The 57,671-nt window shown below is 75.0% G+C and carries 47 protein-coding genes, 1 pseudogene and 1 riboswitch (1 of these 49 running past the window's edge); of the genes and pseudogenes, 20 read left to right on the top strand and 28 right to left on the bottom strand.

Features of this window, described 5'->3' with window-relative positions; all coding sequences use genetic code 11:
• The 4 genes from LG396_RS14665 to LG396_RS14650 all read right to left on the bottom strand — a co-directional run.
• On the bottom strand, positions 1 to 449 hold the beginning of the coding sequence (locus LG396_RS14665) for a hypothetical protein (protein WP_225795105.1). It extends 670 nt beyond the left edge of the window; 449 of the gene's 1,119 nt are visible here — the first part of the coding sequence; it begins with the start codon at positions 447 to 449; the stop codon falls past the left edge of the window.
• Positions 446 to 1,396 (bottom strand): N-acetylneuraminate synthase family protein, encoded by a 951-nt coding sequence (locus LG396_RS14660; RefSeq protein WP_225795104.1) that lies wholly within the window; start codon positions 1,394 to 1,396, stop codon positions 446 to 448. Before LG396_RS14660 ends, LG396_RS14665 begins: the two co-directional genes overlap by 4 nt.
• 47 nt (positions 1,397 to 1,443) lie before the next feature.
• On the bottom strand, positions 1,444 to 2,787 hold the full coding sequence (locus LG396_RS14655) for an acylneuraminate cytidylyltransferase (protein ID WP_225795103.1): 1,344 nt from the start codon (positions 2,785 to 2,787) through the stop codon (positions 1,444 to 1,446).
• 104 nt (positions 2,788 to 2,891) lie between these two features.
• Complete coding sequence (locus LG396_RS14650) at positions 2,892 to 4,229, bottom strand: DUF6716 putative glycosyltransferase (RefSeq protein ID WP_308190104.1); 1,338 nt, start codon at positions 4,227 to 4,229, stop codon at positions 2,892 to 2,894.
• Between the two features lie 303 nt (positions 4,230 to 4,532).
• Between LG396_RS14650 and LG396_RS14645 the strand changes: the two genes are divergently transcribed.
• The 4 genes from LG396_RS14645 (at position 4,533) to LG396_RS39285 (ending at position 12,443) form a co-directional block, all read left to right on the top strand.
• On the top strand, positions 4,533 to 5,972 hold the full coding sequence (locus LG396_RS14645) for a polysialyltransferase family glycosyltransferase (protein ID WP_225795102.1): 1,440 nt from the start codon (positions 4,533 to 4,535) through the stop codon (positions 5,970 to 5,972).
• 248 nt (positions 5,973 to 6,220) lie between these two features.
• A complete protein-coding gene (locus tag LG396_RS14640) occupies positions 6,221 to 6,775 on the top strand; it encodes a hypothetical protein (protein ID WP_225795101.1) in 555 nt (184 codons plus the stop codon).
• Positions 6,766 to 8,979, top strand: coding sequence for a S1 family peptidase (locus LG396_RS14635; protein WP_225795100.1), 2,214 nt, complete (start codon positions 6,766 to 6,768; stop codon positions 8,977 to 8,979). The genes LG396_RS14640 and LG396_RS14635 overlap by 10 nt, the downstream gene beginning before the upstream one ends.
• 137 nt (positions 8,980 to 9,116) lie before the next feature.
• A complete protein-coding gene (locus tag LG396_RS39285) occupies positions 9,117 to 12,443 on the top strand; it encodes an ALF repeat-containing protein (RefSeq protein WP_263979146.1) in 3,327 nt (1,108 codons plus the stop codon).
• Positions 12,444 to 12,509: 66 nt separating this feature from the next.
• Here LG396_RS39285 and LG396_RS14620 read toward each other — a convergent pair whose 3' ends face one another.
• Complete coding sequence (locus LG396_RS14620; RefSeq protein WP_225795099.1) at positions 12,510 to 13,514, bottom strand: helix-turn-helix transcriptional regulator; 1,005 nt, start codon at positions 13,512 to 13,514, stop codon at positions 12,510 to 12,512.
• 62 nt (positions 13,515 to 13,576) lie between these two features.
• Here LG396_RS14620 and LG396_RS14615 point away from each other — a divergent pair, with 62 nt between their 5' ends.
• A complete protein-coding gene (locus tag LG396_RS14615; RefSeq protein WP_225795098.1) occupies positions 13,577 to 15,082 on the top strand; it encodes an MFS transporter in 1,506 nt (501 codons plus the stop codon).
• A gap of 78 nt (positions 15,083 to 15,160) precedes the next feature.
• Here LG396_RS14615 and LG396_RS14610 read toward each other — a convergent pair whose 3' ends face one another.
• The 5 genes from LG396_RS14610 to rocD all read right to left on the bottom strand — a co-directional run bounded on the left by LG396_RS14610 (position 15,161) and on the right by rocD (position 22,391).
• Complete coding sequence (locus LG396_RS14610; protein WP_225795097.1) at positions 15,161 to 17,386, bottom strand: MMPL family transporter; 2,226 nt, start codon at positions 17,384 to 17,386, stop codon at positions 15,161 to 15,163.
• 178 nt (positions 17,387 to 17,564) lie between these two features.
• Positions 17,565 to 19,034, bottom strand: coding sequence for a sensor histidine kinase (locus LG396_RS39700; protein WP_225795096.1), 1,470 nt, complete (start codon positions 19,032 to 19,034; stop codon positions 17,565 to 17,567).
• Complete coding sequence (locus LG396_RS14600; RefSeq protein WP_225795095.1) at positions 19,031 to 19,774, bottom strand: response regulator transcription factor; 744 nt, start codon at positions 19,772 to 19,774, stop codon at positions 19,031 to 19,033. The genes LG396_RS39700 and LG396_RS14600 overlap by 4 nt, the downstream gene beginning before the upstream one ends.
• Before the next feature lie 103 nt (positions 19,775 to 19,877).
• Positions 19,878 to 21,050: an FUSC family protein gene (locus LG396_RS14595; protein ID WP_225795094.1), complete on the bottom strand. Its 1,173-nt coding sequence runs from the start codon at positions 21,048 to 21,050 to the stop codon at positions 19,878 to 19,880.
• 135 nt (positions 21,051 to 21,185) lie between these two features.
• The gene (rocD, locus tag LG396_RS14590; protein WP_027742414.1) at positions 21,186 to 22,391 is read right to left on the bottom strand and encodes an ornithine--oxo-acid transaminase; all 1,206 of its coding nucleotides are present in this window, start codon (positions 22,389 to 22,391) and stop codon (positions 21,186 to 21,188) included.
• A gap of 126 nt (positions 22,392 to 22,517) precedes the next feature.
• Positions 22,518 to 22,608: riboswitch (ZMP/ZTP riboswitch) on the top strand.
• A 33-nt stretch (positions 22,609 to 22,641) separates the two neighbouring features.
• Here rocD and glyA point away from each other — a divergent pair.
• Positions 22,642 to 23,916 (top strand): serine hydroxymethyltransferase, encoded by a 1,275-nt coding sequence (gene glyA, locus LG396_RS14585; RefSeq protein ID WP_037740235.1) that lies wholly within the window; start codon positions 22,642 to 22,644, stop codon positions 23,914 to 23,916.
• Between the two features lie 246 nt (positions 23,917 to 24,162).
• Here the strand turns inward: glyA and LG396_RS14580 are convergent, their stop codons facing one another.
• The 3 genes from LG396_RS14580 to LG396_RS14570 form a co-directional block, all read right to left on the bottom strand.
• Positions 24,163 to 24,939, bottom strand: coding sequence for a hypothetical protein (locus LG396_RS14580; protein WP_225795093.1), 777 nt, complete (start codon positions 24,937 to 24,939; stop codon positions 24,163 to 24,165).
• 118 nt (positions 24,940 to 25,057) lie between these two features.
• A complete protein-coding gene (locus tag LG396_RS14575) occupies positions 25,058 to 26,080 on the bottom strand; it encodes a hypothetical protein (protein WP_225795092.1) in 1,023 nt (340 codons plus the stop codon).
• Entirely contained in the window at positions 26,070 to 26,663 is a 594-nt protein-coding gene (locus LG396_RS14570; RefSeq protein WP_372483510.1) for an RNA polymerase sigma factor, read from the bottom strand. Before LG396_RS14570 ends, LG396_RS14575 begins: the two co-directional genes overlap by 11 nt.
• A 123-nt stretch (positions 26,664 to 26,786) precedes the next feature.
• Between LG396_RS14570 and trpS the strand changes: the two genes are divergently transcribed.
• From trpS to LG396_RS14555, 3 genes and pseudogenes are all read left to right on the top strand, one after another.
• Complete coding sequence (gene trpS, locus LG396_RS14565) at positions 26,787 to 27,806, top strand: tryptophan--tRNA ligase (RefSeq protein ID WP_225795091.1); 1,020 nt, start codon at positions 26,787 to 26,789, stop codon at positions 27,804 to 27,806.
• A gap of 21 nt (positions 27,807 to 27,827) precedes the next feature.
• Positions 27,828 to 28,409, top strand: a complete 582-nt coding sequence (locus LG396_RS14560) for a 2'-5' RNA ligase family protein (RefSeq protein ID WP_037740228.1) — start codon at positions 27,828 to 27,830, stop codon at positions 28,407 to 28,409.
• A 184-nt stretch (positions 28,410 to 28,593) separates the two neighbouring features.
• A pseudogene (locus LG396_RS14555) lies at positions 28,594 to 29,415 on the top strand (YihY/virulence factor BrkB family protein); the annotation flags it as partial.
• Here the strand turns inward: LG396_RS14555 and LG396_RS14550 are convergent.
• Both LG396_RS14550 and LG396_RS14545 read right to left on the bottom strand, forming a co-directional pair.
• A complete protein-coding gene (locus LG396_RS14550; RefSeq protein ID WP_225795238.1) occupies positions 29,323 to 30,699 on the bottom strand; it encodes a D-alanyl-D-alanine carboxypeptidase family protein in 1,377 nt (458 codons plus the stop codon). The pseudogene LG396_RS14555 and the gene LG396_RS14550 sit on opposite strands and share 93 nt — an antisense overlap.
• 103 nt (positions 30,700 to 30,802) lie before the next feature.
• Positions 30,803 to 31,747, bottom strand: a complete 945-nt coding sequence (locus tag LG396_RS14545; protein ID WP_225795090.1) for a hypothetical protein — start codon at positions 31,745 to 31,747, stop codon at positions 30,803 to 30,805.
• Positions 31,748 to 31,831: 84 nt separating this feature from the next.
• On the opposite strand from LG396_RS14545, the gene LG396_RS14540 reads away from it, so the two are divergent.
• On the top strand, positions 31,832 to 32,443 hold the full coding sequence (locus tag LG396_RS14540; protein WP_225795089.1) for an NUDIX domain-containing protein: 612 nt from the start codon (positions 31,832 to 31,834) through the stop codon (positions 32,441 to 32,443).
• On the opposite strand, the gene LG396_RS14535 is transcribed toward LG396_RS14540, so the two are convergent.
• Positions 32,379 to 32,969, bottom strand: coding sequence for a GNAT family N-acetyltransferase (locus LG396_RS14535; protein WP_225795088.1), 591 nt, complete (start codon positions 32,967 to 32,969; stop codon positions 32,379 to 32,381). The two genes, LG396_RS14540 and LG396_RS14535, sit on opposite strands and share 65 nt — an antisense overlap.
• Before the next feature lie 125 nt (positions 32,970 to 33,094).
• Between LG396_RS14535 and LG396_RS14530 the strand changes: the two genes are divergently transcribed.
• The 5 genes from LG396_RS14530 to LG396_RS14510 all read left to right on the top strand — a co-directional run bounded on the left by LG396_RS14530 (position 33,095) and on the right by LG396_RS14510 (position 38,514).
• Complete coding sequence (locus LG396_RS14530; RefSeq protein ID WP_225795087.1) at positions 33,095 to 33,391, top strand: hypothetical protein; 297 nt, start codon at positions 33,095 to 33,097, stop codon at positions 33,389 to 33,391.
• 135 nt (positions 33,392 to 33,526) lie between these two features.
• Positions 33,527 to 35,668 carry a WD40 repeat domain-containing serine/threonine protein kinase gene (locus LG396_RS14525; protein WP_225795086.1) on the top strand — a complete coding sequence of 714 codons (2,142 nt, stop codon included), beginning with the start codon at positions 33,527 to 33,529 and terminating at the stop codon, positions 35,666 to 35,668.
• A gap of 88 nt (positions 35,669 to 35,756) precedes the next feature.
• Positions 35,757 to 36,632, top strand: coding sequence for a glycosyltransferase family 2 protein (locus tag LG396_RS14520; protein ID WP_225795085.1), 876 nt, complete (start codon positions 35,757 to 35,759; stop codon positions 36,630 to 36,632).
• 102 nt (positions 36,633 to 36,734) lie between these two features.
• Positions 36,735 to 37,067 carry an SCO4848 family membrane protein gene (locus LG396_RS14515; RefSeq protein ID WP_225795084.1) on the top strand — a complete coding sequence of 111 codons (333 nt, stop codon included), beginning with the start codon at positions 36,735 to 36,737 and terminating at the stop codon, positions 37,065 to 37,067.
• Positions 37,068 to 37,071: 4 nt separating this feature from the next.
• Positions 37,072 to 38,514 (top strand): metallophosphoesterase, encoded by a 1,443-nt coding sequence (locus LG396_RS14510; protein WP_225795083.1) that lies wholly within the window; start codon positions 37,072 to 37,074, stop codon positions 38,512 to 38,514.
• A gap of 43 nt (positions 38,515 to 38,557) precedes the next feature.
• Here the strand turns inward: LG396_RS14510 and pdxR are convergent, their stop codons facing one another.
• Entirely contained in the window at positions 38,558 to 40,060 is a 1,503-nt protein-coding gene (gene pdxR / locus LG396_RS14505; RefSeq protein ID WP_225795082.1) for a MocR-like pyridoxine biosynthesis transcription factor PdxR, read from the bottom strand.
• 45 nt (positions 40,061 to 40,105) lie between these two features.
• Between pdxR and LG396_RS14500 the strand changes: the two genes are divergently transcribed.
• Positions 40,106 to 40,579, top strand: coding sequence for a carboxymuconolactone decarboxylase family protein (locus LG396_RS14500; protein ID WP_018834722.1), 474 nt, complete (start codon positions 40,106 to 40,108; stop codon positions 40,577 to 40,579).
• A 137-nt stretch (positions 40,580 to 40,716) separates the two neighbouring features.
• On the top strand, positions 40,717 to 41,460 hold the full coding sequence (locus LG396_RS14495; protein WP_225795081.1) for an isocitrate lyase/PEP mutase family protein: 744 nt from the start codon (positions 40,717 to 40,719) through the stop codon (positions 41,458 to 41,460).
• A gap of 19 nt (positions 41,461 to 41,479) precedes the next feature.
• On the opposite strand, the gene LG396_RS14490 is transcribed toward LG396_RS14495, so the two are convergent.
• The 8 genes from LG396_RS14490 to LG396_RS14455 form a co-directional block, all read right to left on the bottom strand.
• On the bottom strand, positions 41,480 to 42,856 hold the full coding sequence (locus LG396_RS14490; protein WP_225795080.1) for a serine/threonine kinase C-terminal domain-containing protein: 1,377 nt from the start codon (positions 42,854 to 42,856) through the stop codon (positions 41,480 to 41,482).
• 402 nt (positions 42,857 to 43,258) lie between these two features.
• Positions 43,259 to 43,858 (bottom strand): hypothetical protein, encoded by a 600-nt coding sequence (locus LG396_RS14485; RefSeq protein WP_225795079.1) that lies wholly within the window; start codon positions 43,856 to 43,858, stop codon positions 43,259 to 43,261.
• A complete protein-coding gene (locus tag LG396_RS14480) occupies positions 43,855 to 45,471 on the bottom strand; it encodes an AbeC-like domain-containing protein (protein ID WP_225795078.1) in 1,617 nt (538 codons plus the stop codon). The genes LG396_RS14485 and LG396_RS14480 overlap by 4 nt, the downstream gene beginning before the upstream one ends.
• Before the next feature lie 169 nt (positions 45,472 to 45,640).
• Positions 45,641 to 45,829, bottom strand: a complete 189-nt coding sequence (gene rpmF / locus LG396_RS14475; protein WP_018842087.1) for a 50S ribosomal protein L32 — start codon at positions 45,827 to 45,829, stop codon at positions 45,641 to 45,643.
• Positions 45,830 to 46,220: 391 nt separating this feature from the next.
• Positions 46,221 to 47,219 carry a malate dehydrogenase gene (locus LG396_RS14470; protein WP_018834727.1) on the bottom strand — a complete coding sequence of 333 codons (999 nt, stop codon included), beginning with the start codon at positions 47,217 to 47,219 and terminating at the stop codon, positions 46,221 to 46,223.
• Between the two features lie 157 nt (positions 47,220 to 47,376).
• Positions 47,377 to 48,810: a helix-turn-helix domain-containing protein gene (locus LG396_RS14465; protein WP_225795077.1), complete on the bottom strand. Its 1,434-nt coding sequence runs from the start codon at positions 48,808 to 48,810 to the stop codon at positions 47,377 to 47,379.
• A 116-nt stretch (positions 48,811 to 48,926) separates the two neighbouring features.
• Positions 48,927 to 49,310 (bottom strand): DUF3017 domain-containing protein, encoded by a 384-nt coding sequence (locus LG396_RS14460; protein ID WP_018834729.1) that lies wholly within the window; start codon positions 49,308 to 49,310, stop codon positions 48,927 to 48,929.
• Complete coding sequence (locus LG396_RS14455) at positions 49,310 to 50,218, bottom strand: bifunctional methylenetetrahydrofolate dehydrogenase/methenyltetrahydrofolate cyclohydrolase (RefSeq protein WP_037740202.1); 909 nt, start codon at positions 50,216 to 50,218, stop codon at positions 49,310 to 49,312. Before LG396_RS14455 ends, LG396_RS14460 begins: the two co-directional genes overlap by 1 nt.
• Before the next feature lie 112 nt (positions 50,219 to 50,330).
• On the opposite strand from LG396_RS14455, the gene LG396_RS14450 reads away from it, so the two are divergent.
• On the top strand, positions 50,331 to 50,912 hold the full coding sequence (locus tag LG396_RS14450; RefSeq protein WP_037740200.1) for a hypothetical protein: 582 nt from the start codon (positions 50,331 to 50,333) through the stop codon (positions 50,910 to 50,912).
• 84 nt (positions 50,913 to 50,996) lie between these two features.
• Here the strand turns inward: LG396_RS14450 and purH are convergent, their stop codons facing one another.
• Together purH and purN are read right to left on the bottom strand one after the other, a co-directional pair.
• Positions 50,997 to 52,592, bottom strand: coding sequence for a bifunctional phosphoribosylaminoimidazolecarboxamide formyltransferase/IMP cyclohydrolase (gene purH, locus LG396_RS14445; RefSeq protein WP_225795076.1), 1,596 nt, complete (start codon positions 52,590 to 52,592; stop codon positions 50,997 to 50,999).
• Positions 52,585 to 53,232, bottom strand: a complete 648-nt coding sequence (purN, locus tag LG396_RS14440) for a phosphoribosylglycinamide formyltransferase (RefSeq protein ID WP_018834733.1) — start codon at positions 53,230 to 53,232, stop codon at positions 52,585 to 52,587. Before purN ends, purH begins: the two co-directional genes overlap by 8 nt.
• 332 nt (positions 53,233 to 53,564) lie before the next feature.
• Here purN and LG396_RS14435 point away from each other — a divergent pair, with 332 nt between their 5' ends.
• Positions 53,565 to 54,656, top strand: coding sequence for a hypothetical protein (locus LG396_RS14435; RefSeq protein ID WP_225795075.1), 1,092 nt, complete (start codon positions 53,565 to 53,567; stop codon positions 54,654 to 54,656).
• Between the two features lie 103 nt (positions 54,657 to 54,759).
• Here the strand turns inward: LG396_RS14435 and LG396_RS14430 are convergent, their stop codons facing one another.
• Positions 54,760 to 56,187, bottom strand: a complete 1,428-nt coding sequence (locus tag LG396_RS14430) for a cell division protein PerM (RefSeq protein WP_225795074.1) — start codon at positions 56,185 to 56,187, stop codon at positions 54,760 to 54,762.
• Positions 56,188 to 56,263: 76 nt separating this feature from the next.
• On the opposite strand from LG396_RS14430, the gene LG396_RS14425 reads away from it, so the two are divergent.
• Positions 56,264 to 57,538, top strand: coding sequence for an RNA polymerase sigma factor (locus LG396_RS14425; protein ID WP_225795073.1), 1,275 nt, complete (start codon positions 56,264 to 56,266; stop codon positions 57,536 to 57,538).
• Positions 57,539 to 57,671: the final 133 nt, after the last annotated feature.

The raw sequence follows: 57,671 nt of genomic DNA, 5'->3' as shown, positions 1-57,671 counted from the left end.
CCCCCGCCGCGCCCGCTGCGGTGCCAGCGGACGAACCGCTCCCCCCGCGCCAGCTGCGCCGTGAACTCCATCGTCGCCGTGCCGTCGTCCACGACGACGACCTCCCGCGCCTTGACGATGGTCAGCAGCGTCTGCACGTACCGCGAGAACGGGTCGCCCAGCACCACCCGCCGGGCCCGCCGCAGCGGGCGGGCCAGGCTCGTCATGGTGCGCAGCGGACCCGCGCCGCCGCGCGCCTCCTGCCAGCGGACCTCCAGGCCGTCGTCCATCGCCAGCTCCGCCATCCGGCGCAGCTGGCCGCGCGAGAGCGGCTCGGTGGGGGGCAGCACGACCACCGTCAACGGTATGACGGTCCCGCCCTGGTACGCCCACTCCAGCACGTTCAGCAGCTGGACCGGGCTCTCCACCAGGGCGACGGTCGTGCCGCCGCCGGCGGTGTCCTCGGTCATACCCCGACCGGCTCCTTCTCGGCTCCCGCCGCGTCCGACGCCTCGGCGGCCTCGGCGACGACTCCCTTGACCCGGCGCAGCTTCTTCATCGGCGCCAGCTCGCTGTCGTAGACCCGCTTCACGCCGTCGCCGAGGGACTCCTCGACCACGCGGATGTCGCGTACGAGCCGGGCCAGGCCCTGCGGCTCGACGGAGGCGGCCTGGTCGGAGCCCCACATCGCGCGGTCCAGCGTGATGTGCCGCTCGACGAAGACGGCGCCGAGGGCGACCGCGGCGAGCGAGGTCTGCAGGCCCGTCTCGTGGCCGGAGTAGCCGATCGGCACGTTCGGGAACTCCGCCTGCAGCGTGTGGATCATGCGCAGGTTCAGCTCCTCGGCCTTCGCCGGGTACGTGCTGGTGGCGTGGCACAGCAGAATGTTGTCACTGCCCAGCACCTCCACCGCGTGCCGGATCTGCTTCGGGGTCGACATGCCCGTGGACAGGACCACCGTGCGGCCGGTGGCGCGCATGGCGCGCAGCAGTTCGTCGTCGGTCAGCGAGGCGGAGGCGACCTTGTGGGCCGGCACGTCGAACTTCTCCAGGAAGGCGACGGCCTCGGGGTCCCAGGGGGAGGCGAACCAGTGGATGCCGCGCTCCTTGCAGTGCGCGTCGATCGCCCGGTACTCCTCCTCGCCGAACTCGACGCGGTGCCGGTAGTCGATGTACGTCATCCGGCCCCAGGGGGTGTCGCGCTCGATGTCCCACTGGTCGCGCGGGGTGCAGACCTCGGGCGTGCGCTTCTGGAACTTCACCGCGTCGCAGCCCGCCTCGACGGCGGCGTCGACGAGCGCGAGCGCGTTGCCGAGGTCGCCGTTGTGGTTGATGCCGATCTCACCCGTGACGTACACCGGCCGGCCGGGGCCGACGACGCGGTCGCCAAAGGTGCGGAAACGCTGGGTGGAGCTCATGCAGATCTGTTCCTTACTCTCCAGACCCTCGCGAGGGAGGGATCGGGCTACAGGGAGGGGCCGAGGATCCACGAGGCGATCTCGCGGATCGCTCCGTCGCCTCCGGGGGTGGACGTCACCGCACGCGCCGCGTCCCGCACGATCGCGTGGGCGCCGGCGACCGCGACGGGCCAGCCGACGAGGCCGAAGCACGGCAGGTCGTTCACGTCGTTGCCGACGTAGAGCACGCGCTCGGGCGCGATGCCCTCCTCCTCGCACCACTGCTTCAGTGCGATGTCCTTACGGTCGACCCCGTGCAGAACGGGGAGGTGAAGTTTGCGTGCCCGGGCGGCGACGACGGGGTTCTTTTCCGAGGAAAGGATGAGGAGCTTCAGCTCGGCGCGGCGCAGGGCGGCGATGCCGAGGCCGTCGCCGCGGTGGACGGCGACGAGTTCGCGGCCGTCGGCGTCGATGTAGACGCGGTCGTCGGTCTGGGTGCCGTCGAAGTCGAGGACGACGGCGTCGACGTCGCGGCGGGTGGGCAGCGAGCCGGGTCCCGGCACGTCGAGCAGGGGGGCCAGGGCGCGGGCGCGGGTCAGGTCGTCGGGCTCGTCGACCTCCAGGACGCGGGCGGCGTCGGTACGCACCGGGGCGGTGCGGCCGAAGAAGCGGTGGCGGTGCTCGCGGAACCCGGGGGTGCGCATGGCGTACGCGGCACCGGTCTCCAGCAGGTCCTGGGGCCGGTCCTGTCGCCGGGGGCGGTACGACTTGTCGTGGTTGACGCCGTAGCCCTGGGACAGGGCGGCTTCGACCGCCGGGGCCACCTTCGTGGGCGCGGCACCCGCCGCGGTACCCGTCGCCGCGGCCTTGGCCACGGCGGTCGCCTCCGCGACGGCCGGGGTCTTCGCCGCCGCGGGGGCCTCGGCGACGGCCGCGGCCTCCGCCTCGTCCGCCTCGTCGCGCCAGATGAAGCCGTGGAACGGGGCCACCGTCAGGGCGCTGTCCGCGCCCTCGTCCAGTACCGCCGCCGTGACGCCGTCGATGTCCGCGCCGGTCAGGAACGGGCTCGTGCACTGCACCAGCAGCACCGCCGCCATCGTCTCGCCGCAGCGCTCCTCGTGGGTGTCCAGCGCGTGCAGCACCGCCGCCTCGCTGGAGGCGGTGTCGCCGGCGATCTCGGCGGGGCGGCGGACGACCTCGGCGCCGGCCTCGCGGGCTACGGAGGCGATGGTGTCGTCGTCGGTGGAGACCACGACGTCGGTGACGAGCCGCGCCGCGAGGCACTGCCGTACCGCGCGGGCCACCAGCGGCACGCCGCCGACGCGGGCGAGGTTCTTGCCGGGTACGCCCTTGGACCCCCCGCGGGCGGGGATGACCGCGAGCACGCGGGCTGCGGACTCGGGCTGGGACATGGCGGCTCCTTGCTGAGGCGGGCCGGGGCGCGGCGAAGGTGCGGAGGTGCTGTCCGCCGGCGGGTGCGGGGGCGCGGGCCGGGGCGCGGCCGCGTGTACGTCGCTCACAGCGCCCCCATGCGGCGGATGAGGGGCGCGATGCGCTGGACGCCGCCCCGGTACGCGGCGCGCGCGGCCTTGCGCAGCAGCGTGCGCGCCCACCGGCGCAGCGGGCCCGGCTCGGCGGCGGAAGCGGCCTGCGGCAGCGGCTCGCCGGTGGGGGCCAGGCCGTGCCTGCCGAGGATCCGCGGCAGGTAGCCGCCCGCGGTCTCCGGCGTGTAGTACGGCGCCAGCGGCGGCAGCTGCGGGTCGGCGACCAGGGTGGCCAGGCGGGCCCTGGCGCGGTCGAAGGCGGCGTCGTACGGCTCGGCGGAGGCCGCGCCGGGGACGCCCTGGCGGGACAGCCACACGGGGTCGGGCTTGGGCAGGTGGCCGGCGTCGAGTTCGTCCCAGGAGGCGAGGCAGCCGGAGCCGAGGAAGTGGTGGTTGCCCAGCGGCTCGCGTACGCCCAGGTCGGTGAGGACGGCGGTGGGGATGCCGCGGTGCAGGGACTCCAGCGCGGCGGTGGAGCTGACGGTGACGAGGAGGTCGGTGCGGTCGAGGACCTCGCCCATGTTCCCGTAGACGAGGCGGCAGTTGGCGGGCAGTCCGCCGGGCAGCTTCTGGGCGAGCTTCTGGTACGGGGCCTCTTCGATGTGCGTCGTGTGCTCGCCCGGCCGGCTGCGCAGCTTGACGAGCACCTCCCGCTCCGGGTGCCGCTCGGCGTGCCGGGCGGCGCGGCGCAGCAGGTACAGGCGGTCCTCGCGGTTGTCGGGCACGGAGGGCTGGACGGCGAAGACGACGGTGTACGGGCGGTCGCCGCCGGCCGCCGCCGGGTCGTACGCCGCGCCGTCGAGGAACGGCAGCGCGCACTCCACGACGCTGTCCGGGGGGGCGCCGACGCCCTCGTAGACGGCGCGGAAGCGCTCGGCGTCCTGCCGGCTGTTGGCCAGCACGACGTCGGCGCCGTTGCGCAGGAGGAGGCCGTCGGAGAGCTTCTCGTACACGACGCCGACGTAGCCGGTGACGACCGCGGGGCGGCGCGCGGCGCCCTGCCAGGCGCGGGCGAGGCCGTGGAGCATGGCCTGCACGGTGCCGCCGACGCAGGACAGGAGCACGACGTCGTAGCGGTCGGGGCCGGCGGCGGCGAGGAACTCGACGGCCGTGACCTCCCTCATGGCGTCCGCGGTGACGCCGACCTCGGCGAGCTGGCGGGCTGTGGGTGTGGCCCTGCCGTGCAGCAGATACCCGTCGAGCACCGCCTCCGGGGCCATGCGGCGAGCGGTGAGCGCGCCCCATTTCCAGCGGGTGTCCGAGTCGGCGAGAACAGCGGTGCGAAGCTGTGACGGGGGGTCGTTGAGCACGCCGCCGACGGTAGGGAGGCATTCCGCTGGGTGGCCCAACACCGGCCGTACAAATGGTTAACAACACGCCGCCGAACGGCGAACCGGCCCGGGGGGGCGCGGCGTTCACCGTTCCGCCGCCCGGCGTTCACGCCCGCGTCGGGGAAGGGCAAGCCCGGGGCGCGGGCCGGCCTCTAGCATCGCCCGGATGCGTCAACTCTCCGTGATCGTTCCCTTCTCCCACGTGCGGGCCCGTACGTTCGCGGCCGTCGGGCTCCTCGGCGTCTGCCACCGGCGCGGCGCCGGGGCGCAGGTGGCCGCCCGATGACCGCCCCGTCCGGCACTCCCCCGTCCGGCACCCCCGCGTCCGCGCACTCCGCCCCGTACCCGCCGCCGCAGGTCCGCTACGCGCCCGGGCGGCACACCCAGGTCTTCGTGGCCTCCACCCTCTACGGCACCGCGACCCTCGCCGCCGCCCTCGACGCCGGCCTGTTCCCCGCCGCGGACCGCCGCATCCTGCTGATCGCCAACAACGCCGCGAACCCCGAGACCACCCCCGCCGTCGACGCCATGGCCGGCTTCGCGCAGCTGCGTTCCCGCTTCGACGACGTACGCGACTGGAACCACGCCATCCGCCCGCTGCACCCCGCCGCGTGGGAGCCGCGCGCCGAGGACGTACCGCTGTGGGAGCGGCACCTGCGGCTGCTGTGGGACCTGGGCGCCGACCGGCTCACGCTCGTCGTGGAGTCGGTCCAGGTCAGCCCCGCGCGGGCGCTCGTCCAGCTCTTCCCGGACGCGGCCCTGCACGTCTACGCCGACGGCCTGATGAGCTACGGCCCCACCCGCAACAAGCTCTCCTCCTTTGTCGGCACGCGCGTCGAACGCCTGCTGCACCCCGACCTGCTGCCGGGCGTACGGCCCATGCTGCTCACGGAGTTCGGGGTGCCGCCGGAGATCGTGCCGGCGGAGGAGCTGAAGAAGGTGCTGGCCGAGCTGTCGGCTGCCGCCGGCCCGGACCTGCCCGACGGGGGTTCCTCGCCCGCACTCCTCCTGGGCCAGTACCTCGCGGCGCTGCAGATCCTCACGGCCCAGGAGGAAGAGGAGCTGCACGTACGGATGCTGCGCGGCGCGGCCGGACTGGGCCACCGCGACGTGGTGTTCAAGCCGCACCCGATGGCGTCCGCGCGGGTCTCGCGGCTGCTGGAGGACGAGGCGGAGCGCCTCGGCGTCACGCTGACGGTGCTCGACTCCCCGGTGCTGGCGGAGGTGCTGTACGAGCGGCTGCGCCCGGCGCTGGTGGCGGGCGCGTTCTCCACGGCGCTGATGACGGCGTCGGCGCTGTACGGGCTGCCGGTGGCGACCGTCGGCACCGGCACGCTGCTGGAGCGGCTGACCCCGTACGAGAACAGCAACCGCGTCCCCGTCACGATCGCCGACGCGCTGCTGCCGTCGCTGGACGACCCGGATGCGGTGCGCCGTTGGCGGGCGCCGACCGCGGCGGAGGCGCAGGAGAAGCTGGGCGGGCTGCTGACGGCGGTGGGCTTCACGATGCAGCCGCGGATCCACGCGCGGCGGCGGCCGGAGGTCGAGCGGTGGCTGGCGGCGGAGCTGGACGCGGACACGTGGCGGTACTTCAAGCGGCGCCGGCTGACGGTGGAGGGGCTGCCGGGCGGGGTGCCGAAGCGGCTGGCGTTCGTACCGCGGAGTCCGGCGGTGCGGCGGGTGGCACGGCGGGCGCGGGCACTGCGGCGCCGACTGCGGTAGCGGAGGGTGCCTGCCCGGATCACCGGGCCGGATCCGCTGCCAGAAGACCTCCCAGAAATCGTCAAGGTTCCTGTGCAACCGTTGGAAGGCAAGCAGGGGCGACGAGTTCGCGGTGCTCGACGAGGCTGAGCCTGCCGCACACGCGCCCGCCGCGACCTCCGGGTCGACGGCTTTCCATGCCCGCGCTCGTCGAAGGTGCGGCTCAGGCTTACCTCCGTCCAACGATGTGACAGGAAACGGGGCTTCTGTTGAGATTGCGTGCACCATTACTCGTCACCGCTGCCGCGGCGCTGGCCGTCGTCGCCGGTGCCCTGCATGTCGCCCAGGCCGACGACCCTCCGCCCACGGGCGCACCACTGCAGGAGGAACCCGCCTACGCGGTCGAGGACTTCGCATACCCGCAGGCTGCACGGATCCAGGAGGAGCGCGGGTTCCAGCTCAAGCGGGGAGACGGCCATATCGTTCTTACCGAGTGCGGCGAGGAGGGGCTGCTGAGGGTGGAGGGCAGAGTGAAGGAGGGTGGCCTCCAGGAAAGCCCCGTATGTTTCCGCGTCACCGGCAGCCAGGGGTATCTGAGCATGGAGATCCCCTCGGTGTACAGAATCGTGGGAAACGACTACTACACCACGGCGCGTATGACGGCGGGGGACGGCGAAGTCGTCTGCCAGATCGGCAGGAACACCGGTGTCGGGGTTGGCGAGGGGCAGGGGCCGGGCCAGCCCGAGGAGACGCTTCTGGAACTCGTCACCAGCAACGAGCCCCCTGAGGACGCTGGCGATCCGGAGGAGGGGCCATGCCAGTGAGCCCGCTCCGTACCGCTGCCGTCCTGGTCGCGCTCGGCACCACGGCGCACCTGCTGACCACCGCCGCCCCGGCGCCCGCCCTTGCCGGCCCCGCCGAAACCGACAGCAGCTACGAGTTCGCCGTACGGCTGGACCTCGGTGCCGGCCAACGGGCCTGCTCGGGGGCGCTGGTGGACGCCGAGTGGGTGCTCACCGCGGCCAGTTGCTTCGCCGACGACCCCTCGGCCGACCCGACGGCTCCCGCCGGCAGGCCGCCGCTGGACACCACCGCCACCGTCGGCCGCACCGACCTCACCACCGCCGCCGGCCAGGTGCGCGACGTCGTCGAACTGGTCCCGCACCACGACCGTGACCTGCTCCTCGCCCGTCTCGTCCGCCCTGTGGACGCCGTCGTCCCGGTCGCCCTCGGGGATGCCGTACCCGCAGTCGGGGAGCAGCTGATCGGCGCCGGCTACGGCCGTACCGCCGACGAGTGGGCGCCGCTCACCCTGCACACCGGCACCTTCACCGTGGACGCCGTGGGCACCGGCGAGATGAACGTCGTCGGGCAGGACGGTGCCGCGGTCTGCCGGGGCGACGCCGGCGGACCGGTGCTACGCGAGTCCGCCGGGCAGCTGGAGCTTGTCGGGGTGCACAGCCGCACCTGGGAGGCAGGCTGCTTCGGCACGGACGTGGGGGACGGTGAGACCGATCCCGTCGCAGGCGCGCTGGACACTCGGGTGGACGACGTACCCGAGTGGGTCACCACGACCGTCGGCACCCCCCGCCCCAGCGACTTCGACTGCGACGGCGCCGAGGACGTCGCCGCCACCGACCCCCGGGCCACCGTCGGCGGTGACCCGGGCGCCGGCCTCCTGCGTGTCGTCTACGGCGGCGACCGCGCGCCTGCCGTGCTCCAACAGGACCTCAGCCAGGTCCCCGGCTCGGCCCAGCCGGAGGACGGCTTCGGCGAGGAGCTGGCGGTCCTCGACCACAACGAGGACGGCTGCACCGACCTGGTCGTCGGCACTCCGCTGGACGACACCGGCGCCGCCGACGCGGGCAGCGTGACCATCCTGTACGGCTCGCCCGACGGCCTCGGCGAGGGCGAGGAGGCGCTCTATCTCCACCAGGGCAACGGCCCCGGCGTCGTCGGCTCCGCCACTGCCGACCCCGACGACCAGATGGGGCAGGCGATCGCCGCCGGGCACACCGACACCGGCGTGCCGTACCTGCTGATCGGCGTTCCCAACGAGGATGTCAACGGTGCCACCAACGCCGGACAGGTCTTCTACCTGCGCGGCTCCAGCACCCGCCGGCTGCACCAGGACCAGCCCGGGGTGACCGGCTCCGCGGAGAACGGAGACCGCTTCGGCGCCTCCGTCGCCGGCTCGCCGCACCACCTCGCGGTCGGCGCCCCCTTCGAGGGGGTGCAGGACGCCTCTGCCGCCGGCATGGTCTGGCTCTTCGACCACACCATGAACGAGGACAACATCCCCGCCCCGCTGGACAGCCTCAACGAGAACACCGACGGCGGCGGCGCGGCGGCCGAGAGCGGCGACCGCTACGGCGCCTCCCTCGCCATGGCCGCCTACCGCTCCGCCGGCGAGGACGGCACCTGGGAATCGGTCCTCGCCGTCGGCGTGCCCCGCGAGGATCTCACCGTCGACGGCACAGCCGCGGTCGACGCCGGCCGCGTCGCGGCCTTCCGGGTGAACGCCGCCGGGGCCGCCGGTCCGCTCGCCAACATCCACCAGCAGGGCGCCGGCGTCGACGACACCGCGGAGTCCGACGACCTGTTCGGCACCGACGTATCCGTGGTGAACACCGCGCTGCGGACGGTGAGCAGCGACACCACCGTGCTGCTCGCGGTCGGCGCCCCCGGAGAGAGCACCGGCGGCGCCACCGGCGCGGGCGCGGTGCAGACCTTCGGCCTGCCCACCGCCTCCGGGGACGCCGCGTTCTGGATCGAGGCGGGGAACGGCTCCGGGCTGCCCGGCTCCCCCAGCGCGGGCGCGGGGGTGGGCCGCCACCTGCATGCCACCGGCACCCGCCTGTATGTCGGCATACCCGACGGCCCCGCCCCCCACGGCGCCCTGTACGCGCTGCCGTGGGGCAACGCCACCGGCGGCCACGCCGGCGAGACCGGGGCGGTCACCACGTACGAACCCGGCCTGAACGGCCTCCCCGCCTCCGGGGTGGCGTTCGGCTGGGCTGCCCGCTGACGGCCCTCCGCCGGCACGCGCACATCCGACGCCAACGGGAGAACACGGGAGAACAGCGCCACCCGCGAGCCCGCCGGGCCTTCCGCCCCGGGCTCGCGGGCCCATCCCGCATGACCACACCCCCAGGGGGATCCCTCATGAACACCGCGTTCTGGAGCCGACGCCGCCTCCTCGGCGTCTTCACCGCCACCGCGGCCACCGTCCTCATGCCGTCGGTGCCGGCCGCATACGCCCGCACCGCCGCGGACGAGGAACCGTCCGACGACTTCGAACTGCCCGACACCGCACGCGGCATGGCCGTCGAGGCATGGCTGATCGGCGGCACCTCGGTCAGGGCCGCCGCTGCCGCCGCGCTGGCCGGGACCGACACCGACATCCAGACCTTCCTCACCGACCAGCTCCCCGCGGCGACCGTCGAGGACCAGCGCGTCGCTGTCGTCCAGCAGCTCGCCGTCGCCGGCGCCGGGGTGCGTCGTGAGGCGTCCGCCGTGCTTGACACCGGCGGCGAGGCCATCAGCGCATTCATCACCGAAGGGTTCCGCCCCGCCCTGGCCGAGGACCTCCGGGTGGCCACCACCATCGTCTCCAGCACCGGCGGCCCCGCCGTCACCCGCGCGGCGGACACCGCCCTGGGCGACGGCACCCCGGAGGTGCTGGAGGAGTTCCTCACCAACGGCCAGTACGACGCCCGCGCGGAAGACATGCGGGTGGAGACCGTCACCATGCTCAACGGTGCCGGCCCCCAGGTGCGGGAGTACGCCAACCGCGCCCTCGACGGTGGCCCCGCCGACCTGCAGTGGTTCCTCGACACCGGTCAGCACATCGCCCGCGCCCGGGACCAGGAGGCGACCACCATCGAGGAGCTCGTCGCCGTCGTCGAACGCGAGGGCAGACGGGCAGCGGCCGAGACCGACCGCGCCGAGGTGGCCTCCGAACGCGCCCAGACCGCCGCGGAGAAGGCCAAGCAGGCGGCGCAGCAGGCCGCCGAAGAGGCCCGCGCTGCGCAGGACGACGTCCGGCGCGCCGCGGCAGCCGCTCGCAGGGGCGCCACCGCGGCCAAGGGGGCGGCGAACGCCGCCCGTAACGCGATCGTCGCCTCCCAGACCGCCGTTGCCGCCTCCCGCCGTGCCTCCCAGGCCGCCAACGCCGCCTCCCAGGCCGCCGCCAAGGCCGGTAGCGCCGCCGCCGGTGCGTACAGTGCCGCCATCGCCGCCTCCAAGGACGCCTCCCAGGCAGCGGCGGCCCGCAACGCCGCCGTCGCCGCCCGCAACGCCGCGGCGAAGGCCCGCAGCGCGGCGACCGCCGCCGGGCACGCGGCCACCGCCTCGGAGTCGGCCGCCCGCTCCGGCGCCGCGGCTGCCTCCGCCGCCCTGAACGCCGCCGCGGCTGCCGGTTCCGCCGCCGAGGCCGCTGAGGCAGCCGGCGTGGCCGAGGCCGAGGCCGCCGAGGCCCGCCGTGAGGCACGGATCGCGAACGCGGCAGCGGCACGCGCCACCAGCTCGGCCGAACGGGCGCAGCAGCTGGCGACCAAGGCCGCCAGTGCCGCGAACACCGCCCGTATCGCCGCCAATTCCGCCGCCGAACACGCCGAGAACGCCGCCGACGCCGCCGAGGAGGCCGCCGAACACGCTGGCGAGGCGCTCGACTTCGCGAACAAGGCCACCGAGCACGCGAACAGTGCGATCGAAGCCGCCAACACCGCCACCGAGGCCGTCAACAAGGCGGTCTCCGTGGCTGAGGAGGCCCGTGCGGCCGAGCTCGCCGCCCTGGACGAGGACCGGGCAAGGGCGCTTGACGAGGCCCGGGTGCTGGCCGAGATCGAGGCGGAGGACCTGGCCGCGCGTGAGAGCAAGCGGACCCAGGAGGAACAGACCGCCCAGGAGACCATGGACCTGATCGCCGCGGCCGAGCAGGCCCTCACCGACGGCGACTTGGGCCGGGCCGCCACCGTGGGCCGCCGCGCCGCTACCGGCCTGTTGGCCGGCCACGGCAGCTGGAGCCGGGAGGCCGCCGCGTTCGCCCTCGCCGGCACCGACGCCGACGTCCATGCCTGGCTCGACACCGACCGTCTGCTCGCCCAGGACGAGGACGACCACGAGACCGCCCTCTACATCGCCGAGGCAGCCTCGTCCCCGGTGGCCCGGGCGGCGCAGGCGGCGCTGGAGAGCGAGGCCCCCGAGACCGTACGGACCTTCCTCATCAGCGGCCAGGTCGAGGCCGCGGCCGAGGACAACCGCGTCCAGATCACCCAACTCCTCTCCGCCGACCCGGGCCCCGCGGTGCGTGCCGCCGCCGAGGCCGCGCTGGACGACGGCAGTGCGCAGGCACTGCAGGACTTCCTCGTCGACGGGTACCCCGCGGCCGTCCGCGAGGACGACTCCGTGATCGCCACCCAGTTGCTCTCCAGCGACGGCCCCTATACCCGGGCCTACGCCGAGGCGGCGCTGACGGGCCCGACGTGGATGCGCCGCAACTTCGTCCACCGCGTCCAGTACCTGGCCGCACAGGTCGACCACGACTACTTCACCCACGCCGCGGCCATGCTGGGCACTATCGACGCGGCCCGGGAGATCGCCGAGCGCGCGCAGGAGGACGCCTGCCGGGCCTCGAAGGTCGCAGCCGAGGCCCGCGAGGCGGCCGAGGAGGCGGACAAGTGGGCGGAACGGGCCAGCGCCTCCGCTCAGCGTGCCGAGCAGTACGCCGAGCAGGCCGGGCAGCACGCCGACGCGGCCGACGCCTCCGCCGCGGCGGCCAGGCTCTCCGCGGCACAGGCCGCCGCCGCGGCGACCACCGCCCGCCGCTCCGCCCGGGCAGCCAACTACTCGGCCAACGTCGCCCTCGGCGCCGCCCACCGCGCCGGGGTGTCCGCGTACGAGGCCCAGGGCTCGGCCGCCGCCGCCTGGCGGTCCGCGGTCGCGGCGGGCCTGTCGGCCAAGGAAGCGGCCGAGGCGGCCAGCCAGGCCCGTGTCATCGTCGCCCAGCAACGCCGGGCCGAGGCGGCCGAGGCCGCCCGCGAGGCGGCCGAACGAGCCGAACGCAACGAGGAGAACAACACCAACCCCAGCGACACCGAGGAACACGACCAGGTCAACTGGGAGGACTTCCAGATACGCCGGGAGCCGACCAGCTTTGCCGGCTTCTTCGGCGACCTGAGCACGGCCAGCGGTTACGCGGCAGCTATCGCCGCCGTCACCGCCCCGCCGGCCGCCCCGTGGTTGGGGGGCTTCTCCCTTGCCACAGGTGGTCTCTCCGCCGGTCTCTATGCCGTGGAGTGCGGCTTCAGCTGCGAGGAATTCCAGGTGGCAGCCGGGAGCTTCGCGATCAGCGGATTGCTGGGGTTGCAGGGCACTGTAGTCAAGTCGTTCGTCGGCGACGAGATGGCGGCGTCCATGCTCTTCCGGCTCACCGACGCCGGCCTGAACCTGGTGTCCCCCCTCACCAGCACGCTCGGCAGCCTCTTCTGACGCGCCGGCCACCCGCTGCCCGCCGGCGAGGGCCCCACGGCCTGAGCCCCGCCACTCCCCTGCCCCCTACCCCGCTCCGCCCCTCTCCCGTGCCCCTTCCACCTCGGTCTCCTCCGTCCCTGCCGCCCGCGACGCGCGGCCCGCGAGGTCCCGCAGGTAGTCCGCCAGCTCCCGCGGCTCGTGCACCTCGAACTCGCAGCCCAGCGCCGTCAGTCGGAGCGCCAGCCAGTCCAGCGCGTCGGCCTCCGTCACGAACTCGCAGCGCTCATCGTCCAGCCGTGTCAGCCCCTCGGTCCCGGCGAGGCGGCGCGCCAGCAGTTTGTACGGGGCGTGCAGCGTCGCGCGGGCGCGGTAGCGGGGCCGGTCCCCGCCCATGCGGGCCTCGACGAACGCCGCCGCGTCCGTGGCCGGCAGCTCGCGGCGCGGCGGGCGGACGCCGGTGGCGAAGGGGCGGGTGATGCGGTCGACGCGGAACATCCGCCAGTCGTCGCGGTCGTTGTCGTACGCGACGAAGTACCACCGCCGCCCCGCCGAGACCAGCCCGGCCGGCTCCACGAGGCGCTTGGTCTCGGTGCCGTCGGCCGCGCGGTAGCCGAAGCGCAGCCGCTCGCCGCCGGCGGCGCCGGCGGCGAGCACCGTCAGCACCTCGGCGTCGACCTGCGGGCCCTGCCAGCGGGTCAGCGGGGTGGTGGCGGTGCCGAGCGACGTGACGCGGCGGCGCAGCCGCGACGGCAGCACCTGCTCCAGCTTCGCCAGCGCCCGTACGGACGCCTCCGCGAGGCCCGCGACCGTATGGCCCGCGGAGCTGCGCAGGCCGACGGCGATCGCGACGGCCTCGTCGTCCTCCAGGAGCAGCGGGGGCATCGCCTTGCCGGCGACGAGCCGGTAGCCGCCGAAGGTGCCGCGGGTGGACTCGACCGGGTAGCCGAGATCGCGCAGCCGCTCGACGTCGCGGCGGATGGTGCGGTCGGTGACGCCGAGGCGGTCGGCCAGCTCGCTGCCGGGCCATTCGCGGGGCGTCTGGAGGAGGGAGAGCAGGTGCAGAAGCCGCTTGGGAGTGTCCGTCGTCATGTTTTCCAGACTGCCTTCGCTTTAGGACACGACCTGTCCTATACGAATCCTAGATTACCGCTATGACCTTCCAGAACGCCTCTGTGGCAGGACCGGATCGCCGCCGGTGGATCGCGCTCGCCGTGGTACTGACGGCCTCTTTCATGGACCTCGTCGACGCCACGATCGTCAACATCGCCATCCCCAGCATCCAGGAGGACACCGGCGCCTCCTTCGGCGCGATCCAGTGGATCACCGCGGGCTACGCGCTCGCCTTCGCCATCGGCCTCATCACGGGCGGCAGGCTCGGCGACATCTACGGCCGCAGGCGGGTCTTCCTGCTCGGCATGGGCGGCTTCACCGTCGCCTCGCTGCTGTGCGGCGTCGCCGCCGACCCGGCGATGCTCGTGGGCTCGCGGGTGCTCCAGGGCTCGATGGCGGCGCTGATGGTGCCGCAGGTGCTCAGCATCATCCACGTCACGTTCCCCGCGGAGGAACGCGGCAAGGTCTTCGGCATGTTCGGCGCGGTCGCCGGCCTCGGCGCGGTGTCCGGGCCGATGATCGGCGCGCTGCTCACCGAGTGGGACCTGTTCGGGCTGGCCTGGCGGCCGATCTTCCTCATCAACCTGCCCGTCGGCATCGCCGGCCTGATCCTGGGCCGCCGCTTCATCACCGAGTCGACGGCACCCGACGCGATGCGCCTGGACCTGCGCGGGGTGCTGCTGGCCACCGCCGGGCTGCTGATGCTGCTGTACCCGATCACCATGGGCCACGAGAACGACTGGCCGGCGTGGGGCTTCGTCTCGATGGCCGCGAGCCTGCCGGTGTTCGCCGCCTTCGTCGCGTACCAGAAGCGCAAGCAGCGCGCCGACGGCGCGCCGCTGGTCGAGCTGTCGCTGTTCCGGGTGAAGAGCTTCGCCGCGGGCATCGGGGTGCAGCTCGCCTTCAGCACCGGGCTGGGGATCTTCTTCCTGGTGTGGACGCTGTACATGCAGCTCGGCCTCGGCTGGAGCGCACTGCACGCGGGCCTGACGGGGCTGCCGTTCTCGCTCGCCTGCTCGGTGGCGGCGGGGGTCTCCGTCCAGCAACTGACGCCGCGGTTCGGGCGGAAGGTGCTGCACGGCGGCGCGGTGCTGATGGCCGCGGGGGCCCTCCTGTACCTGACGGCGGCCGACCGCTACGGCACGGAGATCTCCACCTGGCAGATGGTGCTGCCGCTGGCCCTCCTCGGCGGCGGCATGGGCCTGGTCTTCGCCCCCCTGACGAACGCGGTCCTGTCCGGCGTCCCCCGCCGGCACGCGGGCTCGGCGTCGGGCCTGATCAACACGACGAACCAGCTGGGGATGGCGCTGGGTCTGGGCCTGGTGTCGGTGGTGTTCTTCGGCGCGATGGACGAGCCGGCGGCACCGCGGGAGGCGGGCCCGGCGTTCGCGGGGGCGTTCGAGAACGCGATGTGGTGGGTGATGGCGATCCTGGGCGTGGTGTACGCCCTGTTGTTCTTCCTCCCGAAGACCACCGCGCCGGAGGCGCAGGAGCCGGCGGACCGGCCGGCGGAGCCGGAGCAGCAGAAGGAACTGGCAGCGGTCTGACGACGGCCGCCGCAGCGGAGCGGGGTGCAGCCGACCAGGGCTGCACCCCGCTCCGTTGCGTAGAAGGGGCTCCCGGACCTACGCGGCGCCGCCACCGGTCCTCGCCGGCTCCTCCGGGTTCGGGGTGGCTTTCCGGGTGGGCGGGGGGTCGTGGGGTTCCACTGCCAGGTGGGGGAGGCGGCGGTCCAGCCAGGTGGGGAGCCACCAGTTGGCCGGGCCTATCAGGTGCATCAGGGCCGGGACCAGCATCGTGCGGATCACGAAGGCGTCGAGCGCCACCGCGCCCGCCAGGCCGATGCCCGCCATCACCCCCTCCAGGTCGCCGCTCAGGACGAACGCGCTGAAGACGCAGATCATGATGAGCGCCGCCGCGTTGATGACGCGGCTGGACTCCGCCAGGCCCACCCGGATCGCGCGGGCGTTGTCGCGGTGGTGGACCCACTCCTCGTGCATGCGGCTGACCAGGAACACCTGGTAGTCCATCGACAGGCCGAAGAGCATCGCCAGCATGATGACCGGCAGGAACGCCGTGATCGGGACCTCCCGGCCGAGGCCGAGGAGGTCGCTGCCCCAGCCCCACTGGAAGATGGCGACCAGGGCGCCGAACGCCGCCGCCGCGGCCAGGAGGTTCATCACCGCCGCCGTCAGCGGCACCACCACCGAGCGGAACGCGACCAGCAGCAGGACGAAGCCCAGCGCCACGATGATGCCGACGAACAGCGGCAGTTTGCCGGTGATGACCGAGGCGAAGTCCTTGTTGATCGCCGTGACACCGCCGACGTGGACGTCGAGCGACGTGCCCTCCTGCGCCGCCGGGATGACGTCGTCCCGCAGCCGGTCGATGAGCCGGTCCGTCGCCTCGTCCTGGGGTGCGCTGTCCGGGACGACCTGCACCACCGCGACCCTGCCGTCCGGTGCGGGGGCGGGGGTGCCGACCTCCGCCACGCCCTCGGTCCGTGCCACCTCGCCGACGAGCCGGGTGAGGTCCCCGGTGTCCGACCGCGCCGGGGTCTCCGCCACCAACTGGAGCGGGCCGTTGAAGCCCGGGCCGAAGCCCTCGGCGAGGAGGTCGTACGCCTTGCGCGTGGTCCTGGACTCCTGGTGGTTGCCCTGGTCGGTGGTGCCCAGGCGGAGCGAGAGCAGCGGCAGCGAGACGATCGCGACGAGGGCGACGGCGATGCCCGCCAGCAGGCGGGGCCTGCGCTGGACCAGCAGCGACCACCGAGCGGCCCGGCCCGGGGTCCTCTCGTGCTCGGGCTCCGGGCCGTCCGCCGCCAGCCTGCGGCGCTGGCGGCGGCTCAGTACCCGGGTCTGCAGGATCCCCAGCAGCGCCGGCAGCAGCGTCACCGCCGCCGCCACGCCCAGCAGCACCGTCAGCGACGCCGCGATCGCCACCCCGTTCAGGAAGCCGATGCCCAGCGCGATCATGCCGAGGAGCGCCACGCACACCGTCCCGCCGGCGAACAGCACCGCGCGCCCGGCGGTGTCGAGGGCCCGTACCGCGGAGTCCTCCGCCGCCATGCCGCGGCGCAGCCCCGTGCGGTGCCGGGTGACGATGAACAGCGCGTAGTCGATGGAGACGCCGAGGCCGATGAGGCTGCCGAGGAGGGTGGTCGCCTCGGCGAAGTCCGTCGTGTGGCTGAGCAGCGTGACGGTCATCAGGCCCGTACCGATGCCGAAGACCGCGCAGACGATCGGCAGCAGCATCGCGAACAGCGAGCCGAACGCGATCGACAGGATGACCGCCGCCGCCACGATGCCCGTCACCTCCGCGAGCCCGCCGGGCGCTCCCTGCACCGCCTGGATCGCCTCGCCGCCCAGCTCGACCTGGAGCCCGTCGACGTCGCCGGCCGCGGCCCGCGCGGTGTCGACGACCTCCTCGACGTTCTCCTTCTCCAGGTTCATGGCCTGCTCGGTGAACGTCACCTGCGCGTACGCGATCCGGCCGTCCCCGCTGATCTGCGCGTCGCCCTCCGGCGCGTACGGGCCGGTGACCCTGCCGACCTGCGGTACGTCGGCGATGCCGGCCAGCGCCTCGGTCATCCGCTCGCGGATCAGCGGGTCCCGTACCGAGGCGCCCTCCGGTGCCCGCCAGACGACGCTGTCGGTGTCGCCGGAGGTCTGCGGGAAGGACTCGCGCAGCAGGTCGACCGCCTCGGCGGACTCGGTGCCGGGCAGTTCGAAGTCGTTGGCCCAGCGGCTGCCCGCCGCCTGTGCGGCGACGGCGGTGCCGGCGAGGGCGCACACCCACAGCAGCAGGACGGCGAAGCGGTGGCGGAAGCAGAATCGGGCCAGTGCGGCCACTGCGGGGCTCCTCGGCTCGGCGGTACGGAGGTGAGGGCTTCAGCGTCACCGCGGCCGCGGGGGCGTACCCAGGGCCCTCAGGGATCCCGCAGGGGCTTCACACCGAACTCTCAACCCGCGCTCTCGGCCCGGCCCTTCAGCCCGGCCTCTCAACCCGGCCTCTCAACCCGGCTTCTCCTCACGGACTCCCGGCCCGGGCGTCCACCTGCGCCCCGGCCAGCGGCAGCCGGATGGTGACCGCCATGCCCGCGCCCGGCGCCGTGTCGAGCGCGACCTCGCCGTCGTGCGCCTCGACCACCGCCCGCACGATGGACATGCCCAGGCCGCTGCCGCCCGCGACCCGCGCGCGGCCCGGGTCGGCGCGGAAGAACCGGTCGAAGATGCGCGCCGCGTCCTCCGGGCGCATGCCGGGCCCGGTGTCGGCGATGCGCAGCACGGCGGCGCCGTCGCCGGTGGCGGCGGAGAGGGTGCAGGCGGCGTCTTCGGGGGTGTGGGTGCGTACGTTGGCGAGGAGGTTGCCGAGGACCTGGCGCAACTGGGCCTCGTCGCCGACGACGACCGCGGGCGCCCCGGCGTCGGCCGTCACGGGGCGGTGCGGCTGCTGCGCGCGCAGGTCGGCGGCGGCGTCGCGGACGAGGGCGGCGAGGTCGACGGGGGCGCGGTCGCGGGCGGGGTGCTGGTCGAGGCGGGCGAGGGCGAGGAGTTCGTCGACGAGGCGGCTCATGCGCTCGGCCTCGGCGCCGACGCGGCTGAGGGCGCGTTCGGCCTCGTCGTCGTCGAGGATGCCCTTGTCGTAGAGCTGGAGGTAGCCGAGTACGGTCGCCAGCGGGGTACGCAGCTCGTGCGAGGCGTCGGCGAGGAACTGCCGCTGCCGCGCGGCGGCCTCCTCGCGGCTGGCCATGGCGCCCTCGACCTGCTGGAGCATGGCGTTGAGCGCGTCGCGCAACTGCTCGACCTCGCTGCCCCCGGGCGGCGAGGTGTCGACGCGGCGCGAAAGATCGCCCTCCGATATCGCCGACGCCGTCTCGACCATGTCCTCCAGGGGGCGCAGCCGGCGGCGCGCGGCGTGCGAGGAGACGACGGCGAGGAGCAGCAGGAGCAGGGCGCCGAAGACGGCTTCCATGACGAAGAGTTTGCGTACGGCGTTGCGCACGCCGTCGTAGCGGGTGGTGCTGATGGCGTACGAACCGTCGTCGAGGCGGGCGACGGCGGCGCGGTAGTGGTGGCCGCCGGCCGCGATGCTGGTGAGGTCGCCGGAGTCGGCGAGTGCGCCGGGGTCGTCGATGGAGTCGGCTATCTCGCGGGAGAGCGGCTCGTTGTCGCCGCCGATGAGTACACAGGTGGGCTGGAGTTCGCCGGCGGGGTCGAGGAGCACGAACGGCTCGTCCTTCGCGGAACGGGCGATGCCCTTGTCGTCGGACGCGCCGAAGGCGTCGGCGAACTGGCACACCCGGTGCAGCGCGTCGGCGCTGAGCGGGCCGGAGACGAGGGTGTCGCGGTCCTGCCGGACGGTGGAGTCGACTTCGCCGACGAGGAGGGTGTACGTGCCGAAGAGGCTGGCGCAGGCGGCGGCGACGAGACCGACGGCGAGGATGACGACGTTGGTGACGGAGAGCCGGTTGCTGAGGGAACGGGGGAACCGCTTCACGGCGGCGGCCCGCCGGGGTCGGGTGGGGCCGCCGGTTCCGCGGCGCGCAGGCCGTAGCCGACGCCGCGGCGGGTCTCGATGAGCGGCGGGCCCAGGGGGTCGAGCTTGCGCCGCAGGTAACTGATGTACGTCTCCACGACGGTGGACTCGACCGCCGTGTCGAACTGCCAGACGTTGCGCAGCAGCTGCTCCTTGGTGAGGATGCGGCCGGCGTTGCGCATCAGGTGGCGCAGCAGGTTGTACTCCGTCGGCGTCAGCTCCACGGGCGCACCCCCGCGCCGTACGGTGAACGTCGCCTCGTCCAGCTCCACGTCCCCGTGCCGCAGCACCCCGCCGGCCGGGGTGCCCCGGGTCCGGCGCAGCACGGCGCGTACGCGGGCGACGACCTCGTCGACGTTGAACGGCTTGGTGATGTAGTCGTCCCCGCCGAGCGCGAGCCCGCCGAGCACGTCGGCGGGCGCGTCGCGGGCGGTCAGGAAGATCACGGCGGGCTCGTCCCCGTACGCCCGCAGCTCCCGGCAGACCTGCCAGCCGCTGCCGTCGGGGAGCATGACGTCGAGGAGCACGAGGTCGGGGGCCTGGGCGCGGGCGAGTTCGAGGGCGCGCCGGGCGGTGGTGGCGGCGCGTACGTCGAAGCCGTGGAAGCGCAGGGTGATCTGCAGGATGTCGGCGATCCCGGGATCGTCCTCGACCACGAGAACGGACTCCCCCACCGCACTTCGCTCCGTCGCGCCGCTCATGGCCCCAGTATCGGGCGGCTGTCCGGTTCACGGCGGCCACGTTTCTGCGAGTTCCCTGTGAGAAGTTGGCGAGGCCCTCGACTGACAGCTCCGGCCGCCGGCGTCAGGGTTTCTCGTCGTCGTGGCCCGCGAGTCTGCTTGCCAGCAGCATCAGGCCCAGGCCGATCGCCACTCCGCACGCCGTCCACAGCACCCGGTAGCCCTCCACCGCGTAGTCGCCGCGGTGCGGGAGGCTGGCCAGGGTGAGGACTCCCGCGGCGACCGCGGCGCAGTAGAGGGCGTAGTTCCAGAAGCGGATCGCCACCGCGTGCGCCAGCAGGACGAGGGCGACCACTTCGAGCCCGCGGGTCACCGCGAACAGCTCGGTCCCGGTCACCGCGGCGGGCAGCAGGATCAGCAGGGAAGCCGCGGCGGCGCCGAGCAGGGCGCCGGTGAGGCGCTGCGCGGCGATGAGCGTGGTCTGCTCCAGGCTCGGCTTCATCGCGATGACGGTCGCGATCGGGATCCAGTAGCCGTACGAGAGGTCCAGCCCGAACGCGAGCGCGCAGGCCGCGGCCACAGCCGCCGCGCGGATCAGCGCGAACGCGGCCATGGGTCCGGTCAGAGGCTGCCGCGCGGTGTCACCGGGCAGTTCCGCGACCGGCTGGGGGCGGTCCCCGCGTCCGCGGATCAGCCACCCGGCGAACGTCACCGCGAGCCACAGCGCCGCTCCTCCCGACCAGGCGAGCACCTGGGCCCAGACGTGGCTGGTGGGACGGGCGTGCTGGTGGAACTGGAACGAAAGCGCGAGGGCGACGATGAACCAGATGTTGAGCAGCAGCGCCGTGACGAATCTGCGTGTCCCGAACGCGACCGCCAGCCCGGCCGCGAGCGTGACCGCGGCCCCCGAGAGGACCAGCCAGCCCCAGGCCGCTCCCCCGATGCCGAAGGCCCACGCGGTCAGCCCCGCGCCGGCCGCCGCGAAGACGGCGACGCGCGCCGCGCGGTGCCCGTAGCTGCCGCCCGGGTCGTCCAGCGCCGCGAGCAGCAGGCCGAAGAGGGCGCTGAGCAGGTACTGCTCGTGCCCGATCGCCCAGAAGACCATCAGTGGCACCAGCGCGGCGTCCAGGAACAGGATCGCCCGCGGCCAGTTGAGTCCCGCCGCGTCGAGCCCGAAGACCTTCGACAGCTCTCTCGCGGTCTCCTGCCGGATGGCCGAGGTCTCCTTCGGAGTGGTGGAACCCGCCATGGCCGCCTCGCTCGTCTGGTCTCCGGAGATGCCGCTGCGGTCCCGCATTCTCCGGTCCCGGCGTGATCGTCACGAAGGGACGCGCAGGCCGCGGCCACATGGGGCGCGTCTACCAGTCGTACGGCGGAGGCGGGGCAGGAGGCGCGGTGCGCGCCTCCTGCCCCGGACGGCGAGGCGGCGGGGTCAGCCCGCCAGGACCTCGCGGAGTTGCGTGAGGCCCCAGTCCAGGTCCTCCTTCGTGATGACCAGGGGCGGGGCGATGCGGATCGTCGAGCCGTGGGTGTCCTTGACCAGGACGCCGCGCGCCATCAGCTTCTCCGACAGCTGCCGTCCCGTGCCGTGGGCCGGGTCGATGTCCACGCCCGCCCACAGGCCCCGGCCGCGTACCTCCCGGACCGCGCCGGTGCCCGTCAGCAGGCCCAGTTCGCGGTGCAGGTGGTCGCCGAGTTCCGTGGCGCGCTGCTGGTACTCGCCGGTGCGGAGCATCGCGACGACCTCCAGGCCCACCGCGCACGCCAGCGGGTTGCCGCCGAAGGTGGAGCCGTGTTCGCCGGGGTGGAAGACGCCCAGGACCTCGCGGCTCGCGACGACCGCCGAGACGGGGACGACGCCGCCGCCCAGGGCCTTGCCGAGGATGTAGACGTCCGGGACCACGTCCTCGTGTTCGCACGCGAACGTACGGCCCGTGCGGCCCAGGCCCGACTGGATCTCGTCGGCCATGAAGAGGACGTTGCGGGCGGCCGTCAGCTCCCGTACGCCCGCCAGGTAGCCCGGCGGCGGGACCAGCACGCCCGCCTCGCCCTGGATCGGCTCCAGCAGCACGGCGACGGTGTCCTCGTCCACGGCCGCCTCCAGGGCGGCCAGGTCGCCGTACGGGACGATCGCGAAGCCGGGGGTGTACGGGCCGTAGTCGGCGCGGGCCTCGGGGTCGGTGGAGAAGCTGACGATGGTGGTCGTACGGCCGTGGAAGTTGTTCTCCGCCACGACGATCTTCGCGCGCCCCTCGGGCACGCCCTTGACGCGGTAGCCCCACTTGCGGGCGGTCTTCACCGCGGTCTCGACGGCCTCCGCGCCCGTGTTCATGGGCAGCACCATGTCCTTGCCGCACAGCTCCGCGAGCTGTGTGCAGAACTCCGCGAAGCGGTCGTGGTGGAACGCGCGCGACGTGAGCGTCACCCGGTCCAGCTGGGTGCGGGCGGCGTCGAGGAGGCGGGGGTTGCCGTGGCCGAAGTTGAGGGCCGAGTAGCCGGCGAGCATGTCCAGGTAGCGGTTGCCCTCGACGTCCGTCATCCACGCGCCCTCGGCGGTGGCGACGACCACGGGCAGGGGGTGGTAGTTGTGCGCGCTGTGGGCGTCGGCCGCGGCGATGGCTGCGTCGGTTCGCGTCACGGGGTCTCCGTTCCGTTGCGCCGTAAGGGCGGTGCGGGTGGGGCAGGGGTGGTGCCCCTGATTTCTATCTTCGCTCGGTTGATGGACGAAGGATCCATCACCGGCGGGCGTGCCCGCTAGGGTGGAACCACGTGCGGCGACTGGCGAACGTGGAACGGACCACGGGGAAGCCGCGCAACGCAGCAGCCGAGTGGTGCCGCCCGCCTGGGTGCCCCGGGTCCGACGCAGACTCGACCCGGAGGGACACGCCATGACTTCCGCCCACCCCGCCCTCGCGCAGACCGACCCCGAGCTTGCCGCCCTCGTCGCCGCCGAGGAGCAGCTCCAGGCCGACACGCTGCGGCTCATCCCCAGCGAGAACTACGTCTCCGCCGCCGTGCTCGAAGCCACCGGCACCGTGCTGACCAACAAGTACAGCGAGGGCTATCCCGGCAAGCGGTACTACGAGGGCCAGCAGAACATCGACCCCATCGAGACCCTCGCCGCCGACCGGGCCAACGCCCTCTTCGGCACCGAGCACGCCAACGTGCAGCCGTACTCCGGCTCCCCCGCGAACCTCGCCGCCTACCTGGCGTTCGCCGAGCCCGGCGACACCGTCATGGGCATGTCCCTGCCGCACGGCGGGCACCTCACCCACGGGTGGAGCGTGTCCGCGACCGGCAAGTGGTTCCGCGGCGTGCAGTACACGGTGCGGCGCGAGGACGGGCGCATCGACTTCGACGAGGTACGGGACCTGGCGCTCGCGGAACGGCCGAAGATCATCCTGTGCGGCGGCACCGCAATCCCGCGGACCATCGACTTCGCCGCCTTCGGCGAGATCGCCCGCGAGGCCGGCGCGGTGCTCGTCGCGGACGTGGCGCACATCGCCGGGCTGATCGCCGGCGGCGCGCACCCCTCGCCCGTACCGCACGCGGACGTCGTCACGACGACCACGCACAAGACGCTGCGCGGGCCGCGCGGGGCGATGATCCTGACCCGCGCGGAACACGCGCGGGCGATCGACCGCGCGGTCTTCCCGGGCCTCCAGGGCGGGCCGCACAACCACACCACGGCGGCCATCGCGGTCGCGCTGCACGAGGCGGCGCAGCCGTCGTTCCGGGAGTACGCGGCGGCGGTGGTCGCCAACGCGAAGGCGCTGGCCGCGCAGCTCGCGGAGCGCGGGTTCTCGCTGGTCTCGGGCGGCACGGACAACCACCTGATCCTCATCGACCTCACGGACAAGGAGGTCCCGGGGAAGGCGGCGGCGAAGGCCCTGGACCGGGCGGGCCTGGTGGTCAACTACAACACCGTCCCGTACGACCCGCGCAAGCCGTTCGACCCGTCGGGCATCCGGCTCGGGACGCCGTCGCTGACTTCGCGGGGGCTGGGGACGGGGGAGATGGCGCGGGTGGCGGAGTGGATCGACCGGGGAGTCGCGGCGGCGCGGGCCGGGGGCTCGGAGGAGGACGTGGCGCTGAAGGCGATCAGGGGCGAGGTGGCGGAGCTGATGGCGTCGTACCCGGCCCCGGGGCTGCCGGTCGCCTGACGGCGGGTGGGCGGGTCGGCCGCCCGATGGCGGTGCCGCGGTCGGTCGGTACGGAGTGGCGGACGGCAGGCGGCAGGCGGCCCGCGAGCCGGGCAGGTGGAACGGCGTGCGGCTGGAACGCCGCGGCGGCCGTGGGCACCGCGCGGGCCGCGGCCCGGGAGGCGTCCCAGGCGCCGCGGGGCCGTCGCGCGGGCGGCCCGGGGCCGGGTCTCCGGCCCGGGCGGGTGGTACGGGCGGGGGGCGTGCTCAGGTGTCCAGGTCCAGGAGTTCGCCGCCGGGGGCGGGCCGTTCCGGTGAGGCCGGGCGGCGGCGTAGGCGGGGGGCGGCTGTGGCCAGGAGGGCGCCGGCCGCCAGGCCCGGCAATGTCCACCACCAGTTCGTGGCCGCGCCGGGGCCGGGGGCGGCGGCCGCCCGCTCGCGGGCGCCGTCCCCGTCCGCGGCGGCGGTCCCGGCGGCCGGTCCGGTGCCGGGCGCCCCGCCCTCGTCGGCCGTCGGCGCCTCCGCCTCCCCGTCCGCGCCCGGGGGAGCCGCGGCGAACTGCGACGGCATGTACCACCCGCTCTGCTCCTCCGGCGGCTCCGCGACCCCCAGCCGGTCCAGCAGCGCACCCAACCGCTCCGGGTGCGCCACCCGCCGCCACGTCTGCGACGTCGTCGGGTCCTCGCCGGCCCCCCGGCTCACCACGGCGCCGCCGCGCGCGTCCGGGTAGAGGGTGTCGACGCGCCACACGTGCACGTCGTGCTGCAACCACGTCACCGTGACCTGCCGCGCGTCCGCGCCGCCGAGGTCGGCCTCGCTGAGCAGCGGGTCGACTCGTTCGCCGTTGTCGCCGATGGCCTTGTCGAGCGCGGCGTAGCCCGGGTCGGTGGCGTACAGGGCGGCGGCGTCGCCGCTGCCGCCGTTGACGACGAGGGCGCTCGTCGGGCCGCCCGCGGCGGCGGGTCCCGCGGTGCCCACGGCGAGCGCGAGCGCGGCGAGGGTCGCGGCGGTGGCGGCGGTGTGCCGGTGGGTGGGTCTGCGCATGGCGTCGCTCCGTTGTCCGGTCGGCGTACGAACCGGGCCCCGTTCCCCGTACGAACCGGGCTCCACCCTCCGTACACCGCCCCCGGCCCCGGGGTTCCCTCCGGGCTGCCGCCCGCGCTCAGGAGGCGGAGTCCGCGATGCGCAGCGCCCGCTCCTTGCCGGGGACCCCTTCGAGGCGGAGGGTCAGCCCGTCGGGGCCCTGCCAGAGGAGGGTGGGGCCCGCGGTGCGGATCTGGCGGGTGTACGTGCTGCCGCCCGGTTCGTGGAGGAGCAGCTCCAGGCGGTGCGGCACGGGGAACCACAGGGCGGTACCGGTGCCGGCCTGCTCCCACTCCGGCGGCACGGAAGACGTCTTGCCGACCAGCGGATCGAGGGTCCCCCGGAACGCGTCCAGCCGTACGGCTCCGCCGCCGCCCGACCCGCCTCCGGCGGCCCAGCACAGCGACACCATCCGTCCGTCCGCCGAGACGCCCGCCGCGTCCGGCGCCCCCAGCTCCCGCGGCACCGGCGGCCGGAAACCGGCGCGGCGGGCGGCCGCATCGGGGCTCAGCGCGCCGCAGCCCGGGACGGCGCCGGGGGCCGGGGCGCCCGGCGACGGGGTGCCGGGGCCGGACGGCGCCGCGGACGGCGTGACCCGTACCGCCACGCCGCCGAAGTCGAACAGCGAGGCCACCCCCGCCCGTACGGGGGGAGCGACGACGAGCCCGACCAGCACCGCCGCGAACCCGGCGAGCAGCACCCGCCGCCGCCCGCGCACCCAGCGCCGTACCCGCACCCGCCACCCCGCGACGGGCACGGCCTCCCCCGCGACGCGCTCCATCACCCCGGCGACCACCGCCTCCACGTCCACCCCGGCGGGACCGGCCGCTCCCGAAGGGCCACCCGGCGAAGCGCCCCCGCCCCGGCCCCCGGCCCCCGCGGCGCCACCAGCCGGCGCCCCGGCGCCGCCCCCCGACGCCCCGGCGCCGCCACCCGCCTGCGACCGCCCCAGCGCACCCATCGCCCCGAGCGCTCCCAACGCCCGCAGCTCCGCCGCCAGCCCAGCCGACTCCTCCGGCTCCCCCGACTCCTCCGGCCCTCCCGGCCCTTCCAGCCCTTCCCGCCAGTCCGGCCCCTCCGGCCCTTCCCGGTCACGCCCCACCGAGCCCACCCCCCGCCCTCGCCCCGTCCCCCAGCAGCCGCGCCAGCTCCCGCAGCGCCCGGCTCAGCCGCGACTTCACCGTCCCCCGCGGCACCCCCAGCACCGCCGCCGTCTCCGCCTCGTCCAGGTCCAGCAGGTACCGGTGGACCACCACCTCCCGGTGCCGCTCCCCCAGCGCCCGCAGCGCCGCCACCAGTTCCTCCCGCCGCTCCGCCGCCAGCGCCACCCCCGCCAGGTCCTCCCCGGGACCGGCGCCCCCGGCCACCCCTGCCGCGCCCCCGCCGCCGTCCGCCGCCCGGCCCGCGAGCGCCCCCGCGCGCTCGGTCGCCGCCCTCCGGCGGGCCGCCGCCCGCACTGTGTTCTTGGTCTCATTGGCCACGATCCGCAGCAGCCACGGCCGGAAGGCCGCTCCGTCCCGGAAGCCGCCCAATGCCCGGTATGCCTTGATGAAGGCGTTCTGCACCACGTCTTCGGCCTCCGCACCCGCCCCCAGCAGCAGCGCGAGCCGGTGCGCGGTCTCCGCGTGCGCGCGCACCAGTTCCGCGTACGCCTCGGTCTCCCCGGCCCGTACGCGCGCGATCAGACGCGCCTCACCCGCACCGTCCCCGCTGATCGCCGCACCTCCCCCCGCCGCCCGCCGACGCCCCCCGCACCCTCCCTACACCGCCGGGCCGAAACCGGTTCCGCACCTGAGAGAATGAGCCGCATGGCAGCCCCGACCCATCGCCCCCGCGTGCTCTCCGGCATCCAGCCCACCGCCGGCTCGTTCCACCTCGGCAACTACCTCGGCGCCGTCCGCCAGTGGGTGGCCCTCCAGGACACGCACGACGCGTTCTACATGGTGGTGGACCTGCACGCGATCACGGTCCCGCAGGACCCCAAGGAGCTTCGCGACAGCACGCGCCTGGCCGCCGCGCAGCTCCTCGCCGCCGGTCTCGACCCGGAGCGCTGCACGCTGTTCGTCCAGAGCCACGTGCCGGAGCACGCGCAGCTCGGCTGGGTGATGAACTGCCTCACGGGGTTCGGCGAGGCGTCCCGGATGACGCAGTTCAAGGACAAGGCGGCCAAGCAGGGCACGGCCAACACCACCGTCGGCCTCTTCACGTACCCGATCCTGCAGATCGCCGACATCCTGCTCTACCAGGCCGACGCCGTCCCCGTGGGCGAGGACCAGCGCCAGCACATCGAGCTGACCCGCGACCTCGCCGAGCGCTTCAACGGCCGCTTCGGCCGGACGTTCACCGTGCCCGCGCCGTACATCCTCAAGGAGACGGCCCGGATCTACGACCTCCAGGACCCGACCGTGAAGATGAGCAAGTCCGCGTCCTCGCCCAAGGGTCTGATCAACCTCCTCGACGAGCCGAAGTCCTCCGCGAAGAAGATCAGGAGCGCGGTGACGGACACGGACACCGAGATCCGCTACGACCCGGAGGCGAAGCCCGGCGTCAGCAACCTCCTCACCATCTACTCGACGCTCACCGGCGCCCCCGTGACCGAACTGGAGCAGAAGTACACCGGCAAGGGCTACGGTGCGCTGAAGACCGACCTCGCCGAGGTGGTGACCGAGTGGGTGACGCCGTTCCGCTCCCGTACGCAGGACTACCTGGACGACCCGGAGACGCTGGACTCGCTGCTGGCCAAGGGCGCGGAGAAGGCGCGTGCGGTCGCGGCGGAGACACTGGCTGAGGCATATGACAAGGTGGGCTTCCTGCCCGCCAAGCACTGAGGGCCCGTGAAGGAGACGCTTGTGGGGACCGTGACGATCGGGGTATCGATCGCCGTCCCGGAGCCGCACGGCAGCCTGCTCCAGCAGCGCCGGATCGGCTTCGGCGACACCGCGGCCCACGGCATTCCCACGCACATCACGCTGCTGCCGCCGACCGCGGCCGACGCCGGGGCGCTGCCGCGGATCGAGCGGCACCTGGCGCAGATCGCCGACTGCGGGGTGCCCTTCCCGATGCGGCTGAGCGGTACGGACACGTTCCGGCCGCTGACGCCGGTGGTCTTCGTGCAGGTGGTGGAGGGGGCGGCGGCCTGCTCGTGGCTGCAGAAGATGGTCCGGGACGCGTCGGGGCCGCTGGCCAGGGAGCTGCAGTTCCCGTACCACCCGCATGTGACGATCGCCCACGACATCGACGAGGCGGCGATGGACCGGGCGGCGGCGGAGCTGGAGGACTTCGAGGCGGCCTGGTCGGTGGGCGGCTTCTCGCTGTACGAGCAGGACGCGGAGGGCGTGTGGCGGCTGGAGCGGGAGTTCCGCTTCGGCGGCGACTCGGCGCTGGAGCTGCCGGCGCAGACCCGCTCCGAACCGGCACCGTCGCCGGGCTGACACCGCCGCGGCGCTGCCGCCCTCGCCAGACGTCCTCGCCGGCCTGACGCCCCTGCCCGGCTGACACCGCCGCCCGGCCGGCGCCCGCGCCGCGCCAGCGTGCCGCGTCGCCTTCCCCACCCTCCCCACAGATAGCCTGGCGTTTCCGGGGCATACGCCGGTTCGTACGGCCGCCGCGCACCCGGTGGCGGCTCGGGGGACGCGACGGCAGGAGTGCACCGTGGAGTGGCTGACCAGGTTGCCCGTCGTCGGCCCGTACCTCGCGCGGCTGCTGCGCACCCGCCCCTACCGGGTCTTCGAGTACGTCCAGGCCCGGCACTGGAGCCGGCTCGCGGGGGCCGTGACGTTCAGCAGCTTCGTCGCCCTCTTCCCGCTGATCACCACCGCGGCCGCGATCTCCGCCGGCGTCCTCAGCGACAGCCGGCGCAAGGACCTCGAGAACTGGCTCACCGAGCAGGTGCCCGGCATCTCCGACCGGCTCGACCTCGGCGGGCTCTTCGCGAACGCCGGCACGGTGGGACTCATCTCACTGGCCGCGCTGCTTTTCACCGGCATCAACTGGATCAGCACCCTGCGCGACTGCCTGCGCGCCGTGTGGGACCGGTCGGACCCCTCCGAGAACGTGTTCCTCGGCAAGGGCAAGGACGCCCTCATCCTGCTGGGCCTCGGCGGCACCGTGCTCGTCTCGCTGACCGTCTCGATCACGGCCACGACCGCCGCCGACGCGGTGCTCGGCGCGCTCGGCGTCAAGGAGGGTGGCTGGGGCGGCGCGCTGCTGGAGGTGGCCGCGTTCGCCGCCGCCGTGACCGCGGGGTTCCTGCTGCTGGTCTACGTCCTGACCCGGCTGCCCGGCGTCCACCCGCCGCGGCGGCGGGTGGTGCAGGCCGCGCTCGGCGGGGCGGTGGGCTTCGAGCTACTCAAGCTTCTTCTCAGCGGGTACTTCAGCGGCATCGCCGGAAAGAGCGTCTACGGCGCCTTCGGCGTCCCCGTCGCCCTTGTCGTCTGGATCAACTTCATGGCCCGCCTCCTGCTCTATTGCGCCGCCTGGACGGCCACGCCCGACGAGGTCGGGAAGCGGCCAGCGGCGGTGGATGACGTAGGCGACGATCGCGAGCAGCGCGACTGAGCCGATGGTGATGGCGAGCGCCGTGCCGACGCCGCCGCCCTCCTCCTCGTGCGCGGTGGCGGCCCCGGTGCCGTCGGACGCGGACGGCTGCTCGCCGGAGCCGGCGGTGCCCTTGCCGTCGTCGGCGTTCTTGCCGGAGTCCTGGCCCGCGCCGTCCTCCTGGCGCATGCCCTCCGGCGGGACCAGCTCGCCGACCGGCTGCACGGCGGGGGCGGCCTTGAAGCCCCAGTCCAGCAGCTTGCCGGCCTCCTTGTAGACGGCGTTCGACTCGTCCTCGTCCGGGTGCATGACGGTGACGAGCAGCACCCGGCCGTCGCGCTCGGCGACGCCGGTGAAGGTGGCGCCGGCGTTGGTGGTGTTGCCGTTCTTGATGCCGGCGATGCCCTTGTAGACGTCCACGTCGACGTCGCCGGTCAGCAGCCGGTTGGTGTTCTGGATCTCGAAGTACTCGCGCTTCTTGCCCTTCTTCCCGCCCGGGAACTTCGCCCGGGGGGTGGCGGCGTACGCGCGGAAGTCGGGGTTCTGCATGCCGGCGCGGGCGAAGAGCGTGAGGTCGTACGCGCTGGAGGTCTGCCCCTTCGCGTCGTACCCGTCGGGGCTGACGACGTGCGTGTCCTCGGCGCCCAGCTCGCGCGCCCGGTCGTTCATGGCCTGCACCGTGGCGTCGACGCCGCCGTTCATGGCCGACAGCACGTGCACGGCGTCGTTGCCGGAGCGGAGGAAGACCCCGAGCCACAGCTCGCGGACGGTGTAGGTGAGGTCCTCCTTGATGCCGACGAGGCTGCTGCCCTCGCCCATGCCCTCCAGCTCCTCGGGGGCGACCTTGTGCTTCTCCTCCTTGTTGAACAGGGGCAGCAGGGTCTCCGCGAAGAGCATCTTCAGCGTGCTGGCCGGGGGCAGCTTCCAGTGCGCGTTGTGCGCGGCGAGGACCGCGCCGCTCTCGGCGTCGGCGACGACCCAGGACCGGCCGGTGAGCTTCTTCGGCAGCTCGGGGGCGCCGGTGCCGAGGTCGACGTGGGTGCCGGGCTGGCCGAGGAGGGTGCCCCCGACGTTCGACATCTGATCGGGCGGCCGCGGCTTGTCGTCCTGGGCCGCGGCGGGTGCGACGCCCCCGAGCGACAGGAGCGTGGCGGCGGCGGCGAGCGCGGCGCCGCGGATAGTCACATGAGATGTCGGCACGTCGCGAACCTATCTGGAGTCGCCGTCGATGTGGACACCGAGGTGCGCTAGTTGGCCGAGGAGCGCCCCCGGATGAGTCGGAGGGTCGTCAGGACCCCGTCTGCACCTCGCGGGCCCGGTCGGTGCAGACGCCCATGAGTTCCTCGACGACCGCCATGTGGTCCTCCAGGTCGTTCACCGGTTCGAGCCCCAGCCAGCAGACTACGGTGCCCTGCCGGGCCAGCACGGTGACGACGGTCTCGTCGAGGTCGAAGTTGGTGTGCCGGAGGGCGACCGCCTGGTCCGCCTCGCTGGGGAACGACACCGACGTCGCCTCGTTGCTCGCCTTGAAGGTCTCGGACGACTCCGTGTACGCGTCGGCCGCCACCTTGACGCTCCGGCACGCCGCGACGTTGAACTCGGCCTCCACCGTCGTCGCGCCCTCGTGCGGCTGCTGGACGTACTCGGACGCCCCCACGTGGCAGGGCGAGTCCCGCTGGGAGGCCGGTGCGTTGCGCTCCTCCCAGTCGGGGGGCAGGCTCCGCAGGTTCGGCAGGACCTCTTTCGTCTCGGCGGCCGTCAGCGCGCGCGGCGCGTAGCCGTCGTCGGAGTCGCCGTCGGTGATGACCGTCACGCCGCCGTACGCCCCGAGCGCGATCAGGACCGCGAGCAGCGCGGCCCCCAGCGCGAGCGTGGCGCGCCCGGCGGGTGTCCTGTTGACGGTCAGCGGGCCCAGCGTGATCTGGCTGCCCTTCACGTCGCTGCCGGAGATGACCACACTGCCGGTGGCGTTGTGGACGGGCGCGTGCAGCATGACGGCGAGCCGGTCCGCGAACTCGGCGTCGCCGTCGATCGCCTCGGCGAGCGCCGCGCGCACCTCCCGCTGTGCTTCGGGGTCGCCGGGCGCGGCGGTCAGGCCGTCGAGCGCGGCGCGCCCGCGGTCGGAGCGGCGCAGCCTCTCCTGGACGAACGTGGACGTGGCCGTGCCGGCCGCGCCCCCCACGACGGAGATCACCGCATGGGCGGCCATCGCCGCTAAGTCGCTCGGGTACATTCCCCACCCTCGTATGCCGGCACGGGCCCCCGCGACCCCCCTGGTCATGCCCGCGACACACAGGCTACTCCGGCAGGAGGGGCCGTGGGCGTGGTCCGGAGCCGGGGGCTGCTGTCGGTGGGCCCTGCGAGGGTGTGGGCCGTGGATGAAGTCGTGGAACGCGTCGACGCACAGGACCGTGTGCTGGGGCCGGTGAGCCGGAGAGAGGCCGTCCGGGAGGGCTGGCTGCACCGGGTCGCCGTGGCCGTGTGCCACGACCCGCGGGGCCGGATCCTCGTCCACCGGCGCGCCTCGGAAGTGCCCCGGTTCCCGGGGCACTACGAGGTCGGGGTCGGCGGCGCCGTGGCGGCCGGGGAGTCGTACGAGCAGGCGGCCGCCCGTGAACTGGCGGAGGAGCTGGGGGTGTCGGCGGCGGTGCGCTTCCGGTTCACGTTCCTCAACCGGAGCGGGCTGAGCCCGCACTGGCTCGGGGTGTGCGACGCCGTCGTTCCGCGGGCCGTCACGCCGGACCCGCAGGAGGTCGCCTGGCACGGCTGGCTGAACGAGTCCGACCTGCCGCGGGTCCTTCGGGAGTGGACCTTCACTCCCGACAGCCCGGAGATCCTGGGTCGGTACTTCGCCGGCCGGCGATCTAGCGGCGCGGGGGCTGGTCGGGGGCTCCGGGGAGGGCGGCTGCCTCCCAGTCGGCCCTGGTGAGTGCGTACTCGACCTCGCCGTGCTCCGAGCCCTCGATGGCCTCGGGCCAGTCGCCGGTGAAGTGCCGTACGAAGGACAGCCCCGACTTCTCCACGACGCGCCGGGAACCGGCGTTCACGGCCATCGTGTTGGCCGTGACCCGCTCGACCCCCAGGTCCGTGAACCCCTTGCGGATCAGCGCGCGGGAGCCTTCGGTGGCGTAACCGCGGCCCCAGGCGGCCCTGTTGAGGCGGTAGCCGAGTTCGACGACGGCGGGGCTGTCCGCGGCCACCGGCCGGAACTCGAACCAGCCCAGGAAGGTGCCGGTGCCCTTCTCCTGCGCGGCCCAGTACCCGCGGGTCCCCCAGGGGTAGTCGTGCAGGAGCCGGGGCAGGACACGGTTCTCCACCGCCTCGCGGGTGGTGGGGCGGCCGCCGTTGATGAACCGCATGACCTCGGGATCGCCGTCGAGGGCGATCAGGTCGTCGGCGTCGCCCGCGGTGAACGGGCGCAGGGTGAGACGGCCGGTCTCCAGGAAGATGACCACCCCCCGATCCTCACCCCCCACCAGCCCCCCCGCCACCCCATTTCCCACGGCCCCTGCTCCCCCGCTCCCGCGGGTACCGTGTTCGCGGCCACCTTCCGCGTGTCCTACGCCCGCGCGCCCCACCGGTGGGCGCGTCGGTCGACCTGCGTTCGGAGTCGTTCATGCTGCTGGCGGCGGTGCAAGCCGACCGGATGCCGCTGCCCGGGATCATCGCCTTCTCGCTCGGCGGCGCCCTCTTCCTTTCCGTGGGCGTGATGATGCTCCGCGACCCCCGCGGGCGGGGGGTCCGCATGCTCAGGAGGGGATCGCTGGTCGAGGCGTCCGAATCCTTCTACGCCGGCTTCGCCCGGGTCTTCGGGGTCGTCGCCACGCTGGCAGGTGCGGGTCTGGTGGCCGCGGCCGCCTTCGAGGCGTTCCGCTGATGCCGGGGCCGGGGGGGGCGCAACCCGTGGGCCGCTTGGGTGCGTGTACCTGGGCGGTGGGTGTCGGGGGCGCGCCGTTAGGATCACGCGCACGGCACAGCAGTGGAGTTGACGACCCCGGGGGGACCCATCGGTATGGGCGGACAGGACGCGGACCCGGGTGCGCGTGCGCAGGGCTCGGTCTTCCAGCCGCTGGAGGCCGACGACCCCGTGCAGCTGGGCGACTACGTCCTCGCCGCACGGCTCGGCGCCGGCGGCATGGGCGCGGTCTACCTCTCGCACACCCTGGCCGGGCGGCCGGTCGCCATCAAGGCGATCCGCCCGGAGCTGGCCGGCGACCCGGACTTCCGGCGCCGCTTCCGCCAGGAGGTGGCCGCCGCCCGGCGGGTGCACGGCCTGTACACCGCGCCCGTCATCGACAGCGAGATCGACACCGCCCCGCTGTGGCTCGCCACCGCCTTCGTCCAGGGCCCGACCCTCGCCGCGGCGGTCACCCGCCACGGCACGCTGCCCGTCGCGTCCGTCCTGCTGTTAGCCGCGGGGGTGGCCGAGGCGCTCCAGGCCGTGCACGGGGAGGGCATCGTGCACCGCGACCTGAAGGCGTCCAACGTGCTGCTGGCCACGGACGGCCCCCGCGTCATCGACTTCGGCATCGCGCGCGCCGTCGACGCGACGGCGGTCACGAAGACCGGGGTCGCCGTGGGCACGCCCCCCTTCATGTCGCCCGAGCAGGCCCTGAACAAGGGCATCGGCCCGGCCACCGACATCTTCTCCCTCGGCCAGCTCGTCACGTACGCCGCGAAGGGCACGCCCGCGTTCGGGGAAGGCCAGTCGCACGGCGTGCTGTACCGCATCGTGCACGAGGAGCCGGACCTGGCGGACGTTCCCGAGGCCCTGCTGCCCCTGCTGCGCCGGTGCCTGGCCAAGGACCCCGCCGAGCGGCCGTCCGCCGCCGAGGTCATCGGCCTGTGCCGGGCGGCCTCCGAAGGCGGCGTTCTGCGGCGTACCGGCGGCTGGCTCCCCGCGGCCGTCACGGCGGACATCACCCGCCACCACGACGTGCCCGCGCAGCGGTCCGCGACCGACCGCCCGGCGGACAGGTCGGAGAAGCCGGACGCGGCTGAGCCCACGCATCCGGCGACGGCACCGGACGTGCCGAAGGACGCCGGGGCACGCGCGCACGCGGCCACGGAGCCCGCGGACGCCGCAAAACCCCTCTCCGCCGCCGGCCGGCCGCCGCGGAACCCGACCCGCCGCCGGGCCCTCCTCGCCCTCGGCGCCACCGTTGTCGCGGGCGCCGGCGGCACCGCGGCGATCATCGGCCTGCGCGAAGAACCGAAGAAGATCACCGTTGCCAGCGCCGCGACCCTCCGTATCGCGGACGGGGCCGAAGGTGTGGCGTTCCCGGACGACCGGACGCTCGTCACCGTCAGCGACGCCGGAAAGATCAGGCTCTGGGACGTGGCGACGGGCGAACCCAGGACGAGCCCCAAGTCCGCGGAGCCGGCGTCGTCCGTGGCGCTCAGCCCGGACGGCGGGACCCTGGCCACCGGCGGCTCGTACGACGACGGCGTGGTCTTGTGGAACGTGGCCGAGCGCAAGGTCGCCGACACCATCTCCACGGGCCACGACAGTGGAGTCTGGGCCGTGGCGTTCAGCCCCGACGGCAAGATCCTCGCCACCGGCAGCGAGGACGCCAAGGTGCGCCTGTGGAACGTCGCCACGCGCGAGCGCATAGCCACCCTCACGGGCCACGAAGCCGAGGTCCGCACCGTCGCGTTCAGCCCGGACGGCAGGACCCTGGCCACCGGCGGCTCGGACGAGGCGGTGCGCCTGTGGGACATCACCACGCGCGAGACCACGGACACCCTCTCCGGCCACGGATCGTGGGTCCAGGCCGTGGCGTTCAGTCCGGACGGCAGAACCCTGGCCACCGCCGCGGACGACAACAGGGCACGCCTGTGGAACGTCGCCACGCGCAAGCGCACGGCCACCCTCGCCGGCCACAAAAACGGCGTCGTCCGGCTGGCGTTCAGCCCGGACGGCGAAACCCTGGCCACCGCGGGCCGGGACAAGGCGGTGCGCCTGTGGGACGTCGCGACGCGCGAGTCCGCGGCCGTTCTGACGGGGCACAGGGAAGAAGTCTGGGCCGTGGCGTTCAGCCCCGACGGCAAGGCCCTGGCCACCGCGGCCGACGACAACGCGCGCCTGTGGAAGGCGAGCGGCGGCGCCCGGATCTCGGCGGCACACATCGACAGGAGCCGGCAGTCGGCCTAGCCCCGGCAACACACCGCGTAAGAGAAGGTGGCCGGGCCGTGAACGGCTACCATCGCGGGCACCGCTGTCGACGTCTGGAGTGCCCGCCGTGTCCGTGCCGCGCCTCGGGGTCGCCGTCCTGACCATGGGCACGCGCCCCGCCGAACTGACCGCCCTGCTGGAGTCGGTGGCCGGGCAGCGGGTGCGGCCCGCGCGGGTGGTGGTCGTCGGCAACGGCTGCGCGCTGCCGGACCTCGGCGACGGCGTGACCGCCGTCGAGCTGCCCGAGAACCTGGGCGTCGCGGGCGGGCGCAACGTCGCGATCGACGAGCTGCGCGCCTTCGGGGACGTGGACGTGGTCGTCGACCTCGACGACGACGGACTGCTCGTCGACGACGAGGTCTTCACCCGGCTGCGCGACCACTACGCCGCCGACGAGCGGCTGGGCGTCGTCAGCTTCCGCATCGCCGACGCCACCGGCGCCACCCAGCGGCGGCACGTGCCGCGGCTGCGGGCCGGCGATCCGATGCGCGGCGGGGAGGTGACCACGTTCCTCGGCGGCGGGCACGCCCTGTCGATGCGCATGCTGGACGAGGTCGGCACCTGGCCGGGCCACTTCTTCTTCACCCACGAGGAGACGGACCTCGCCTGGCGGGCGCTGGACGCCGGCTGGAAGGTCGTCTACGACCCCGAGCTGCTGCTCCAGCACCCGAAGACCTCCCCCGCCCGGCACGCGGTCTACTACCGCATGACGGCCCGCAACCGCGTGTGGCTCGCCCGCCGGCACCTCCCGCTCCCGCTGGTCCCGGTCTACCTCGGCACGTGGCTGGCCCTGACCGTGGCGCGCGTCCGCTCGCCGTCGGGGCTGCGCGCCTGGTTCGGCGGTTTCGGCGAGGGGCTGCGCACGGACTGCGGCGGCCGCCGGCCCATGCGCTGGCGCACGGTGTGGCGCATGTCCCGGCTGGGCCGGCCCCCGATCATCTAGCGCACCGGCCCCGCCCCGCGAAGGCCGTGCGGGCCCGGGGTGCTTTTCGGGCTCACGCGGCCCCGGACGCCGCTTCGCGGGGCGGGGTGCGAGGCTAGGCGCATGCACCTCTCACGCCGCGCGTCCTGGTTTCTGCTCGCCTTCGGCGGGTGGTCCTGGTTCATCTGGATCACGTTTGTCCGGAATCTGTGGAAGGACTCCAGTGGGCTGGCATTCGAGGACGGGGACCCCACGGGGTACTTCTGGGTGCACCTCACGCTGGCCGTGACGTCGTTCCTGCTCGGTACGACGATCGGGTGGCTGGGGCTGCGCGGCGTACGGGCCGGGCGGCGGGCCGGCGGTGCCTCGGCGGACGCGGGCGCGGGCGCGGAAGAGGGTACGCAGGCAGACGCGGGCGGCGACGTGCGCGAGGCGGCGGCCGGGGCCGGGAGGTAGGGCCGTGGTGTTCGTGCCGATCGCGATCGGGATGCTGCTCCTCGTCGCCGGGGCCCACTGGTACGTGTGGCGGCGGCTGGTCCGCGACACCATGCGGCGCGGCGGCTGGCCGCGGCGGGTCGCGACGCCGGCGGTGGTGCTGCTGCCGCTGATGGCGTTCGCGGCGGTGGCCTCGGAGCGGGCCGGGGCGCCGATGCCGGTGCAGCAGGCGCTGGGGTGGCCCGGGCTGATGTGGCTGGCGATGCTGCTGTATCTGCTGCTGGCGCTGGCGGTGGGCGAGTTGGTGCGGCCGGTGCTGCTGCGGGTGCTCCAGCGGCGGGCCGAGGGCGCTGCCGGCGGTGCGCTGACCCCGGCGCCGGCCGGTGAGGCGGAGCGCGAGGCGGCCGTCGCGGCCCTCGCGCAGCAGGTGGCGGTGTCGGAGGCGGCGGAGGGCGAGTCGGCCGCGGAGGCCGGCGGCGCGGGCGGAGGCGGCGGTACGGGGACGAAGGCCCCGCTGCGGCTGGGGCCGGCCACCGGCGTCGCGGACGGTCCCGCCGGGGCCGACGCAGAGGCCGGCGCAGAGGGCGCCGGTGCCGCGGACGGGGAAGGGGACGGGGGCGGCGGTGCCGACGTGTCGCGGCGGCTCTTCGTCGCCCGTACCGTCGCCATCGGCGCCACCGCCGTCGCCGCCGGGACCGTCGCGTACGGGGCGTACGGCGTGCTGGGCCGCGCCCCCCGGGTGAAGAACGTCAGCGTCCCGCTGACCAAGCTGCCCGCGTCCGCCCACGGCTACCGCATCGCCGTCGTCAGCGACATCCACCTCGGCCCCGTCCTCGGCCGCGGGCACACCCAGCGGATCGTCGACACCATCAACGCGCAGCGCCCCGACCTCGTCGCCGTCGTCGGCGACCTCGTGGACGGCTCCGTCGACCACCTCGGTACGGCCGCGCAGCCGCTGGGGCAGCTGGAGGCGCGCGACGGCTCGTTCTTCGTCACCGGCAACCACGAGTACTTCACCGGCGCCGACGGCGCCGCCGAGTGGCTCGACCACCTCCGCGAACTCGGCCTGCACCCGCTGGAGAACGCCCGCACCGAGCTGGCCGGCTTCGACCTCGCCGGCGTCAACGACGTCTCCGGCGAGGACGTCGGCAGGGCCCCGGACTTCGCCCGCGCCCTCGGCGACCGCGACACCTCCCGCGCCTCGGTGCTGCTGGCGCACCAGCCGGTCGTGATCCACGACGCGGTCGACCACGGCGTCGACCTCCAGCTGTCCGGCCACACGCACGGCGGGCAGATGTGGCCGGTCACGTACATCGCCGAGGCGGCGAACCCGACGCTGGCGGGGCTGGAGCGGTACGGCGACACGCAGTTGTACGTCACCCGCGGCGCCGGGGCGTGGGGGCCGCCGGTGCGGGTGGGGGCGCCGTCGGACATCACGATGGTGCGGCTGGAGTCGCCGCGGGCGTGAGCGGCAGCGTACGGACGCCCGCGGCGCCCGTACCCTTCGCGCTCTACGTCTCCGCCTCCAGCACCCGGCACAGCGCCGCCAGCGCCCCCGGGTACAGGTGGTCGGGCGGCGTCCCGTACCCCACCACCAGCGCCTCCCCCCGCGCCCCCGGCGTCTCCCCCGCCGGGGCCGGCGCGGTGAAGTCGCCGCCCTCCTCCCACGCCGCGCTGCCGTGCGCGTACGCCCCCAGCCGGGCCACCGCGAGGCCCTCCCGCGCCGCCCGCGCCAGCACCCGCCGCTCGGTGCCCGGCGGCAGCCGGACGACGGCGTGCAGGCCCGCGGCGATCCCGGTCACCGTCACCCGGGGTGCCCGCCGGGCCAGCTCGGCGACGAGCCGGTCGCGGCGGCGGCGGTAGCGCTGGCGGGCCGCGCGTACGTGGCGGTCGTAGCCGCCGGAGTCGAGGAACTCTGCGAGCGTGAGCTGGTCCACCACCCCCGGCGGCGTACGGCTCAGCGACTGCTCCACGTGCACCCCGCGCGACAGCCGCTCCGGCAGCACCATCCAGCCCAGCCGCAGCGCGGGCGACAGGCTCTTGCTGACCGTGCCGAGGTGCACCACGTGCTCCGGGTCGAGCGACTGCAGCGCCCCCACCGGCTGCCGGTCGTAGCGGAACTCGCCGTCGTAGTCGTCCTCCAGCACCACCCCGCCCGTCGCCCGCGCCCAGTCGACGGCCGCCGCGCGCCGCTCCGGCGCGAGGGCGACGCCGGTGGGGAACTGGTGCGCCGGGGTGAGGAGGACGGCGCCCGCGCCGGTCGCGGGCAGCGCGGCGGTGGCGATGCCCCCGTCGTCGTACGGCAGCGGCACCGTCCGCAGCCCGGCGCCGGTGATCAGGCGGCGGTGCAGCCCCAGCCCGTACGGCTCGACCGCGACCCGCCGCGCGCCCTCCGCCCGCAGCACCTCCGCCAGCAGCCGCAGCCCGCCGGTGAACCCGGCGCAGACCACGATCCGCGCCGGCTCCGCGTACACCCCGCGCGCCCGCGCCAGATACCCGGCCAGCGCCCGCCGCAGCTCCACCCGCCCGCCGGGGCCCTGGTGCCCGAACGCCGCCGAGGGTGCCGCCAGCAGCGCCCGCCGCGCGGCGGCGGCCCACGCGGCGCGCGGGAAGCGGGCGGCGTCGGGGGCGCCGGGCAGCAGGTTGTACGTCGCCTGCCGGTCGAGCGGGTGCGGCGGCGGCTCCTGCGTCGCGGCCCGCGCCGTGGTCCGGCGGGGCTCGCTGCGGGCGGCGACGCGGGTGCCGGAACCCTGCCGGGCGGTCAGCCAGCCCTCGGCGACCAGCTCGGCGTACGCGTCGGCCACCGTGTTGCGCGCCACCCCCAGGTCGGCGGCCAGCGCCCGGGACGACGGCAGCCGGGTGCCGGGCGCGAGCCGGCCCGTACGCACCGCGTCGCGCAGCGACCTGATCAGGGCGGCGCCGGCGCCGCGGGTGCCGGCGCGGACGTCGACGTGCAGGTCGAGGGAGCGGTGGACGTCGTGCAGCTCCGCCGAAGTGGCCCAGGAATCCGCCATGTAAATGGACCTTACATCTGGGATACCAGGTCCTAGCGTGGAGGCATGACACAGCGTCTCGACCTCTACGCACTCGCACCCGACGTCCAGCGCGCCCTGGTCAGGGTGGAACAAGCGGCCAAGAAGGGCCTCGACCCGGTCGTCTACGAGCTGGTGAAGCTCCGGGCCTCCCAGATCAACCACTGCGCGTTCTGCATCGACATGCACTCCAAGGACGCGCGCGCCGCCGGCGAGACCGAGCAGCGGCTGTACCTCCTGAACGCCTGGGCGGAGGTGCCGCACCTGTACACGGAGAAGGAGCAGGCGGCGCTCGCCCTGGCCGAGGCGGTGACGGTGCTGACCGACGGGTTCGTACCGGACGAGGTGTACGAGCGGGCGGCCAAGCACTTCGAGGAGCAGGAGCTGGCGCGGCTCATCGGGGTGCTGACGGTGATCAACGCGTGGAACCGGTGGTGTGTGACCAGCAGGGCGGAGGCGGGGCACTACCAGCCGGGCCGGTACCACCACGAGGAGGAGTGAAGGGAGCTCGGGCGGGCCGCTGGGCGCCAGGTGCGACGGATGGCGGGGGCACGACGGGAGCGTGGATGTGACGGGCAGCGGAGACGAGGCGGGAGCGTGGATGTGACGGGCGGCGCAGGCGTGACGGGAGTGCGGAAGTGACGAGCGGCGTGGAGGAGTTCCGGGCCCTGCACCACGGCCGGGCGGCGGCGGACCCGCTGGTGCTGCCGGGTCCGTGGGACGCGGCGAGCGCGCGCGTCTTCGCGGACGCCGGCTTCGCGGCGCTGGCCACACCGAGCGCGGGCATCGCCAGGGCGCTGGGCTACGGAGACGGCGAGGCCACCCCCGTGGGCGAGATGTTCGCGGCGGTCGCCCGGATCGCCCGCGCCGTGGACGTGCCGGTCACCGCGGACGTGGAGGCGGGCTACGGCCTGCCGCCACGCGAACTCGTCGAACGGCTGCTGGCGGCCGGTGCGGTGGGCTGCAACCTGGAGGACACGGTGCACCCCGGCAAGACCCTGCGGGACGCGGCGGAGCAGGCGGACTTCCTCGCGGAGGTACGGGCCGAGGCGGGTGACCGGCTGTTCGTCAACGCCCGCGTCGACACGTTCGTCCGCGGGGTCGCGGACCCGCGGGCCGCGGTCGAACGGGGCCGGCGGTACGCGGCGGCGGGCGCCGACGGCGTGTACCCCATCGGGGCACCGCCGCGGCACCTGCGGCTGCTGGCGGACGAGATCGGGCTGCCGGTCAACGCCCTGGCCGTACCGGACGGCCCGGACCCGGTGGAGCTGGGGAGGCTGGGGGCGAGCAGGATCACTTTCGGGGGCGGGCTGCTCGACCGGACGCTGACGGCCGTACGGGAGTTGGCGGCGGAACTGCGCGGAGACGCCCCGGCCGGGTGACGGCGGCGGAGGCGGGCCCTCAGGGGCTGCCCGTCTCCGCGCACTCCGCGTCCGTGCAGAACGACTCCGTCATCTGGTCGACGATGTCCCGCTGCCGCGGCCAGTCCGCCTCCGGGCCCGAGACGAGGAGCGCGTACATCTTCCCGTCCGCGGTCTCCAGGTCGTGCAGCAGGACGCGCCGCGGGCCGAGTTCCTCGTCGGTGTACGTGTAGTCGTACTCCGCGGCGTTGCCCATGTCCGCCATGTCGTTGCGCCGGTAGCCCTCCGCCCCCTCCTTGGTGCCTTCGATTATCTGCACCGCCTCGAACGGGGTGACCTGCTCGGTCACCTCGTAGACCTGGATGAACGCGCCGCCCGCGAGGGGCTCTTCGTAGAACACGGAGACGCCCTCGGAACGCCGCTCCCAGTCCTCGGGGACCGCGAGGGAGTACCCGTCCTCGATGGCGAGGAGGTAGCCGGGCGGCAGGGCGGACTCCGAGGGGGACGGCGAGGCGGGCTCGGACGGCGGGGCGGAGTCCTCCGTCGGCGCCTTGGGCCCGGCGGCGGCGCTGCGCTGCGGCTCGGCCGCCTTCTCGCCGTCGTCGCCGCCGTCGAGGAGCAGCCAGCCGCCGACGCCGAGCGCGCTGCCGACGATCACGACGAGCCCCACCACGGCCGCGATCACGCCGCGGCGGCGCGGCGGCGGCTGGGACTCGACGCCGAGTTCGAAGCCGGGGTACGGAGTGTAGGCGGCGGCGTAGTGGTCGTACGAGGCGTCGGGGGCGTGCCCGTGGTCGTACCCGGCAGGCTCCGGCGGCGGGGTGGCGGACTGCGTGGGGAGGGCGGACGCCGGTGTCACGGCGCCGGGTTCCGGTCCCCAGCCGGGGGCGGTGGGGGGCGGCGGGTGGGCGGACTGCGTCGGCAGGTCGGGCGGCGGGGGCAGCACGCCGGCGCCGGGCTGGGGACCCAGGTCGGGCGCGGTCAGGGGCGGCGGCGGGGCGGCCGCGGCGCCTTGGGACCAGTCGAGCGCGGTGGGCGGCGGCGGTTCGGCCCCGGGTCCGGCCGGCGGTGACTGCGCGGCCCGGTCCTCCCACCACTCCCGCGCCTGCGCCGGAGGCGCGTCCGCAGGCTCGGGGGCCCGGTCGTCCGCCGCGGCGTCCCCGGCGGACCGGTCCGCGCCCGGCGGCTCGGGGACGCTGTCCTCCACGTCCTGGTCCGGCGCGTCGGGCACGCCGCCGGCCGGAGTCCCGTCCTCCGGCGGCGCGGCCGGGTCGTCCGCCGGGCCGTCCACGGCGGAACCGTCCCCGTCCGCGCCCGCCGGTTCTGGAGCCGCGTCCCCTGCGGCCCGGTCCGACGCGTCGGACACGTCGTCGTCCGCGGCCTCGTCCTCCGCGGAGGCGGGCGGTTCGCCGGTCAAGTCGTCGGCGTTTGCGGCGGGTTGGTCCGGGTCCGGCCGGACCGGCGCGTCAGCCGGGGCATCGGCGCCGGCAGACCCGCCCACCTGATCCGCCCCGGCCGGCGCCGCGTCCCGCACCCCGTCCTCCGCGGCAGCGTCGGAAGTCCCTTCTCCCGCAGGCCGATCCGGTTCCTCCCGGGCCGCCTGACCGGGTACGGAGTCACCTGCCCCGTCCCGCGCGGCCTCCGGCGACGGCGGCTCCGGCGGTAGCGGCGGTGGCGGCTGCGCGGGTGGGGCCAGTGGGGGCGGGGGCATTGCCGGAGGCGGGGGGACCGCGGGTCCCTGCAGCCACTGCTGCGCGTCCTCGTCCCAGTACGACCCGCCGCTGCTCATGTACCTCTCCCCTGTCCCCCCGCCCGGCTCTCAGCCGAGCAATCTGGCGATCGACTCCACCGCCGCCGCCCCGGCGGCGCTGCCCGTGGCGGCGATCTGCCCCAACTCCAGCCGGTCCCGAAGGCGTTCCAGCCGGGTACGGTCCCCGCGGCCCGCCCGCGCCTCGTTCTCCAGCTCGATCAGTTCCTGCTCGTCGGCGACGGCCGTCTCCGAGGGCGGCTGCGCGAGCAACTCGGCACGCAGCGCACGGAGACTCGCCACCAGCGCCCCGGCGTCCGCCTGCACGACGAACCGTACCGAGGAGTCGACGGCCTGCGCCCGCGGCCCCTGGGCCGCGGCGCCGCCCGACATCGTGCCGATACTGATCCCTCCGGGCAAGGGCGGCGGCACCACCGGCGGCGGAGCCGCCGGCACGGGAGGCACCCCGGGCATCCCCGCGCCGGGCGCCGCCGCGGGCGGCGCGGGCTCCGCCGGCCGCCGGCTGCGGTCCTCCGCGCGGGCCTCCTCGCCCGCGGCCACCGCACCCCCGGTCATGTTCCCGATGCGCACCCCGCCCCGCGCCGTCTCGTCGTCCCGTCCGCTCACGTCCGGCCCCGCCTCTCCCCGCTCGTCCTCCGCCGTACCGCTCACGATCCCGCCCCTCCCGCACCGCCGTCGGTGCGCGCCGTCGCCGTGGCGCCCTGGCCCGACGCCACCGCGCCGCCGCTCATCGCGCCGATGTAGACACCGCCTTCGTTCACGTTGACGATGTACTGCTCGAACTCCCCGGTCTCGTAGCCGCTCTCCCGCAGCGCCTCGGTCACGCCGCTCGCGATGCGGTCGCGGACCGTCTTCACGTACCGGCTCACGTCCATCCGCTGGAAGAGCGAGATCTGCGGCGACGCCCCCAACTCCCGCACCGACGCCGCCGGGCCCTCCCCCGGCAGCCTCGCGGCGTCGGCGAGCCACGCGCGCAGCACCGAGGCCAGGGTGCCGCACATGGAGACGACCGACGCGATCGACGCGGTCGGCGCGCTCAGGAGCGCGCGGGTGAAGGTCCGTGCGCCGCCGGTGCGGGCACCCAGGCGGTCGATCTCGCGGAACTCCGGCCGGACCGGCGGCAGTACGTGCGGCACGACCTCCAGCACGAGCATTCCGCCCTGCGTGTGCACCCGCACCAGGATGGTCACCACGACCAGTTCCGACCACGCGCCGACCCGGACGCGCAGGAAGTAGCGGCGGGCCTCGCCGCCCTCGTCGACGGAGCCGCCGACGTGCTGGTCGACGGCGGCGTCGTCGCGCCGGACGTCGCCGCGCTGCGGGGGCGGGGGGAGGTACACCAGGTGCGCGACCTCCAGGTCCCTCAGCCGGTCCCGGCTGCCGGCGGCGGTCGCGTCGCGGAGGGCGGCGAGCCGCGGCAGGATCAGTTCGACGACCTTGCGGCTGGTCAGCCGCTCACCGCCGGGCGCGTCGGGGCGCCGCTTCAGTTCCACGGCCAGCGACCAGGGTTCGTGCGGGATGCCGTAGCCGACGAAGGGGCGGTCGAAGTCGTAGACGGTGAGCCGCGAGTACTGCTCGTGGGCGATGGCCGCGGCGATCCCCTGGTACGGCTCCGGCACGCCGGGCGGAGCGGCGCCGGGGAACGCGGCCGGGGAGAGTTCGTCGCGCGCGACCTTCTCCATCCCGAGCCGGTACGCCCAGACCGGCCACACCAGCAGCAGCGGGAAGACCACCGCCGTCCACAGCCCCTGCGTGAGGAAGTACAGGGCGGCGACCCAGTAGAAGGCCATGTAGACGTACGCCACGAGGCGCATCCCCAGTGCGACGCGCACCCGCCACAGCCGCTGCCCTCCGAGGGTGGCGCGCGGGCCGGCGCCGTAGACGTCGAACCCGCCGCGCCCGCCGGCCACGGCCGCGATCCACAGCAGGAGGCACGGGAAGGCGTACGCGAACGCGGACACGCCCACGAACGGGGTGCCCTTCGCCACCACCCAGTCGCAGACGGCGAACACCACCCAGATCGCGAGCACCCACAGCGCCGTCGCCGTCTCGCGTCCGCGGGAGCGCAGGGCATGCGCGAGTACGGTGACGACGTCGATGCCCAGCGACGGCGCGACCGCGCGCTCCCCGTGCTCGACCAGCTCCTGCAGCATCCTGCGCCGGAACCCCGGGTCGAGGTAGACCCCCGCGCACAGCAGCCGGGTGGCCTCGCTGGCCCGGGGCGGTGGGCTGCCGGTGGTCACCGGCCCCGCGGGTCGCGGCACGGGCGCGGTCGAAAACTCTCCGCTCTGCGACAACTCGTCCCCTAAGTCCGCTCGTTGAGTGGACCGAGCGTAGCGCTCGACTAGCCGAGAGTCACCTTCGAGTCAAGGACGTACCCCCTTCAGGTACCCCGGCCGGGGCCGGACGGCCCCGGCCGGGTACCGCGCGGCACTACGGGCGGAAGACCTGCCGCCCCTTGTACTGCCCGCAGTGCGGGCAGGCGGTGTGCGACGGCTTGGGCTCGCCGCACGCCGTGTTGGGGCACGGCGTCAGCGCGGGTACGGAGACCCGGCCGCGCCACTGCGCGCGGTGGTGGCGGACGCGGGACCGCGACTTCTTCCTGAACATCGAGCTGGACACGCTGGTTTCCTTCCTCCGGTGGACGTTCGCTGCGGTGCGGCGAACGCGGGCGGGGGATCCCGCCCGACCAGGGGCCGGAGGACCAGGGCTGTGTCGGGGTGCACGTGCGGGCGTGCGGGCACGTGCGGAAAGGGTGATCGAGGCACGGGGACGTCCCGGGGACGGAATGGTCGAGCAGGGCAGGCCGAAGCGACCCCGCAGACGGCGGGGCCGGGGCGGCTTCGCTAGTGCGCCTCGGGTGTGTCGACCGGCTCGGAGACCATGCGCCCGACCGTAGGGAGGAGCCCGTACGGCCGCAACCGAATATCCCCGTACGCCCCGCACGCGAAAAGCCGCGGCGGGCCCCCCCCGGGGGGGGCCCGCCGCGGCTCGAAGGACGCGGGAGCGGGGCTCAGACCAGGCCGAGGGCGCTGACCGCCTCGCGCTCCTCCGCCAGCTCCTTGACGGAGGCGTCGATGCGGGTCCGCGAGAACTCGTTGATCTCCAGCCCCTGCACGATCTCGTACGCACCGTCCGCGCAGGTCACCGGGTACGAGGAGATGAGGCCCCCGGGCACGCCGTACGAGCCGTCCGACGGGATGCCCATGGAGACCCAGTCGCCCTGCGCGGTGCCGTTGACCCACGAGTAGACGTGGTCCACGGCGGCGTTGGCCGCCGACGCCGCCGACGAGGCGCCGCGCGCCTCGATGATGGCGGCGCCGCGCTTGGCGACGGTCGGGATGAACTCGTCGGCCAGCCACTTCTCGTCGCCCACGACCTCGGCGGCGTTCTTCCCGGCGATCTCCGCGTGGAAGATGTCCGGGTACTGGGTCGCGGAGTGGTTGCCCCAGATCGTCAGCTTCTTGATGTCGCCGACCGCGGCGCCCGTCTTCTTCGCGAGCTGCGACAGCGCGCGGTTGTGGTCGAGGCGGGTCATCGCGGTGAACCGCTCGGCCGGTACGTCCGGCGCGGCGGCGCGGGCGATGAGCGCGTTGGTGTTCGCGGGGTTGCCGACGACGAGGACCTTGATGTCGTCCGCGGCGTGGTCGTTGATGGCCTTGCCCTGCGGCTTGAAGATGCCGCCGTTGGCCTCCAGCAGGTCGCCGCGCTCCATGCCCTTGGTGCGCGGGCGGGCACCGACGAGCAGCGCGACGTTGGCGCCGGCGAAGGCGACGTTCGGGTCGTCGGTGATGTCGATGCCGCGCAGCAGCGGGAACGCGCAGTCGTCCAGCTCCATCGCGGTGCCCTCGGCGGCGCCGAGGGCCGGGGTGATCTCCAGCAGCCGCAGCTTGACCGGCACGTCCGGGCCGAGGAGCTGGCCGGAGGCGATACGGAAGAGCAGCGCGTAGCCGATCTGCCCGGCCGCGCCGGTGACGGTGACGGTGACGGGGCTGTCGGGAGTGCGGGTCATGGTGATCTCTCCGATGAGGGGGCCGGTGTACGGGCTGGCGGGGCCCGGGCCACCAAGGGCAGCCGTGCCCCCGGGGGTCAATCTATCCGACTGGCACGGAGTGCCGGAGGGCGGCCGGTGTGGGCCCGGTCACGGCGGGAGCGGTGCGGGGGCGCCGCTACGACGGCAGGGTGCCCTTCGTGCACGCCGCGGTGCCGTCGGGGAGCGCCGCGCAGGCCCGTACGGCGTCCAGGTCCTCGGCGACGACCATCGCCGTGAAGCCCTCGCTGGTCCCGGCCGACGAGTCCTCGCGGACCGGGTCCTCGCCGGGCGGTTCGGCCAGCGCGGTGACGGTCGAGCCGGGCTCCGCGGCGGTGATCCGGGCCCACGCCGCCTTGCAGGGCTCGCTGTAACGGATCTCCAGGACCATGTCGCCGATGGTCGTCTCGGTGGTCGTACGGGCGAAGTCGCCGCCGCAGCCCATCTCGTCGGGGTCCTTGCCGTTGCAGTCGGCGCCCTGGCACTCCACGCCCTCGGGCAACTCCCCGGTCTCGGACGGCGAACCGGACGCGGACCCGTCACCGGACGCCGAGCCGGCCGGGCTGGAGCCGGGCGCCGGGCCGCCGCGCGGCTCCTGCTCCTCGACGCCGGGGTCGGAGATCAGGCCGTGGCCGACGTAGACGACGCCCGAGCCGCTGCCCACGAGGAGGAGGGTGACGAGGCCCGCGAGGAGCACGCGGCGCAGGGGCCAGTTCCTCCGGTCGGGCGCGGACGGCGCCGGCGGGGGCGGGGCGGGGTCGGCTGCCGCGGCGGTACGGGCCGTGCCGTCGGCCGGCTCCGGCGCGGGGGCGGCGGGGACGGGACGGGAGAGGGCGCGGAGCTTGGTGGTCTCGTCGTTGTCCGCGGCGGGGCCGGTACCGCGGGCGGCGTCGGGGCCACGGCCGGTGCCCTTCGGCGTCCCCGCCCGGGCCCCCGCCCCGGTGCCGCCGGCGGCTCCCGCTCCGGGTTCGCTCTCCCCTGCGCCGGGCTCGCCCGTCCCCGCGCGGCGCGGCAGTTCCTCTGCCCGTATCCGCCTCTCCGGCGGCGGCGGGGGCCCGGGCCGTACCGCCGAGCGCTCCGTCGCGTCGGGGAGTACGGGCTTCCGCGCACCCGGCGCCGCGTCCCCGGTCCGCCCGGCAGGCGGTGCCTCCCCCGCGCCGGGTATCTCCTCGGCGCGCCCCCTGCCCCGGCCGAGTACCCCGCGCAGCCCGCGCCCCGGGCGGCCCGGGGCCGGCTCCGGGGTGTCGTCCGGGCCCGGCTCCGCCGCGCGCAGGGCCCGCAGCGCCGACTCGTTCCGCAGCTCCGCCCGGCTCCAGGCGCGGTCCGCGGCGGCCCACTCGGTCATGAGCTGCTCGTCCCGCGCGTCCGTCACCTCCGCGAACGCGACGACCGACTCGCGCGAGGGCATCAGCCGCCCGTTGAGGTAGCGCTCCCACGACGACCTGCTGTACCCGGTGCGGTCCGCGACCTCGGCCACGGTCAGGCCGCTGCGGTCGACCAGCCGGCGCAGATGCGCGGCGAAGTCCCGTATCTGCGGGTCGAGCTCCTCCGGCAGCTCCTTCCAGCGAGGCATCGCTACTCCCTTGTTCCCCCTTGGTCCCCCTGACGCGCTCCCGCTCCAGCATCGCATCTGCCAGCACGGACGTGGAGATCCCGGGTACGGTCCCGCCCCCGCGGGCCGCGCGCCCGTCAGCGTACGGAGAAGTGGACCGCGTCCTCCACGAACGGCAGTTCCAGCCACGGGTCCGGCATGGCGACCAGCGCCAGCAGCACGATGGCCAGACCCAGCACCCCGAACGTCATGATGTCCGTGAACCGGGACCGCACCGCCAGCATGCCCACCTCCGGCACCACCCAGCGCAGCACACCGCCGACGAGCAGCGCCCCGCCGAGGACGAGGCTGCCCTCGCGGAACGGGCCCGCGGCCACCGTGATCAGCCCGGCCGCCGCTATCGCCAGCACCAGGAGTATCGGCCACTGCCGCACCGGCGGCGGGGCCTGGCCGGACGCCGCCCGGCCGCCGCCCTCGGGGCGTACCGTGCCGCGGGTCGGGAACGCCGTGCGGCGGGCCATCACGGCGCCGCCGGCGCGGCGCTGCCCGTCCCGGACGTACCGGCGGCGGCCCCCGCCCCGGTTGCGGCCTCCGCCGCCTCCACGACGTTGACCAGCAGCATCGCCCGCGTCATCGGCCCCACCCCGCCGGGGTTGGGCGACAGCCAGCCCGCGACGTCCGCGACGCCCGGGTGCACGTCCCCGACGATCTTGCCGTGCTCGTCGCGGCTCACGCCGACGTCGAGCACGGCCGCGCCGGGCCTGATGTCCGCCGGCTTGATCAGGTGCGGCGAGCCGGCCGCGGCCACGACGATGTCGGCCTGCCGCAGGTGGGCGGCGAGGTCGCGGGTGCCGGTGTGGCACTGGGTGACCGTGGCGTTCTCGGACTTGCGGGTCAGCAGCAGCGGCAGCGACCGCCCGATGGTGACGCCGCGGCCGACGACCACGACGTGCGCCCCGTTCAGCTCCACCCCGAACCGGCGCAGCAGCCGGATGACGCCGTTGGGGGTGCAGGGCAGCGGGGCCGGCTCGTTGAGCACGAGGCGGCCGAGGTTCGTCGGGTGCAGCCCGTCGGCGTCCTTGGCCGGGTCGATCAGCTCCAGCACCCGGTTCTCGTCGATGTCGCGCGGCAGCGGCAGCTGCACGATGTAGCCGGTGCAGGCCGGGTCGTCGTTCAGCTCGCGGACGACCGTCTCGATCTGCTCCTGCGTGGCCGTCGCGGGCAGCTCGCGCTGGATCGAGGCGATGCCGATCTCGGCGCAGTCGCGGTGCTTGCCCGCGACGTACTTCTGGCTGCCCGGGTCGTCGCCGACCAGGAGTGTGCCGAGGCCGGGCGTGACCCCCCGGCCCTTGAGCGCCTGCACGCGCGTGGCAAGCTCGGACTTGATCGCGGCCGCGGTGGCCCTGCCGTCGAGAATCTGGGCGGTCATGGGCCCATCCTCCCCGATGCTGCGGGTAACAGACCAATCAGCCGGTCTGGACAGCGGTCCTCGGACCAGGTCAGTGTGTCAGTTACGTCCGAAACCGCGGAAGAAGGGCACCGTGAGCCTCCCCGACCAGAACAACCCCTACGGCGGGCCCCAGGGCCAGCAGCAGGCGCAGCAGCAGCCTGCCCAGCAGCAGCAACAGCCCTACGGCTACCCGCAGTACCCCGCCGGCGGCCAGCAGTACCCGGCGTACCCGGGCGGCCCCGGCCCGTACGGCGACACCGGGTACCCGACGAGCATCCCGGGCAAGACGACGGCCGCCCGCGTCATGATGTTCATCACCGGCGGGCTCCAGGCCCTGCTCTCCACGCTGCTGCTCATCGGCATCGCGGCGGCGAAGGAAGACTTCGAGGAAGGCTTCCAGGACGGCTCCGGCCTCGACATCTCCGCCGAGGCCGTGGCCGTCGCACTCGGCGTCCTGCTCGTGCACGCGCTCCTGGGCATCGCCCTGGCGTCGATGTTCGGCAAGGGCGCGGGCGGCGTGCGCGCCGGCAGCATCGTGTGGCTGAGCTTCCTCATCCTCTTCGGTGTGCTGACGATCCCGCTGGGCCTCATCTGGGTCACCCTCGGCATCATCTCGATCGTCATGCTCGCGAAGCGCGACTCCGGACGCTGGTTCTCACGCCCCAAGCAGTGACGTGACAGTCGTTGCGCAGACGAACGCAGACGAACGGAGCCCCGCCGGCGCAGGCGGGGCTCCGTTCGCAAGTGCGGCCGGGCGTCAGTGGTAGAAGTGCCGTGCGCCCGTGAGGTACATGGTCACGCCCGCCTTCTGCGCGGCCTCGACCACCTGCTCGTCGCGGATCGACCCGCCGGGCTGCACCACGGCCCGCACCCCGGCGTCGAGCAGGACCTCGAGGCCGTCGGGGAACGGGAAGAAGGCGTCCGAGGCGGCGTACGCCCCGGCCGCGCGCTCCGCGCCCGCGCGCTGCACGGCGAGCTTCGCCGAGTCGACGCGGTTGACCTGGCCCATGCCGACGCCGACGGTGGCGCCGTCCTCGGCGAGCAGGATGGCGTTGGACTTCACCGCGCGGCACGCCCGCCAGGCGAACGCCAGGTCCGCGAGGCCCGCCGCGTCCAGACCGGCGCCCGCGGCCAGCGTCCAGCCGGCCGGGTCGTCGCCCGCGGCCTGGAAGACGTCCCGCTCCTGCACCAGCAGCCCGCCGTCGATCGGCCGGAACTCCCGCACCTGCCGCGGCGCTCCGGCGCTGCGCAGGATGCGGATGTTCTTCTTCCGCGTCAGCGCCTCCAGCGCCCCGTCCTCGTACTCCGGCGCCACGATGACCTCGGTGAAGATCTCCGCGACCTGCTCGGCCAGCTCCTTCGACACCGGCCGGTTGACGGCGATCACGCCGCCGTACGCGGACACGGGGTCGCAGGCGTGCGCCTTGCGGTGCGCCTCGGCGACGTCGTCGGCGACGGCGATGCCGCAGGGGTTGGCGTGCTTGATGATGGCGACGCAGGGCCGCTCGTGGTCGTACGCGGCGCGCCGGGCGGCCTCGGTGTCGACGTAGTTGTTGTACGACATCTCCTTGCCGTGCAGCTGCTCGGCGCCGGGCAGGCCGGTGCCGGAGCCGTCGGTGTAGAGGGCCGCGGCCTGGTGCGGGTTCTCGCCGTAGCGCAGGGGGTTCAGGCGGGTGTAGGCGGCGCCGACGAAGTCCTGCGGGCCGTCGTCGGCCGGCGCGTAGTCCTCGGCGAACCAGTTGGCCACGGCCACGTCGTACGCCGCCGTGTGCTGGAACGCCTCCGCCGCGAGCCGCTTGCGCTGCGCCAGGTCGAAGCCGCCGTCCGCGACGGCCTTGAGTACCTCGTCGTAGCGCGCCGGGTTGACGACGACCGCGACCGACGGGTGGTTCTTCGCCGCGCCGCGAACCATCGACGGGCCGCCGATGTCGATCTGCTCCACGCACTCGTCGGGCGAGGCGCCGGAGGCGACGGTCTCGGCGAACGGGTAGAGGTTGCTCACCAGCAGCTCGAACGGCTCGACGCCCAACTCCGCGAGCTGGCGCCGGTGGTCGTCGAGGCGCAGGTCGGCGAGGAGCCCGGCGTGCACCCGCGGGTGCAGGGTCTTGACCCGGCCGTCCAGGCACTCGGGGAAGCCGGTCAGCTCCTCGACCTTCGTCACCGGCACTCCGGCGGCGGCGATGCGCGCGGCCGTCGAGCCGGTGGAGACGAGCGCGACCCCCGCCTCGTGCAGCCCGCGGGCCAGCTCCTCCAGGCCCGTCTTGTCGTAGACGCTGATCAGCGCGCGGCGTACCGGCCGGCGCGCGCCGGCGGCGGCGGACGCTGTGGTGCTCGGGGACCCTGAATTACTCACCGAACCGAACCTTTCGATCCTCGACGCGGTACCCGTCCCGGGCCAGCCGGCCCACTACCTCGACGAGCAGCCGCCGTTCGACTGCCTTGATGCGCTCGTGCAGCGCCTCGCCCCCGTCCCGGTGGTCCTCCTCGCGGACCTCCACCGCGCCCTGCGCGATGATCGGGCCGGTGTCGACGCCTTCGTCGACGAAGTGGACGGTGCACCCGGTGACCGCCACGCCGTGCGCGAGCGCGTCGCGTACGGCGTGGGCGCCGGGGAAGCTGGGGAGCAGCGCGGGGTGGGTGTTGACGAACCGGCCGCCGAAGCGGGCCAGGAACTCCTTCCCCACGATCTTCATGAACCCGGCCGAGACCACGAGGTCCGGCTCGTACGCGGCCGTGGCCTCGGTCAGCGCCCGGTCCCACTCGGCGCGGGTGGCGAAGTCCGGGACCCGGCAGACGAACGTCGGCAGCCCGGCACGCTCCGCGCGCAGCAGCCCGGCGGCGCCGGCCTCGGCGGTGCGGTCGGCGCCGACCGCGACGACCTCGGCACCGTAGGCGTCCGCTCCCTGCTCGGCGACGGCGTCGAGCAGGGCCTGAAGGTTCGTACCGGAGCCGGAGACGAGCACGACGAGGCGGGCGGGCGCATGCGGAGGCACGGGGGATCTCTCTTCGGCGGGCGATTGTGTGTCCGTACGGGCCGCGGGATCCTGGGGTGCCAGGGGTCCCGGGGAGGGGCGGCGGACGTCTGCCACCATACCGGGCGTCCCCTGGCGGGGCCGCGCCAGGCCGGGCGGGGTAGCGTCTCCGGTAGCAGTTACGCGCGCCCGCGTACGCGCCCCGGCCGCGCGGGCAGACGACCTGAGGAGACGACGCCGTCCAGATGCAGCCGGACCGACGCCGCAGCGCGGCCCTCCGACGCCCCGTCCCCGCATCGGCCGGGGGTCCCTCGCAGTCCAGTGGGTGGTTTGGCGCGCCCCGGGACGTGCTCGTGCCCGGACAGGGCGGCGTCGCGTACCGCGACTCACGGCCGCCGTCGGACGCCGAGGCGCCGGCGCCGCCGCCGGAGGGCGGCGGGCAGGAGGCGCCGGGCGGATCCGGCGGCCCGGCCGCGCCGACCGGGCCCGCCGGGCCGGGGCAGCCGCAGGGTGCGCCGCCGCACGGGCCCGGACCCTACGGCGCCCCGCCGCCGGGCGGGCCGTACGGACAGGGCGGGCCCTACGGGCAGGTGCCGCAGGACGCGCCGCCGCAGGGTCCTCCGCCGCAGGGACCGCAGGGCTCGCCCGGTGACGGCGGCGGGCAGGGCGGGCAGCAGGACGGCGGCCAGGGCAACGGGCAGGGCGGTCAGGACAACGGGCAGGGCGGCCAGGGCAACGGGCAGAACGGCGGCCAGGACCAGCCGCCCCCGTGGGGCAACCAGTGGAGCAGCCACCAGCCGCCCCCCGGGCACGGCAGCTGGGGCGGCGGGGACCCCGGCCAGCCGGGCCCCGGCGGGCCCGGCGGCCCGCAGGGCCCCGGGGGCTCCGGCGACGGGCCGGGACCGGATCGCGACAACGGCCGGGACAACGGCCGCGGCAACGGCGAGGGGCCGGGCGGCAACCTGCGCTGGGACCCGACCGACCCGGTGCAGCGCCGCTCGCGCTACGCGCTGCTCGCCGGCATGTGGGGCTTCTTCTTCGCCCTGTTCAACTGGTGGCCGCTGGCGCTGCTCCTCGGCGCGCTCGCCCTGTACTGGGGCATCGAGGCGCTCCGCGGCAAGTCCCGGGCGCCGGGCGGCGCCGCGGCCGGCAACGGCCGCGGCAACGCCCCGGGCAACGGTGCGGGCGGCGGCAACGGCGGCACCGACGCCTTCGGCCAGCCCGTCCAGCGGCAGGCGAAGGGCGGCCGCCCGCACATGACGGCGGCGATCATCGGCATCGTGACGGCGGGCATCACGCTGTCCATCGTGCTCATCGGGTTCTCGGTGCAGATCGCCTACCGGGACTACTTCAACTGCCGCAGCGACGCGCTCACCGAGGCGTCGAAGGAACACTGCAGCAACGAACTGCCCAAGCCCCTGAGGACGTTCTTCGAGCGCGACTGACGGCGCGCGCACCGCACAGCAGCCGGTACGTGCCCGGGTGCCCCGCTCCGGCGGGGCACCCGGGCACGGTGCGTACGGCGGGTCCCGTCCGGTTCCCGTGCCGTCAGTCGGCGCCCGGCTCCTCCTCCCACTCATCCGCCAGCCGCGAGCGCGGCTCCCACAGCGGCCAGCCCTGCCGCCCCCACGTCCACCGGCGCGCCCGGACCCGCCCGCGGGGCGCCGCCACCGAGACCGGCACCGCCGCCGGCAGCGGCGCCGCGCCGCGCAGCCGGACGGCCCGTACCACGAGCGCCACCGGCACCCCGACGACCGCGGTCCACACCGCCGCCGCACCGCCGGCCTGCCACCACACCGGGCCGAAGTCCGCCAGCGTCTCCGTGCCGAGCGGCCCGCCGGCGAGCCACGCCACCGCCGCCGTGCCCGCACCGCAGACGAGCGCGGCCAGCGCCGTCACCCCCACCGTGGGCCACCACCGCCAGCTCGGCTCCCGCTCCCCCGCCACCGGCGCGGCGGCCCGCCCCGCGAAGGCGCCGACGACGATCCCCGCCGCCACCGGCACCGCCGCGGCGGCCCAGGTGAGCGGCCCGCCGGGCCCCTCCCCCGGCACCGCGGCGAGCAGCGGGAAGACGGGCTGCACGGGGTAGTCGGCGGCGGCCAGCGGCGTCACGGTGCTGCCGGCCCCGACGGCGAAGCCGGGCCCCAGCCCGTACGCCGCCGCCCACATCGCGGCGTTCGGCAGCAGCGCGAGGGCGAGGAGGAAGACGCCGAGCCGGCCGGAGACCGTCGTGGACAGCGAGAGGAAGTGCTCCTGCGCCACGGCGGCGTGCGCGACCAGGGCGACCGCGCACAGCAGCGCGCCGCCGCCGAGCAGCGCGACGACCCCCGCCGCGCCGGCCCGCGCTGCGGCCTCGGCGCGGGGGGCCGCCCCGGCGCGGGCGTCGGCCGCCGCGGGGTGCCAGCGGCGCGGCAGCAGCACGGCGGGCGTCCCGGCCGCGGACCACACCCCGGCGGCGGTGGCCGCGGCGACGGTCAGCGGCACCACGACCGCGGTGCTGAGCGGCGCGGCGTGCAGCGGCCCGGCGAGCGCGTACCCGGTGACTCCGGCGGCGACGGCGAGGTAGCCGCAGGCCACCCAGGCGCCGGTGGCGAGCGGCGCGAGCTGCGGCCGGCCGTCCTGCGGGGTGAGCGCGTCGCGCGCGCCGCGGTGCAGCAGGAACACCGGCACCACCGTGAGCAGCAGCGGCGTGAGCCCGACGGGGGCGGGGGTGCCGGTGCGGGTCCCGGTGCGTACGAGATCGGCGCCGTGGGCGAGAAGCCACAGGTCGGCGACGACGTGCAGGGCGCCGCCCGGGCCGCTGTCGGGGTACGGGGACGTGATCCACAGCAGCAGCACGAGCACGGCGAGGAGGCCGAGGCCGAGGCCGGCGGCGAGGAACCCGCTCGCCAGCGCGGTGACGACGGCGGCGCTGCGGGCGCCCTGGGCCTGGCGCCGGGGGGAGAACGACGGGGCGAGGTCGGTCAATTGGCTCACGGCCGCCATGCTGCCAAATACACCCGTTTCGCCCTGGTAACGCGCGTTTGTCCGTCGTGTTGTCCACGATGGTGCTATGGACCCTGACATATCGCCGCCGCCCGGGCCGCCCGGGCCGCCGGTGCCGCTCGGGCCACGCGAGAGGCGCCGCAGGCGGCGCGGCCGGGGGCGGTCTCCCGACCTGGACGACACCGAGGAGATCCCGGTCGTGGGCGGGGCCGGACCGGGGGCCGGGGCGTACGGGCAGAGGGCGGGGCCGTCCGGGGACCTGGCCGGCGCGTACGGGCTGGGACCGGCCGGCGGGACACCCCGGAACCGGGCCGCCGGGGGCCGGGCGCACCGCGTCGCAGCCTACGGGAGCAGGGCGTACCGCGCGGGCCGGCTGGCCGCCGCCGCGCGCGACTCCGTGGCCGGCGCCGACGCCGTCGCAGCCGCCGCGGAGGCCGCGTACGACGCGCTGTACCAGCGGTGCGCCGCCGACGTCACCCGGCACGCGTACCTGCTCAGCGGCGACCACGCCCTGACCCGCGAGGCCGTCGAGCACGCCTTCCACCTGGCGTGGGAGCGGTGGCCCGAGGTGGCCTCGGACCGCGACCCGCCGGGGTGGGTGCGGGCGGCGGCGTTCGCGTACGTGCAGGAGCCCTGGGAGTTTCTGCGCGCCCGGTGGCGGCGGGGGCGGCGGACGGGCGCGGACGGGGCGCACGGGGAGGAGACCTGCGGGGAAGCGGACGACCGGCGGCTGTTCGACGCGCTGCGGGCGCTGCCGCAGTCGTACCGCAGCGCCGTCGTCGTCTACGACGTCGTCGGGCTCGACCTGCCCGAGGCCGCCGCCGAGCTGCAGGCCAGCACCCTGGCCGCTGCCGGGCGGCTCACGCACGCGCACGAGGCGCTGGCCGACGCCGTGCCGGAGCTGCGGGCGCTCCCGCCGCGCGAGCGGGCGGAGGAGTTGCGCGCCCGGCTGCGGCGGTTCGCCGCCGCACAGCCGATACGCACCCTGCCCCCGGGCGCCGCCCGCCACCGCAGCGAGCGCCGTACGGACCGGCAGTTGCGCCGCTACGCCCTGCTGGCCGCCGCCATCTTCCTGACCGCCGCGGTCGTCTCGGCCGTCGGCGCGTTCGAGACCCGCGACAGGGCCGTGCCGCCGGCACCCCCGTGGCTGACCGGCCGTACGGTCTGGCCACCCGCACCGGACCGGGGCGCGCCGCCCGCGCCGGGGCTTGCGCCGGCCGCGCCCGGCGTACCCGGCCACGGGTCGCCGCGCCCGCCGCCCCGCGTGCACGGCCCGGCCGACGCGCCCGCCGCAGTTCGGCACCACCCGTCCGTGGGACCCGTCCGCGGCATGCCGGGTTGACGCGCGCCGGGACGGCCGCCGGATCGGCCGCCGGCGGTACCGGCACACACGGGAGCGGGGCCGCCCCCCCCGGGGCGGGGCCGCCCCCGGGGCGGGCCGGGGGCGGCGGGGGGCGCCGCGGCAGCCCCCCCGC

This window comes from Streptomyces aculeolatus, assembly GCF_020400605.1.
GTDB classification, from domain to species: Bacteria; Actinomycetota; Actinomycetes; order Streptomycetales; family Streptomycetaceae; genus Streptomyces; species Streptomyces aculeolatus.
Note: the sequence above shows the minus strand (reverse complement) of the source record. Positions and strands in the feature narration are given on the sequence as shown.

Coding starts and splice junctions, on each gene's coding strand:
- LG396_RS14660 (WP_225795104.1), bottom strand. CDS start 1,396: ATGAGCTCCACCCAGCGTTTCCGCACCTTTGGCGACCGCGTCGTCGGC.
- LG396_RS14655 (WP_225795103.1), bottom strand. CDS start 2,787: ATGTCCCAGCCCGAGTCCGCAGCCCGCGTGCTCGCGGTCATCCCCGCC.
- LG396_RS14645 (WP_225795102.1), top strand. CDS start 4,533: ATGACCGCCCCGTCCGGCACTCCCCCGTCCGGCACCCCCGCGTCCGCG.
- LG396_RS14635 (WP_225795100.1), top strand. CDS start 6,766: ATGCCAGTGAGCCCGCTCCGTACCGCTGCCGTCCTGGTCGCGCTCGGC.
- LG396_RS39285 (WP_263979146.1), top strand. CDS start 9,117: ATGAACACCGCGTTCTGGAGCCGACGCCGCCTCCTCGGCGTCTTCACC.
- LG396_RS14620 (WP_225795099.1), bottom strand. CDS start 13,514: ATGACGACGGACACTCCCAAGCGGCTTCTGCACCTGCTCTCCCTCCTC.
- LG396_RS14615 (WP_225795098.1), top strand. CDS start 13,577: ATGACCTTCCAGAACGCCTCTGTGGCAGGACCGGATCGCCGCCGGTGG.
- LG396_RS14600 (WP_225795095.1), bottom strand. CDS start 19,774: ATGAGCGGCGCGACGGAGCGAAGTGCGGTGGGGGAGTCCGTTCTCGTG.
- LG396_RS14595 (WP_225795094.1), bottom strand. CDS start 21,050: ATGCGGGACCGCAGCGGCATCTCCGGAGACCAGACGAGCGAGGCGGCC.
- glyA (WP_037740235.1), top strand. CDS start 22,642: ATGACTTCCGCCCACCCCGCCCTCGCGCAGACCGACCCCGAGCTTGCC.
- LG396_RS14580 (WP_225795093.1), bottom strand. CDS start 24,939: ATGCGCAGACCCACCCACCGGCACACCGCCGCCACCGCCGCGACCCTC.
- trpS (WP_225795091.1), top strand. CDS start 26,787: ATGGCAGCCCCGACCCATCGCCCCCGCGTGCTCTCCGGCATCCAGCCC.
- LG396_RS14545 (WP_225795090.1), bottom strand. CDS start 31,747: ATGTACCCGAGCGACTTAGCGGCGATGGCCGCCCATGCGGTGATCTCC.
- LG396_RS14525 (WP_225795086.1), top strand. CDS start 33,527: ATGGGCGGACAGGACGCGGACCCGGGTGCGCGTGCGCAGGGCTCGGTC.
- LG396_RS14515 (WP_225795084.1), top strand. CDS start 36,735: ATGCACCTCTCACGCCGCGCGTCCTGGTTTCTGCTCGCCTTCGGCGGG.
- pdxR (WP_225795082.1), bottom strand. CDS start 40,060: ATGGCGGATTCCTGGGCCACTTCGGCGGAGCTGCACGACGTCCACCGC.
- LG396_RS14500 (WP_018834722.1), top strand. CDS start 40,106: ATGACACAGCGTCTCGACCTCTACGCACTCGCACCCGACGTCCAGCGC.
- LG396_RS14470 (WP_018834727.1), bottom strand. CDS start 47,219: ATGACCCGCACTCCCGACAGCCCCGTCACCGTCACCGTCACCGGCGCG.
- LG396_RS14465 (WP_225795077.1), bottom strand. CDS start 48,810: ATGCCTCGCTGGAAGGAGCTGCCGGAGGAGCTCGACCCGCAGATACGG.
- LG396_RS14460 (WP_018834729.1), bottom strand. CDS start 49,310: ATGGCCCGCCGCACGGCGTTCCCGACCCGCGGCACGGTACGCCCCGAG.
- LG396_RS14455 (WP_037740202.1), bottom strand. CDS start 50,218: ATGACCGCCCAGATTCTCGACGGCAGGGCCACCGCGGCCGCGATCAAG.
- LG396_RS14425 (WP_225795073.1), top strand. CDS start 56,264: ATGGACCCTGACATATCGCCGCCGCCCGGGCCGCCCGGGCCGCCGGTG.